This window comes from Ciceribacter azotifigens, from assembly GCF_048159625.1.
GTDB lineage: Bacteria > Pseudomonadota > Alphaproteobacteria > Rhizobiales > Rhizobiaceae > Allorhizobium > Allorhizobium azotifigens.
On sequence record NZ_JBLQTA010000011.1, the window covers coordinates 110,349 to 164,949 of the forward strand.

The 54,601-nt window shown below is 64.4% G+C and carries 45 protein-coding genes (1 of these 45 running past the window's edge); 23 read left to right on the forward strand and 22 right to left on the reverse strand.

From position 1 onward, the window contains the following. The 5 genes from ACM6UT_RS16125 to ACM6UT_RS16145 all read left to right on the forward strand — a co-directional run. Nucleotides 1–208, forward strand: partial view of a DUF2207 domain-containing protein gene (locus ACM6UT_RS16125; RefSeq protein ID WP_416798405.1) — the end only. The gene continues 1,694 nt to the left of window position 1, outside the view; only the last 208 of its 1,902 coding nucleotides appear in the window; its start codon lies beyond the left edge, outside the window; it ends in the stop codon at nucleotides 206–208. A 74-nt stretch (nucleotides 209–282) separates the two neighbouring features. Beyond that, nucleotides 283–564, forward strand: coding sequence for a type II toxin-antitoxin system RelE/ParE family toxin (locus ACM6UT_RS16130; RefSeq protein WP_252833204.1), 282 nt, complete (start codon nucleotides 283–285; stop codon nucleotides 562–564). A 23-nt stretch (nucleotides 565–587) separates the two neighbouring features. Then, nucleotides 588–884, forward strand: a complete 297-nt coding sequence (locus ACM6UT_RS16135) for a HigA family addiction module antitoxin (protein WP_416798406.1) — start codon at nucleotides 588–590, stop codon at nucleotides 882–884. Nucleotides 885–998: 114 nt separating this feature from the next. Beyond that, a complete protein-coding gene (gene glyS / locus ACM6UT_RS16140) occupies nucleotides 999–3,152 on the forward strand; it encodes a glycine--tRNA ligase subunit beta (RefSeq protein WP_416798359.1) in 2,154 nt (717 codons plus the stop codon). Nucleotides 3,153–3,332: 180 nt separating this feature from the next. After that, a complete protein-coding gene (locus tag ACM6UT_RS16145) occupies nucleotides 3,333–3,824 on the forward strand; it encodes a 2-thiouracil desulfurase family protein (protein WP_416798360.1) in 492 nt (163 codons plus the stop codon). Nucleotides 3,825–4,060: 236 nt separating this feature from the next. On the opposite strand, the gene ACM6UT_RS16150 is transcribed toward ACM6UT_RS16145, so the two are convergent. The 3 genes from ACM6UT_RS16150 to purD form a co-directional block, all read right to left on the reverse strand. Next, on the reverse strand, nucleotides 4,061–5,893 hold the full coding sequence (locus ACM6UT_RS16150; RefSeq protein ID WP_416798361.1) for a methyl-accepting chemotaxis protein: 1,833 nt from the start codon (nucleotides 5,891–5,893) through the stop codon (nucleotides 4,061–4,063). A gap of 318 nt (nucleotides 5,894–6,211) precedes the next feature. Then, nucleotides 6,212–6,679: a plant virulence effector HPE1-like domain-containing protein gene (locus ACM6UT_RS16155; RefSeq protein ID WP_416798362.1), complete on the reverse strand. Its 468-nt coding sequence runs from the start codon at nucleotides 6,677–6,679 to the stop codon at nucleotides 6,212–6,214. 122 nt (nucleotides 6,680–6,801) lie between these two features. Beyond that, nucleotides 6,802–8,073, reverse strand: a complete 1,272-nt coding sequence (gene purD / locus ACM6UT_RS16160; protein ID WP_416798363.1) for a phosphoribosylamine--glycine ligase — start codon at nucleotides 8,071–8,073, stop codon at nucleotides 6,802–6,804. 171 nt (nucleotides 8,074–8,244) lie between these two features. Here purD and ACM6UT_RS16165 point away from each other — a divergent pair, with 171 nt between their 5' ends. The 4 genes from ACM6UT_RS16165 (at nucleotide 8,245) to ubiA (ending at nucleotide 13,861) form a co-directional block, all read left to right on the forward strand. Further along, complete coding sequence (locus ACM6UT_RS16165; protein WP_416798364.1) at nucleotides 8,245–10,551, forward strand: Tex family protein; 2,307 nt, start codon at nucleotides 8,245–8,247, stop codon at nucleotides 10,549–10,551. A 143-nt stretch (nucleotides 10,552–10,694) separates the two neighbouring features. Continuing rightward, a complete protein-coding gene (locus ACM6UT_RS16170; protein ID WP_416798365.1) occupies nucleotides 10,695–11,951 on the forward strand; it encodes a class I SAM-dependent methyltransferase in 1,257 nt (418 codons plus the stop codon). 121 nt (nucleotides 11,952–12,072) lie between these two features. Further along, nucleotides 12,073–12,855, forward strand: coding sequence for a MipA/OmpV family protein (locus ACM6UT_RS16175; RefSeq protein ID WP_416798366.1), 783 nt, complete (start codon nucleotides 12,073–12,075; stop codon nucleotides 12,853–12,855). A gap of 52 nt (nucleotides 12,856–12,907) precedes the next feature. Next, nucleotides 12,908–13,861 (forward strand): 4-hydroxybenzoate octaprenyltransferase, encoded by a 954-nt coding sequence (ubiA, locus tag ACM6UT_RS16180; protein ID WP_416798367.1) that lies wholly within the window; start codon nucleotides 12,908–12,910, stop codon nucleotides 13,859–13,861. A 109-nt stretch (nucleotides 13,862–13,970) separates the two neighbouring features. On the opposite strand, the gene ACM6UT_RS16185 is transcribed toward ubiA, so the two are convergent. Further along, nucleotides 13,971–14,537 carry a DUF6101 family protein gene (locus tag ACM6UT_RS16185; protein WP_416798368.1) on the reverse strand — a complete coding sequence of 189 codons (567 nt, stop codon included), beginning with the start codon at nucleotides 14,535–14,537 and terminating at the stop codon, nucleotides 13,971–13,973. A 270-nt stretch (nucleotides 14,538–14,807) separates the two neighbouring features. On the opposite strand from ACM6UT_RS16185, the gene ACM6UT_RS16190 reads away from it, so the two are divergent. The 4 genes from ACM6UT_RS16190 to modC all read left to right on the forward strand — a co-directional run bounded on the left by ACM6UT_RS16190 (nucleotide 14,808) and on the right by modC (nucleotide 19,696). Then, nucleotides 14,808–16,994 carry a DUF1217 domain-containing protein gene (locus tag ACM6UT_RS16190; RefSeq protein WP_416798369.1) on the forward strand — a complete coding sequence of 729 codons (2,187 nt, stop codon included), beginning with the start codon at nucleotides 14,808–14,810 and terminating at the stop codon, nucleotides 16,992–16,994. A gap of 108 nt (nucleotides 16,995–17,102) precedes the next feature. After that, entirely contained in the window at nucleotides 17,103–17,897 is a 795-nt protein-coding gene (gene modA, locus ACM6UT_RS16195; RefSeq protein WP_416798370.1) for a molybdate ABC transporter substrate-binding protein, read from the forward strand. 24 nt (nucleotides 17,898–17,921) lie between these two features. Next, entirely contained in the window at nucleotides 17,922–18,614 is a 693-nt protein-coding gene (gene modB, locus ACM6UT_RS16200; RefSeq protein ID WP_416798371.1) for a molybdate ABC transporter permease subunit, read from the forward strand. After that, nucleotides 18,611–19,696: a molybdenum ABC transporter ATP-binding protein gene (modC, locus tag ACM6UT_RS16205; protein WP_416798372.1), complete on the forward strand. Its 1,086-nt coding sequence runs from the start codon at nucleotides 18,611–18,613 to the stop codon at nucleotides 19,694–19,696. Before modB ends, modC begins: the two co-directional genes overlap by 4 nt. Before the next feature lie 15 nt (nucleotides 19,697–19,711). Here the strand turns inward: modC and ACM6UT_RS16210 are convergent, their stop codons facing one another. From ACM6UT_RS16210 to ACM6UT_RS16220, 3 genes are read right to left on the reverse strand one after another with little or no spacing between them, the layout of a single operon-like run. Continuing rightward, on the reverse strand, nucleotides 19,712–20,095 hold the full coding sequence (locus ACM6UT_RS16210; RefSeq protein WP_416798373.1) for a winged helix-turn-helix domain-containing protein: 384 nt from the start codon (nucleotides 20,093–20,095) through the stop codon (nucleotides 19,712–19,714). Continuing rightward, complete coding sequence (locus tag ACM6UT_RS16215; RefSeq protein ID WP_416798374.1) at nucleotides 20,092–21,516, reverse strand: FAD-binding oxidoreductase; 1,425 nt, start codon at nucleotides 21,514–21,516, stop codon at nucleotides 20,092–20,094. The genes ACM6UT_RS16210 and ACM6UT_RS16215 overlap by 4 nt, the downstream gene beginning before the upstream one ends. A 15-nt stretch (nucleotides 21,517–21,531) precedes the next feature. Further along, on the reverse strand, nucleotides 21,532–22,509 hold the full coding sequence (locus ACM6UT_RS16220) for an L-threonylcarbamoyladenylate synthase (protein ID WP_416798375.1): 978 nt from the start codon (nucleotides 22,507–22,509) through the stop codon (nucleotides 21,532–21,534). A gap of 231 nt (nucleotides 22,510–22,740) precedes the next feature. Between ACM6UT_RS16220 and ACM6UT_RS16225 the strand changes: the two genes are divergently transcribed. Next, nucleotides 22,741–23,820: a GGDEF domain-containing protein gene (locus ACM6UT_RS16225; RefSeq protein WP_416798376.1), complete on the forward strand. Its 1,080-nt coding sequence runs from the start codon at nucleotides 22,741–22,743 to the stop codon at nucleotides 23,818–23,820. A 21-nt stretch (nucleotides 23,821–23,841) separates the two neighbouring features. On the opposite strand, the gene ACM6UT_RS16230 is transcribed toward ACM6UT_RS16225, so the two are convergent. Continuing rightward, nucleotides 23,842–24,444 (reverse strand): DUF6656 family protein, encoded by a 603-nt coding sequence (locus ACM6UT_RS16230; protein WP_416798377.1) that lies wholly within the window; start codon nucleotides 24,442–24,444, stop codon nucleotides 23,842–23,844. A gap of 380 nt (nucleotides 24,445–24,824) precedes the next feature. On the opposite strand from ACM6UT_RS16230, the gene ACM6UT_RS16235 reads away from it, so the two are divergent. From ACM6UT_RS16235 to ACM6UT_RS16245, 3 genes are all read left to right on the forward strand, one after another. Beyond that, entirely contained in the window at nucleotides 24,825–26,069 is a 1,245-nt protein-coding gene (locus ACM6UT_RS16235; protein WP_416798378.1) for an aromatic ring-hydroxylating oxygenase subunit alpha, read from the forward strand. 1 nt (nucleotide 26,070) lies between these two features. After that, nucleotides 26,071–27,156, forward strand: a complete 1,086-nt coding sequence (locus ACM6UT_RS16240) for an FAD-binding oxidoreductase (RefSeq protein ID WP_416798379.1) — start codon at nucleotides 26,071–26,073, stop codon at nucleotides 27,154–27,156. A 193-nt stretch (nucleotides 27,157–27,349) separates the two neighbouring features. Further along, complete coding sequence (locus ACM6UT_RS16245) at nucleotides 27,350–27,778, forward strand: BA14K family protein (RefSeq protein WP_416798380.1); 429 nt, start codon at nucleotides 27,350–27,352, stop codon at nucleotides 27,776–27,778. A 342-nt stretch (nucleotides 27,779–28,120) separates the two neighbouring features. Here the strand turns inward: ACM6UT_RS16245 and ACM6UT_RS16250 are convergent, their stop codons facing one another. Next, nucleotides 28,121–30,013 carry a PhoX family protein gene (locus tag ACM6UT_RS16250; RefSeq protein ID WP_416798381.1) on the reverse strand — a complete coding sequence of 631 codons (1,893 nt, stop codon included), beginning with the start codon at nucleotides 30,011–30,013 and terminating at the stop codon, nucleotides 28,121–28,123. A 244-nt stretch (nucleotides 30,014–30,257) separates the two neighbouring features. On the opposite strand from ACM6UT_RS16250, the gene ACM6UT_RS16255 reads away from it, so the two are divergent. Both ACM6UT_RS16255 and dxs read left to right on the forward strand, forming a co-directional pair. Then, a complete protein-coding gene (locus tag ACM6UT_RS16255; RefSeq protein ID WP_416798382.1) occupies nucleotides 30,258–31,184 on the forward strand; it encodes a pirin family protein in 927 nt (308 codons plus the stop codon). Nucleotides 31,185–31,295: 111 nt separating this feature from the next. Then, nucleotides 31,296–33,215: a 1-deoxy-D-xylulose-5-phosphate synthase gene (gene dxs, locus ACM6UT_RS16260; protein WP_416798383.1), complete on the forward strand. Its 1,920-nt coding sequence runs from the start codon at nucleotides 31,296–31,298 to the stop codon at nucleotides 33,213–33,215. An 85-nt stretch (nucleotides 33,216–33,300) separates the two neighbouring features. On the opposite strand, the gene ACM6UT_RS16265 is transcribed toward dxs, so the two are convergent. Together ACM6UT_RS16265 and ACM6UT_RS16270 are read right to left on the reverse strand one after the other, a co-directional pair. Then, on the reverse strand, nucleotides 33,301–35,280 hold the full coding sequence (locus ACM6UT_RS16265) for a methyl-accepting chemotaxis protein (protein ID WP_416798384.1): 1,980 nt from the start codon (nucleotides 35,278–35,280) through the stop codon (nucleotides 33,301–33,303). 224 nt (nucleotides 35,281–35,504) lie between these two features. After that, on the reverse strand, nucleotides 35,505–36,503 hold the full coding sequence (locus ACM6UT_RS16270; protein ID WP_416798385.1) for a DUF4424 domain-containing protein: 999 nt from the start codon (nucleotides 36,501–36,503) through the stop codon (nucleotides 35,505–35,507). A 165-nt stretch (nucleotides 36,504–36,668) separates the two neighbouring features. On the opposite strand from ACM6UT_RS16270, the gene ACM6UT_RS16275 reads away from it, so the two are divergent. Both ACM6UT_RS16275 and ACM6UT_RS16280 read left to right on the forward strand, forming a co-directional pair. After that, entirely contained in the window at nucleotides 36,669–37,418 is a 750-nt protein-coding gene (locus ACM6UT_RS16275; protein ID WP_416798386.1) for a TlyA family RNA methyltransferase, read from the forward strand. After that, nucleotides 37,415–38,665, forward strand: a complete 1,251-nt coding sequence (locus ACM6UT_RS16280) for a class I SAM-dependent RNA methyltransferase (protein ID WP_416798387.1) — start codon at nucleotides 37,415–37,417, stop codon at nucleotides 38,663–38,665. Before ACM6UT_RS16275 ends, ACM6UT_RS16280 begins: the two co-directional genes overlap by 4 nt. A gap of 7 nt (nucleotides 38,666–38,672) precedes the next feature. Here ACM6UT_RS16280 and ACM6UT_RS16285 read toward each other — a convergent pair whose 3' ends face one another. From ACM6UT_RS16285 to ACM6UT_RS16310, 6 genes are all read right to left on the reverse strand, one after another. Next, nucleotides 38,673–38,978 carry a hypothetical protein gene (locus tag ACM6UT_RS16285; RefSeq protein ID WP_416798388.1) on the reverse strand — a complete coding sequence of 102 codons (306 nt, stop codon included), beginning with the start codon at nucleotides 38,976–38,978 and terminating at the stop codon, nucleotides 38,673–38,675. Nucleotides 38,979–39,102: 124 nt separating this feature from the next. Next, on the reverse strand, nucleotides 39,103–39,864 hold the full coding sequence (locus ACM6UT_RS16290) for a crotonase/enoyl-CoA hydratase family protein (protein ID WP_416798389.1): 762 nt from the start codon (nucleotides 39,862–39,864) through the stop codon (nucleotides 39,103–39,105). Between the two features lie 165 nt (nucleotides 39,865–40,029). Continuing rightward, the gene (locus ACM6UT_RS16295) at nucleotides 40,030–41,808 is read right to left on the reverse strand and encodes an acyl-CoA dehydrogenase (RefSeq protein WP_416798390.1); all 1,779 of its coding nucleotides are present in this window, start codon (nucleotides 41,806–41,808) and stop codon (nucleotides 40,030–40,032) included. Between the two features lie 245 nt (nucleotides 41,809–42,053). Next, complete coding sequence (locus ACM6UT_RS16300) at nucleotides 42,054–43,991, reverse strand: methyl-accepting chemotaxis protein (protein ID WP_416798391.1); 1,938 nt, start codon at nucleotides 43,989–43,991, stop codon at nucleotides 42,054–42,056. 462 nt (nucleotides 43,992–44,453) lie between these two features. Beyond that, nucleotides 44,454–44,708 carry an exodeoxyribonuclease VII small subunit gene (locus ACM6UT_RS16305; protein ID WP_112691572.1) on the reverse strand — a complete coding sequence of 85 codons (255 nt, stop codon included), beginning with the start codon at nucleotides 44,706–44,708 and terminating at the stop codon, nucleotides 44,454–44,456. A 2-nt stretch (nucleotides 44,709–44,710) separates the two neighbouring features. Further along, nucleotides 44,711–45,646: a histone deacetylase family protein gene (locus ACM6UT_RS16310; protein WP_416798392.1), complete on the reverse strand. Its 936-nt coding sequence runs from the start codon at nucleotides 45,644–45,646 to the stop codon at nucleotides 44,711–44,713. A gap of 183 nt (nucleotides 45,647–45,829) precedes the next feature. Here ACM6UT_RS16310 and ACM6UT_RS16315 point away from each other — a divergent pair, with 183 nt between their 5' ends. Then, the gene (locus tag ACM6UT_RS16315; RefSeq protein ID WP_416798393.1) at nucleotides 45,830–46,264 is read left to right on the forward strand and encodes an acyl-CoA thioesterase; all 435 of its coding nucleotides are present in this window, start codon (nucleotides 45,830–45,832) and stop codon (nucleotides 46,262–46,264) included. A gap of 22 nt (nucleotides 46,265–46,286) precedes the next feature. Here ACM6UT_RS16315 and ACM6UT_RS16320 read toward each other — a convergent pair whose 3' ends face one another. The 4 genes from ACM6UT_RS16320 to ACM6UT_RS16335 form a co-directional block, all read right to left on the reverse strand. Beyond that, nucleotides 46,287–47,618, reverse strand: a complete 1,332-nt coding sequence (locus tag ACM6UT_RS16320) for a PQQ-dependent sugar dehydrogenase (protein WP_416798407.1) — start codon at nucleotides 47,616–47,618, stop codon at nucleotides 46,287–46,289. 278 nt (nucleotides 47,619–47,896) lie between these two features. Beyond that, nucleotides 47,897–48,457, reverse strand: coding sequence for a biotin transporter BioY (locus ACM6UT_RS16325; protein ID WP_416798394.1), 561 nt, complete (start codon nucleotides 48,455–48,457; stop codon nucleotides 47,897–47,899). 34 nt (nucleotides 48,458–48,491) lie between these two features. Continuing rightward, a complete protein-coding gene (locus ACM6UT_RS16330) occupies nucleotides 48,492–49,094 on the reverse strand; it encodes an energy-coupling factor transporter transmembrane component T family protein (RefSeq protein WP_416798395.1) in 603 nt (200 codons plus the stop codon). Next, nucleotides 49,091–49,771, reverse strand: a complete 681-nt coding sequence (locus tag ACM6UT_RS16335; protein ID WP_416798396.1) for an energy-coupling factor ABC transporter ATP-binding protein — start codon at nucleotides 49,769–49,771, stop codon at nucleotides 49,091–49,093. The genes ACM6UT_RS16330 and ACM6UT_RS16335 overlap by 4 nt, the downstream gene beginning before the upstream one ends. Nucleotides 49,772–50,293: 522 nt before the next feature. Here ACM6UT_RS16335 and ACM6UT_RS16340 point away from each other — a divergent pair. Beyond that, nucleotides 50,294–51,481 carry a winged helix-turn-helix domain-containing protein gene (locus ACM6UT_RS16340; RefSeq protein WP_416798397.1) on the forward strand — a complete coding sequence of 396 codons (1,188 nt, stop codon included), beginning with the start codon at nucleotides 50,294–50,296 and terminating at the stop codon, nucleotides 51,479–51,481. Nucleotides 51,482–51,811: 330 nt separating this feature from the next. Here ACM6UT_RS16340 and ACM6UT_RS16345 read toward each other — a convergent pair whose 3' ends face one another. Continuing rightward, the gene (locus ACM6UT_RS16345; RefSeq protein ID WP_416798398.1) at nucleotides 51,812–54,502 is read right to left on the reverse strand and encodes a hypothetical protein; all 2,691 of its coding nucleotides are present in this window, start codon (nucleotides 54,500–54,502) and stop codon (nucleotides 51,812–51,814) included. Nucleotides 54,503–54,601: the final 99 nt, after the last annotated feature.

Sequence of the window (54,601 nt, forward strand, 5' to 3'; positions counted from 1 at the left end):
CGCCGCCGCGGCGAGCTACCAGCCGGCCTGGTACCACGGCGACCTCTCGCGCGGTGTCGGCGACCGCATCGGCGGCTTCTCCTCGGCGATGGCCTCCACCATGGCCTCGACCATCCCGCAGCCGGTCAAGAGCTCGTCCTCCGGCTTCTCCTCGGGCGGCGGCTTCTCCGGCGGCGGCGGTGGCGGAGGCGGTGGCGGAGGGTGGTAAGTGGCTGCCCGGCGCCGAATTGAATTGCTTTATGTATCATGACGTGATACATAGCTAAGACGCAGGATGATGCGATGATAAGGTCCTACGCCTCGGCGATGACCGAGATGATCGCCGCCGGCGAGGCGCCGAAGGGATTTCCAGCCGATCTGCTGCGCCGTGCCGTGGTCAAGCTGACGTTAATCGACAACGCGGTCAGCCTGCACGATCTGGCGAGTCCTCCCGGTAACCGCCTGGAGGCGCTAAAGGGCAATAGGCAGGGGCAGCATTCCATCCGCATCAACGATCAGTGGCGGATCTGCTTCGTCTGGGTGAACGGCGGGGCGGAGAAGGTCGAGATCGTCGACTATCATTGAGCGAGGCAAGGAGGATGAAGGATATGGTCGTGGCACTGCCTCCGGTTCATCCGGGCGAAATATTGCGGGATGAGTTTCTTCAGCCGCTAGGCCTGAGCGCCGGCGCTCTTTCGAAGAAGCTGAACGTCCCGCGCACGCGCATCGAGCGGCTGGTTGCCGAGCAGACGGCGCTGACGCCCGATACCGCCCTGCGCCTTGCCCGCTTCTTCGACACCTCGCCGCAATTCTGGATGAACCTGCAGACGAGTTATGACCTCAAGGTGGAGGCGACCGCCAAGGCGGAAGAGATTGCCGCAATCCCCGTCATGAGCGCCGCATAGCCGGGCGACGACCTCCGCGCAACATTGCGCAATTTCCCGTATTGCCGGATGACTTTTCGCGCCGGGCTTGCTAAGTCCGCGGCAACCCAGGCAACAAACAAAAAAGTCAGTTCCATGCCCGATCTTCTGCTTGAACTCCGCTCCGAGGAAATTCCTGCCCGCATGCAGCGCAAGGCCGCGGGCGACCTGAAGAAGCTCGTGACCGACGCGCTGGTCGAGGCGGGGCTGACCTATGAGGGTGCGCGCGAATACTGGACGCCGCGGCGCCTTGCCCTCGACATCCGCGGGCTCACCGCCCGCTCCGCCGATGTCCGCGAGGAGAAGAAGGGGCCGCGCGTCGATGCGCCGGAAAAGGCGATCGAGGGTTTTCTGCGCGGCGCCGGTCTTTCCGACGTCTCTCACGCGCAGGTGGTGAGCGATCCGAAGAAGGGCGATTTCTACGTCGCCTTCATCGAGAAGCCCGGCCGTCCCGCCGAAGAAATCATCGCCGCCGTCATGCCGGGCATCATCCGCGATTTCCCCTGGCCGAAGTCGATGCGGTCGGGTTCTGCGTCCATGCCGCGGGGCCTGTCCTACGGCGGCATCGAGGGCAAGGGCAGCGAAAGCCTGCGCTGGGTGCGCCCGCTGCAGTCGATCGTCTGCACCTTCGGCACCGAGCATGACGAAGTTGCCGTCATCCCCTTCGAGATCGACGGCATCGTGGCAAGCAACGTCACCTACGGCCACCGCTTCCATGCGCCGGAGGCGATCACCGTCCGGCGCTTCGGCGATTACGTCGCGAGCCTCGAAAAGGCGAAGGTCGTGCTCGACACCGAACGCCGCCGCCAGATCATCGCGCAGGATGCCGCAAACCTCGCCTTTGCCAACGGCCTCGACCTCGTCGAGGACGCCGACCTGCTGGAAGAGGTCTCCGGCCTCGTCGAATACCCGCACGTGCTCCTCGGCACTTTCGAGGAGGACTTCCTCTCGATCCCTGCGGAAATCATCCGCCTGACGATCAAGACCAACCAGAAGTGCTTCGTCACCCGCCCGCATGGCGAGGCGGAAAAGCTCTCGAACCACTTCATCCTCGTCTCCAACATCGAGGCGAAGGACGGCGGCAAGGAGATCATGCACGGCAACGGCAAGGTGGTGCGCGCCCGTCTCTCCGACGCGCTGCATTTCTGGAAGCGCGACCAGGGCGACCTGCCGGACCTCGACACGCTGAAGGCTTCGGCCGAGAAGTTCGGCCTCGACCTTGCAAAGCCGCTCGACCAGCGCATGGCCAAGCTCGATGCGCTGAACGTCACCTTCCACGCCAAGCTCGGCAGCCAGGGCGAGCGCGTCGCCCGCATCCGGGCGCTGGCGAAGGAACTGGCGCCGATCGTCGGCGCCGATGCCGCCCTCGTCGACCGCGCCGTGGTGCTGGCGAAGGCCGACCTGCGCACCGAGGCTGTCGGCGAATTCCCCGAACTGCAGGGCGTCATGGGCCGCAAATATGCATTGCTGCAGGGCGAGCACGAGAGCGTCGCCGCGGCGATCGAGGACCATTACAAGCCGCAAGGGCCCTCCGACCGCGTGCCGGACGACAAGGTCGCGATCACAGTCGCGCTCGCCGACAAGCTCGACACGCTCACCGGCTTCTGGGCGATCGACGAGAAGCCGACCGGCTCGAAGGACCCCTTTGCGCTACGCCGCGCTGCGCTGGGTGTGGTGCGGATCATTCTGGAGCGGGGGATTCGCATCGGGCTTTCGAGTGTTGCCAGAGATTCTGACCTTCTCTCCTTCTTCCACGACCGCCTGAAGGTTTACCTGCGCGACCAGGGCGCCCGCCACGACATCATCGATGCGGTGCTCACCCCCGAAGCCGACGACCTCCTGATGGTCGCCCGCCGCGCGGAAGCGCTGACGGCGTTCATCACCTCCGAGGACGGCATCAACCTGCTCGCCGGCACCAAGCGCGCCACCCAGCTTCTTGCCGCCGAGGAGAAGAAGGGCACCGTCGTCGCCGACGCCGTCTCCGAAGCGCTGCTGACGCTCGATGCCGAAAAGGCGCTCTACGCTGCAATCAGGGTCGCGACTGCGGAAGCTGCCGAGGCGGTGGCAAAGGAAGACTTCCGCTCCGCCATGCAGGCGCTGTCAAAGCTCCGCGCGCCGGTCGACACCTTCTTCGACGACGTGCTGGTGAATGACGAGGATGCCGCGATCCGTGCCAACCGCCTGGCGCTGCTGAAAGCGATCCGCGAGGCGACCGGCACCGTCGCCGACTTCTCGAAGATTTCGGGCTAGCCTCTCCCCCCTGCGGGAGAGGAAGAAAAATCAGCATCTTAGCTTCGGCTAAGTGCTAGATTTTTCAGCTGAGGGGGAAGGTTCGAGGCGATAGGTTCGCCCCCTCACCAAGCTCGCCGTGCCAATCGCTGACGCTCTTGGGGCGAGCTATCCTCTCCCGCAAGGGGAGAGGAGTGCATCATGTCGAACATCCTCATCAGCGCCTGTCTTCTCGGCCGTCCGGTCCGCTACGACGGCAAGGGCAAGCCGCTCGTCCACCCGGTAATCGACCGCTGGAGGGCCGAGGGGCGGCTCGTCGCCTTCTGTCCGGAACAGGCGGGCGGCCTGCCGACGCCGCGCCCGCCGGCCGAAATCGAGCGCGGTGCAACCGGCGAGGACGTGATCGAGGGGCGCGCAAGCGTCATCGAGAAGACCGGGCGCGACGTCTCGAAAGCCTTCGTCGAGGGCGGAGAAAAGGCCGTCGAATTCGCCCGCGCCAATGGTTGCGCCTACGCGCTCCTGATCGACGGCAGCCCGTCCTGCGGCTCCGGCTTCATCTATGACGGGAGCTTTTCCGGCGTGCGCCATCCGGGCCTTGGCGTAACGGCGGCGCTGCTGCGCCGGGCCGGCATCGAGGTCTTCTCCGATCGCGAGATAGAGGCGCTCATGGCGCGCATCGCCGAAGGCGCTTGATCGCCCGTCATCGGCCGTATCTCAGGCAGGCAGATACGCGAAGGGCGGCGAATACTGCGGCGTGAGTCTTCATTGGTCTGCCCTCCGTGTGGAAGATGGGATCATGAATGCTCAACACGGGCTGACGGTAGCTGACCGCGATCTGACGGGAAGCTGACAGGAATAAGAACAACATCCCCGCAACGAAAAAGCCGCCGGATCGCTCCGGCGGCCTTCCGACATGATGACGATAGTCGTCAGCCCGCCATGCGCATCTGCTGTGCGACACGCTGCAGGCCGTAGCCCTGGCTGCCGGAGACCTTGAAGCTGCGGATGAGGGTGAGCAGCTCCTCGGTGTCGGTGGCGAGCGCCTCGGCCGATGCGGTGGTTTCCTCGGCCATGGCTGCGTTGTGCTGGGTCGCGGCGTCGAGTTGATTCATCGCCGAGGAGATCGAGCGCAGCGTGGTGTCCTGCTCGACCGCCGAATGGGCGATCTTCGAGACGATGTCGCTTGCCGCCTTGATCTGGTCGGAGATGCGCTTCAGCGCCTCGCCGGCCTGGCCGACGAGCTGCACGCCGTTCTGCACCTGGCCGGTCGAATTCGAGATCTGGTCCTTGATCTCCTTCGCAGCCGCAGCCGAACGCTGGGCGAGCTCGCGCACTTCCTGGGCGACGACGGCAAAACCCTTGCCGCTCTCGCCGGCACGCGCCGCCTCGACGCCTGCGTTGAGCGCCAGCAGGTTGGTCTGGAAGGCGATCTCGTCGATCACGCCGATGATCTTGCCGATCTCCATCGAAGACTTCTCGATACCGCTCATCGCGTTGATCGCCTCGGCGACGACGGCATCCGAGCGGGATGCTTCGCTGGAGACCGTATTGACGCGCTTGGCAGCCTCCTGTGCACCCTCCGCCGTCTGGCGGACCGCGACGGTGAGCTCGTCGAGGGCTGCCGAGGTCTCTTCGAGATTGGCGGCCTGCCGCTCGGTGCGCTGGGAGAGTTCGTTGGAGGCGCGACGGATCTCCTCCTTCGAGCCGCCGATGTCGATGCCCTTCGCACTGACCCTGGACATCGCCGCCTCGAGATGCGAGAGCGCATCGTTGAAGTTGTCGCGAAGCGTCGCGTATTTCGGGCCCAGATCGCCGCAACGGACGGTCAGGTCGCCGCCGGCAAGCTCTTCCAGAGCCACGCCGATGGTTGCGACCACATGCGCCTGCTGCTCGCTCTCCTGCTGCTGCATGGCGGCATTCTGCTGCCGCTCGCTGTCGAGCTCGCGGTCCTGCGCCATCTGGCGTTCCGCCATGGCATGGCGCTCGCGCACCTTGTCCTGCAGCGAAAGCGTGGCCTTCGCCATCATGCCGACCTCGTTGCGCATGTCGGTGTGCGGGATCGCGATGGTGACGTTCTCGTCGGCGACGGCTTCGAGTGCGTCGTGGATTGCGGTGAGCGGCTTCGTTATGCCGCGGATCACGGCGAAGGCGGCGAAGCTGCCGAGCGCGAAGACGACGAGACCGACGAGCAGGGCGCCCTCGACGCTGTCCATGATTGCGGCGTCGAGGTCGTCCAGATAGGCACCGGTGCCGATCATCAGTCCCCAGGGCTCGAAGGTGGTCGAGTAGGCGGCCTTCGGCGAGAGCTGGTCTTCCGCCATGCCCGGTTTCGGCCATTCATAGGTCGTCCAGCCGCCGCCCTGCCGGGCGGTCTTCACCATCTCGACGAGGAACTTGTTGCCGGACTTGTCGGTCATATCGGCAAAATTCTTGCCGATGCCCTTTCCGTCCAGGTAGAACACCCGGTTGACGTCGTAGTCGTAGCCGAAGATGTAGCCGTCGGGCTCGTAGCGGATCTTGGCGACGACGTCGTAAGCCTGCGCCTTGGCTTCCTCGGTCGTCAGCGCGCCCTTCACCTCGAGGTCGTGATAGCGCTTGAGGACAGAGACCGCCGCTTCGGTCTGGGTGCGCAGCATCTCGTAGCGTTCGTGGTAGACGGCGTTTGCCGAAGCGCGAATCTGAAAAAAGGTGGCGATCGCGAAGGCGAGCATCAGCCCGCCGATCAGCATCATAAGCTGGCTGGAAATTCTAAGGTTCTTCATCGGGCCTCTCAGACAGGGGCCGGTTCCGCTGCCTGGATTGGGATCGCAGCTCGACCGACGGTGTGTCGGCGCTTCCTGCGCCCGTCATGTGCTGCATCGCACTTGGTATCGATCTATAGCGATCCAACTATAAACTTTCCCCTAATTTAGGAGGGGGCTTATACCTTAGGATAGTCAATGCCTTGTGCCGATCTGACGAAGGCCGGAAAAGCAATGCGCCCGGACGGGATGTCCGGGCGCATTTGTCCGCAGTCGCTGCGGCGGTCGCCCCTCGAACCTGGATCGTACGGTCGTAGGGCAGGGGATTTCGTGGCGGCGTCAGGGGAGCCTGAGTTCGAAGCCTGAGGTGTCGAGTATGGCCGGTCCGGTCGCAGTTGCCGCGCCGGCCTCGCTGCCCACGGCTGCCGTGGTTGCCGCGGCGTCGATGCCGACCTCGCCCGCGCCGTCCTGGCCCGCAATGGCGGCGGTGACGACCGAGCCGTTGGTCGCCCAGCCCTCGGCCTTGTTGATGAATACGACCGGTGAACCGCCCATCCAGGCCTCGGTGCGGATGAGCTTGCGTTCGCCGTCCATGTCCCTGATTTCCGCCTTCTGTTCTCCGGCGGGAAGCGTCGGCACGACATAGGCGCTCTTCTTGACGGCGACCGGCGGCGGGCAATCCGGACAGCGCATGACCTCGACGCTATGGCTCTCCGCACGCGGAACGGCGTGGATCACTTCGACGGACGATGCCACGGCCGGGCCGGTGGCCAGGATGACGGCGGCGGTCAGGATCAGACGACGCATGGTATAAGCACTCCCCGAGCTGTTAACGGGGAGGCTAGGCCGGCTTTGTTGATATCCGGTCAGGAGGAATGGTAAATATTGACCGAATAGCGCGTTTTTTGCCCTGAAGGCCGCGCCATCGATCAGTTTTTCTCGCGCGCGATCGCCCGCCAGCCGATGTCGCGGCGGCAGAAGCCGTTTTCCCACGCCACCTGGTCCACCAGCGCGTAAGCCCGAGCCTGCGCCTCGGCGACCGTCTTGCCGGTCGCCGTCGCGTTCAGCACGCGCCCGCCGGTTGCGACGAGCTTTCCGTCCTTTACCGCCGTGCCGGCATGGAAGACCTTGGCGCCCGCCGTCTCGGCGGGCATGGCCGCGATCGGCGTGTTCTTGTCGTAGCCGCCGGGATAGCCCTTCGAGGCGAGCACGACGGTGAGTGCCGGATCGTCGATCCACTCGGCCGAAACCTGATCGAGCGTGCCGGTCGCGGTGGCGTAAAGCAGCGGCAGCAGGTCGCTCTTCATGCGCATCATCAGCACCTGGCATTCCGGGTCGCCGAAGCGGACATTGTACTCGATGAGTTCCGGTCCCTTGGCGGTGATCATCAGGCCTGCGAAGAAGACGCCGCTGAAGGGGGTACCCATTTCCGCCATGCCGCGCATGGTCGGCTCGATGATCTCCTTCATCGTGCGTTCGACCATTTCCGGCGTCATCACCGGGGCCGGCGAATAGGCGCCCATGCCGCCGGTGTTCGGGCCGGTGTCGCCGTCGCCGACGCGCTTGTGGTCCTGCGCGGTGGCGAGCGGAAGCGCGTGCTTGCCGTCGCAGAGGCAGAAGAAGCTCGCTTCCTCGCCGTCGAGGAAGGCTTCCACCACGACTTCCGCGCCGGCCGAGCCGAAGGCGCCTTCGAAACAGTCGTCGATCGCAGGCAGCGCCTCGTCGAGCGTCATCGCAACCGTTACGCCCTTGCCGGCGGCGAGCCCGTCCGCCTTGATGACGATCGGCGCGCCTTCCGCCCGAACATAGGCCTTCGCCTTCGGCGCATTGTTGAAGCGCTGGTAGGCTCCGGTTGGGATATCGAAGCGGGCGCAGAGATCCTTGGTGAAGCCCTTCGAGCCTTCGAGCTGGGCGGCGGCGGCGGACGGTCCGAAGACGGCGATGCCCGCGGCGCGCAGCACGTCGGCCAGCCCCGCCACCAGCGGCGCTTCCGGCCCGACGACGACGAAGTCTATGGCCTTTTCCTTGCAGAAGGCGATGACGGCGCCATGGTCGTCGACATCGAGGGCGACGAGGGCCGCATGCTCGGCGATACCGGGATTGCCGGGTGCGGCATAGAAGGCCTCCATCAGCGGCGACTGCGCAAGCTTCCACGCCAGCGCATGTTCGCGCCCGCCCGACCCGATCAACAGAACCTTCATCGCTCGTCTCCGAAATCCTTGATAGCCGGGCGTTAAGGGCAGGGGGGAGAAAGGTCAAGGTGGCATGTGCGCTTTCACGCCGTGCTTTCCTGTGGAGGCGGGGAGGGCGCCGTTGCCTTGGCACAATCCGTCGCTATGGTCTGCCGACTTCTTAAGAGGACAGGAATGTTCATGGCCGACGACATCAAATCCATTTCCGCGATCATTGCCGCCGAGATCAGTGCGCGCCCCGACCAGGTGGTGGCGGCCGTCGCGCTCCTGGACGAAGGCGCGACCGTGCCCTTTATCGCGCGCTACCGCAAGGAAGTGACCGGCGGTCTCGATGACACCCAGCTGCGCAACCTTTCCGAACGGCTGATCTACCTGCGGGAGCTCGCAGCGCGTCGCAAGGCGATCGTCGAGTCGATTACCTCACAGGGCAAGATGACCGACGAGCTTGCCGCGAAGATCGCCGGCGTCGCCACCAAGGCCGAGCTGGAGGATCTCTATCTTCCCTACAAGCCGAAGCGCCGCACACGCGCCGAAATTGCCCGCGAGCGCGGGCTGGGGCCGCTCGCCGAAGCGATATGGGCGGACCGCACGGCCGATCCGGCGAAGCTCGCCGAAGCCTATCTGACCGAAGAGGTGCCGGACGTAAAGACTGCGCTCGAGGGCGCGCGCGACATCGCCGCCGAAGGTATTGCGGAGAATGCCGACCTGCTCGGCCGGCTGCGCAACGACCTCAAGGATCGGGCGCTGCTCTACTCGAAGGTGGTCGAGGGCAAGGAGCAGGCGGGCGAGAAATTTGCCGACTATTTCGACCATTCGGAGCGCTGGGCGACGGTTCCCGGCCACCGGGCGCTCGCCATGCTGCGCGGCTGGAACGAGGAAGTGCTGACACTCGCGATCGAAGCCGACCGGGACGACCCGTCGCCGGTGAAGCCCGCACAGCGGATGATCGCCGCCGCCTTCGCCATCGCCGACAAGGGGCCCGCCGACCGCTGGCTGATGGAGGTCGCCGGCTGGACGTGGCGGGTGAAGCTCTCGATGTCGCTCTCCCTCGATCTCATGCGCGAACTGCGCGAGCGGGCGGAGGAGGAGGCGATCCACGTCTTTGCCCGCAACCTGAAGGACCTGCTGCTCGCAGCACCCGCCGGCTCGCGCGCCACGATGGGGCTCGATCCGGGCATCCGCACCGGCGTGAAGGTCGCGGTTGTCGACGGCACCGGCAAGGTCGTCGATACGACGACGGTCTATCCCTTCCCGCCGAAGAACGACGTTCGCGGCACGCAGGCGGAGCTGGCGAGCCTCATCCGCAAGCACAAGGTCGAACTGATCGCGATCGGCAACGGCACCGGCAGTCGCGAGACGGAGAAGCTGGTCGCCGACATGCTCGCCCAGATGCCGGCGCCGAAGCCGACCAAGGTGATCGTTTCCGAGGCCGGCGCCTCGGTCTATTCGGCCTCCGAGACGGCTGCGCGGGAGTTCCCGAACCTCGACGTTTCGCTGCGCGGCGCCGTCTCGATTGCGCGGCGCCTGCAGGACCCGCTCGCCGAACTGGTGAAGATCGAGCCGAAGTCGATCGGCGTCGGCCAGTACCAGCACGATGTCGACCAGGCGAAGCTCGGCCGCTCGCTCGACGCCGTGGTCGAAGACGCGGTGAACGCCGTCGGCGTCGATCTCAACACTGCGTCCGCGCCGCTCCTCGCGCGCGTTTCCGGCCTCTCCGGTTCCATCGCCGAGGCGATCGTCGCCCATCGCGACGAGACCGGGCCCTTCGAAAGCCGCAGGGAGCTTCTCAAGGTGTCGCGCCTCGGTGCGCGCACCTTCGAACAATGCGCCGGCTTCCTGCGCATCCCGAACGGCAAGGAACCGCTTGATGCCTCCTCGGTTCACCCGGAAGCTTACGGCGTGGCAAAGAAGATCGTCGCCGCCTGCGGCCGCGACCTGCGCACGCTGATGGGCGACAGCGCCACATTGCGAAGCCTCGATCCGCGGACCTTCATCGACGAGCAGTTCGGCCTGCCGACCGTCAGGGACATCATCGCCGAGCTCGAAAAGCCCGGCCGCGACCCGCGCCCGAGCTTCAAGACAGCGACCTTCGCCGAGGGTGTCGAGGAGATCAGCGACCTGAAACCCGGGATGCTGCTCGAGGGAACGGTGACGAACGTCGCCGCCTTCGGCGCCTTCGTGGATATCGGCGTGCACCAGGACGGTCTCGTCCACGTCTCCCAACTCGCCGACCGTTTCGTCAAGGATCCGCATGAGGTGGTGAAGGCCGGCGACGTGGTGAAGGTCCGCGTCGTTGAGGTCGACGTCAAGCGCAAGCGGATCGCCCTCACCATGCGCAAGGACGGTGGCGAAGCGCCGCCGCCGGCTGCCCGCGACAGTCGAGGACCGGGGCTGTCACGCTCCGGCGGCAAGCCGCAGGCCCGGCAGGAGCGTCCGCAGCAGGGAAGTCTCGGTGCGGCGCTGGCGGAGGCCTTCCGCAAGAAGTAAGGCAAAGGGGTGGCGCAAAGACGCCACCCGTCCCCGGCTTCAAGAAATATGAAGCATCGATAATAATCTCGCGCTTGTCCAAGCCGACAAAAGCGTTAGATTTTTTCCGTTTCATATTCGTTGATAGCAAATTGGGGGCATGAATGACCTCGAAGCTTGAGGGATTACTGAATCGCATAATCAGAACCGGTACGCTGACGGCGACCACCGCTGACGGAAAGAACAAAACCTACGGAGACGGTACGGGCGATCCGGTCGCCATCCGCTTCATCGACGAGAAGGCCGAGAACGAACTCGTCGACGATCCGCAGTTGAAGCTCGGCGAAATCTACATGGACGGCCGCATGGTCATGGAGGCGGGGGATATCTACGATCTCCTCGCGCTCGTGAAGTCCAACACGCTTGCCGAGGACCTGAGCTTCGGCATGATCTGGCGCGGGGTGGCCCGGCTGGCACTCACCCGCCTGCAGCGTCTTCTTCCCGTCAACCACAACCAGCGCAACGTCGCCCATCACTACGACCTTTCGGCCAAGCTGTTCGACCTCTTCCTCGATCCGGACTGGCAGTATTCCTGCGCCTATTTCGAGACGCCGGAGACGACGCTCGAAGAGGCTCAGGTCGCCAAGAAACGCCACATCGCCGCCAAGCTGCTGCTCGGCGAAGGCCAACGCGTGCTGGAGATCGGTTCCGGTTGGGGCGGGATGGCGATGTATCTCGCCGAGTCCTCCGGGGTCGACGTCACCGGCATCACGCTGTCCACCGAGCAACTCCGCGTCTCGCGCGACCGGGCCGAGAAGCGCGGGCTTTCCTCCCGCGTCCGCTTCGAGCTGCAGGACTACCGGACGATGAAGGCGAAGCCCTTCGACCGGATCGTCTCCGTCGGCATGTTCGAGCATGTCGGTCCTTCCAACTACGGCCGGTTCTTTCGCAAGGCGGCCGAGTTGCTCGACAAGGATGGCGTCATGCTGCTGCATTCGATCGGCCAGCCGACGCCGCCGCTCGTCAACAATCCCTTCTTCGAGAAGTACATCTTCCCGGGAGGCTACATTCCCTCGCTCGCCGAGGTGCTGCCGGCGGTGCAGAAGGCGGGTCTCTTCGTCCGCGACATCGAGATCATGCCGCGCCACTACGCCCGCACGCTCCGCCTGTGGCGGGAACGGTTCCTCGCCCGCAAGGAAGATGTGGTCCGGCTCTATGACGAGCGGTTCTATCGTATGTGGGAATTCTACCTCGCCGGTTCGGAGATGGCCTTCACGCATCAGGGCTTCTTCATCTTCCAGATGCAGCTCGCCAGGAACACGTTCGCGGTTCCCGATACGCGCGGCTACATCGCCGAACGCGAGGCGTCTCTTGCCGCCTTCGACGCCACGCGCCCGCCGCTCGAGAAGGTGACGTACTGAAACCGGGCACGGGGAGAGCGGCGGCAGGGTTAATGATCCGGTAACGCGTTTCGTGCGAATGCGTCACCGGTTTTCTTCCGCACCCGGCGGACTTTCGTATTGCGTTTCCGGAGCTTGTGTCATGCGTCTTCCCGCCCGCTTTCTCTTGTCCCTCGTCACCCTTCTGCCGGCCCACACGGTTCTTGCCGGGGACTGGTACGTGAAACTCGGCGCACAGGGCGTGAGCGAACCTTCCTACGAAGGCTCGACGGAGCGGAAGATCGGTGTGGCTCCGACGATCTCGATCGGGCGGGAGGGCAATACCCAGCCGTTCTCCTCGCGCAACGACAGCCCCTCCTTCGGTCTCGTGGAAACGGATGCGGTGAGGGCCGGGGTCGCCGGACGGCTGGTCTGGGGACGGGATTCCGGCACCTCCGACGATCTCAAAGGCCTTTCGGATGTGAAGTTCGGCGCCGAAGTCGGCGGATTCGTCGATGTCTACCCCACCGACTGCCTGCGGGTACGCGGCGAGTTGCGCCAGGGCGTCCGCAGCCATGACGGCCTCGTCGCCGATGTCGCCGCGGATGCCTTCACCGACATCGCACCCGACCTGCAGGTTTCCGGCGGGCCGCGCGCCCGCTATGCGACGAGCGGCTACAGCCGCGCCTATTACGGCGTGAACGCCACCGAATCGGCGGCCTCTGGCCTTGCCCAGTATGATCCCGGCGCCGGCTGGCAATCGGTCGGGGCGGGGGCCGCGATCACCTGGAACGCCACGGAGAGGCTTCAGGCCAGCGCCTTTGCGGAATACAAGCGCCTCGTCGGGCCGGCCGCCGACAGCAGCCTCGTCCAGGAGCGCGGTACGCCGAACCAGTTCCTCGTCGGTGTCGGGGCAAGCTACAAGTTCGGCGTCCAGGTCGACTGATCGGTCCGGACCTCTTGTTTCCTTCGGCCGGTGTTTGGTCTATCAATCCGGCATGAACACCTTTGCTGAAAATTCCGGGCGCGTCGCCGATGCGCCCTCCGACAACTGGGTCTACCGTATCCTGCCGCGCGCAGCCTGGCCCTACGCACAGCTTGCCCGCTGGGACCGGCCGATCGGCTGGCAGCTCCTGATGTGGCCCTGCTTCTGGTCGTCGGCGCTTGCCGCCAACGTCCTGCAGGGGGAGGGGCGGCTGAGCCTCTCGCTCTTCGCCTTCCATCTCGTGCTTTTCTTCGTCGGTTCGGTCGCCATGCGCGGTGCCGGCTGCACCTACAACGACCTCGTCGACCACGAGATCGACATGGCGGTCGCCCGCACCCGCTCGCGACCGCTTCCCTCCGGACGCGTCAGCCGCCTTCAGGCGAAACTTTTCATGGCGGCGCAGGCCCTCACCGGCCTTTTCGTGCTCCTCTGTTTCAACGGCTTTGCGATCGGCCTCGGCGTCCTCTCGCTGGCGGTTGTCGCGATCTATCCCTTTGCCAAGCGCTTCACCGACTGGCCGCAATTCTTCCTCGGGCTCGCCTTCTCCTGGGGCGGGCTGATGGGCTGGGCCGGGCTCTTCGGATCGCTGTCGCTGCCGGTCGTGCTGCTCTATATCGCCGCTGTCGCCTGGACGATCGGCTACGACACCATCTACGCCCATCAGGACAAGGAGGACGATGCGCTGATCGGCGTGCGTTCCACCGCGCGCCTCTTTGGCGAAAATACCCGCGCCTGGCTTGTCGGCCTCTACGGCCTGACGCTCGTCCTGCTCGCCGTCGCCTTCTTCGCAGCGGGGGCTGGCTTCCTCGCCTTTGCCGGCCTCCTCGTCGCGGGCGGCATGCTCGTCTACCAGATCGCCGTCCTCGACATCGACGATGCGGCGCAGTGCCTCGAGCTCTTCAAGTCCAACAGCCGGGTCGGCGCGATCGTCTTCCTCGGGCTTCTTGCTGCGCTGCCCTTTGCCTGACGGAAAACTGCTGGCCCGAAACGAAACAGCCCCCGCATCGGAATGAGCGGGGGCCTGTGTCTGGCGGTTGTCTAGGTGTCTCGAAAAGAACCGACGACCGGTGTCGGGATCAGTTGCGGGCGATGATTTCCTTACCGGAGATCTTCATGGCGACGCCGAGGCTGCCGGTCGAGCGACGGACCAGGAAGCGCGGGCGGCGCTGGGCGAAATAGGAATGGCGGCGGCGCGGCTGGATGGCGCGGGCCTTGACGTCTCCGAGATGCTCTTCGAGCGGGCGGGCGATACCGTCGCCCTCGACCATCAGCATCGGGATCCGGAAAGCATCCGCCCATCCCCGCCAGTCGGCCGCGATGTCGCAGAGGTCGTGTGCTACCAGCAGCGGGATGCACAGGTCCGGATCTTCGTGATGCAGTTCCAAGGTTACCGTTACCTCTCCGTCTCCATGGTCGATCGCCCGCGCGGCAACGCCCCTGAAAGCGCGGGCCGGCAGGGCGAAGGAGAGCGGCAGGCCGCTCGAAGGCAAGACCTTTCGCAGAATGGCGCCACGCTCGTCAATGGTGATCGTGACATCGCCGGCCGCTTCGCGCAATGCGTAAGTGATCTGATGCGGGAAACGGGACGGATCCAGTCTCAGCGTCGCGCCCGCCCAGGCAGGCTTCATAACGGTGTTTGTCATCATCATTCTACCCTTGTTTTACCTCGAGAGCCATCATGGCCATCGCTTCGGGACTTTGCGTCCTCTGATCGGGAAGATAGTCGCGCCCCCTTCCGGGCAACTTAAAAATTGCGGTTAAGAAAACTTTGCATCCTCAGATGGTTAGCGAAGTCCAACGGCTCAGGGTTTCGAGACCGTGAACGCAAGTGCCGCCCGCGGCGGGCCAAAAGCCCGGGGCAAGGCTCGGCAGGCATGGTGGCCGCGCCAGTGTTCTCGTCCGGGAGTTGCGCCGTGGTTTCCACCTATCTCAGCTATGACCTCGTCGTCAGGAATCTGAAGTCGAGTCTCGATCGCGTCGCTTCGGACGCCCAGACGGAGCGGCTTGCCGCCTACTACAAGGAAAACATCGACAAGGTGACTACGGTCGACGAGTTTCTCGACGACTACCAGCTCTACAGCTATGCGATGAAGGCTCACGGCCTGGAAGACATGACCTACGCCAAGGCCTTCATGAAGAAGGTTCTGGAAAGCGACCTCAACGATTCCGAGAGCTACGCCAACAAGCTTACCGACGAGCGCTACCGGAACTTCGCGCTCGCCTACCAGTTCGTCGGAAAGGTCAAGGATGTCCAGACGGACGCCCAGGAGACGGCGATCATCGACGGCTACAAGCAGGCCCAGGTCGATCTCGCCGGGGACGTCGAAACCGAGACGAAATACTACGAGACGGCGATCGATACGGTCACCAGTGCGGACCAACTGGTCAAGTCGAAGCGGCTCTTCAGCTACGTTCTTGAGGCCTACGGCATCGACCGCGGCTACTATACCAACGACCACTTCGTCAAAATCCTGACGAGCGACACGTCGGACCCGAACAGCTACGTCAACCAGCTGGTCGCCGACAACGCCGCCAACTCGGCCTCGTTTCTCAAGATGGCACAGGCGTTCAATTTCAACGCCGACGGAAGCCTTTCGGCGGCGACCGCCCAGACGGCGGACCAGAAGGAGGCGACCGTCTACCTCTATGTCGACGGAACACAGAACTATGTGTCCGAATACACGCTCGCGCGGGAGAAGAAGTATTACGCCGCCAAGATGGCGACCATCACCTCGATCAACGAGCTCACCTCGGATCCGCGCCTCTTCGACTACGTGAAGACGGCCTTCCAGCTCAGAGCCGGCATGACCTCGTCGGTCTTCAAGTCGATCGTCACCAGCGATCTCTCCGACCCCAACAACTATGCCGTCACCAATGGTGGGGCCGTCTGGGTGGCTATCGCCCAGAAGTTCAATTTCGATACGGCCGGCAACGTCAAGGCCGGCTATGCCGCGCAGCAAGGCACCCAGCTCGTCGAGACGAATTCGGCCTATGCCGAGTTCTACGACGACATGGATGTCGAGCGGCTGAACGGCATCATCGACTATTACAGGACGAAGCTTTCCGACGTTACCGACGTCGATGTCCTGCTCGGCAATGCGGCGCTGCGCCCGATGCTGCTGAAGCCCTTCGGCATCGAGGCTGGAGAATACACCGACGCCGAACTGCGCATGGCCCTGACCAGCGACGTCACCGATCCGGCGAGCTTCGTGAACAAGTCCCGGGACGAGCGTCTGGTGAAACTCGCCGAAGCCTTCAATTTCGACGGCAACGGCGATGCCGCGGTGCCGCTTCTGGCGCAGAACCAGCTGACCATCACCCGTACGGCGAAGGACTACATCGTCAACAAGATCCGCTTCCTCGAGGGCGACGAGAAGACGAAGGCGAAGACGGCGGCCGAAGAGGAGACCAAGTACTATCAGAAGAAGATCCAGAGCATCCGTACCGTGGACGATCTTCTCGCCGACCGTCGCGTGGTGGATGTCGTGCTCGGCGCTTACGGGTTCGACCCGGCAAACGTGTCCGACGAGTTCCTGAAGCAGATCTTCTCGTCCGACCTCGAAGACAAGAAGAGCTTTGTCAACCAGCAGACGGACGAGGACTGGGCCGAACTCGTTGCCTCCTTCAACTTCGACGGCGAGGGCAATCTGACGCGGGAGACCGTCGGCACGGTGCAACAGCGCGGTACGGCACTCGAGACCGCCAACATGTACCTGCGGCAAAGCCTCGAAGAGAGCGAGGGCGAGAGCAATCAGGGTGTGCGTCTCGCCCTTTACTTCGAACGTATGGCGCCGACGCTCACCGACCCCTACGCGCTGATCGCCGACAGTGCGCTGCTCGAGGTCTTCCGGGTGACCTACGGCTTTTCCTCCGAGTTCTCCAGCATGGACGTCGACATGCAGGCGAAGATCGTCGAGAAGAACCTCGACCTCTCGGAGATGCAGGACCCGGCCAAGGTCAAGCGCCTGCTGCAGCGCTTCACCGCCATGTACGACATCGAGAACTCCACGACCGATCCGGTGCTCGGGATTTTCGGAGGCGGCAGTACCGGCATCAGCGGCGACCTCCTGATGTCGCTGGCCACGCTGCGATCCGCCTGATCCACGGCCGGCTGCAAGCCCGTTGCGGAGAACAGGCTCTTGCCTGGCGGTTTCTGATCGGCTACCGATATATCCGTTGAAATATATCGATAGCCGGAGGGGCTTATAATGAGTGTTTTTGCGGGGGTATCCCGTCTTCTCGGTGCGGCGGTCGTCGCCGGTGCCGTCTTTCTTTCGCCGCTGGCCGCCTCGGCGGCCGATGCCGTGACGGTGTTTGCGGCGGCGAGCCTCAAGGATGTGCTCGGTGAAATCGCTGCCGACTGGAAGGCGGAAACAGGCGGGGAGGTCACGCTCTCCTTCGCCGGCAGTTCCGCCCTCGCCAAGCAGATCGAGGAAGGGGCGCCCGCCGACCTCTTCATCTCGGCCGATCTCAAGTGGATGGATTATGTCGAGAAGGCCGGCCTCGTCGCCGAAGGCAGCCGCGTGAACCTGCTCGGCAACCGGATCGTGCTGGTCGCTCCTTCCGACAGCACCGTCTCGCTTTCGATCGGCAAGGACTTCCCGCTTGCGAGCACCCTCGGGGATGGACATCTCGCCATGGCCAATACCGATGCCGTGCCGGCCGGCGTCTATGGCAAGGCGGCACTCGAAAATCTCGGCGTATGGGAGAGCGTCAAGGATCGCGTCGCCCAGGCGGAAAATGTCCGCGCAGCACTCCTCCTCGTCTCGCGCGCCGAGGCGCCGCTCGGCATCGTCTACGAGACGGACGCAAAGGCCGATCCGAAGGTGAAGGTGGTGGACCGCTTCCCCGAGGACAGTCATCCGGCGATCGTCTATCCGGCCGCCGAGCTCAAGGCTGCGGATAATGCCGATGCGGCGGCATTTCTCTCTTACCTTCAGTCGCCGAAGGCCTATGATCGGTTCACGGCCGCCGGCTTCACGGTGCTTGCCAAAACGAATTGACCGGAGACCGGGGACCTCGCCGCCGTGACGCTATCGCCGGAAGAACTGACGGCCATGCTCCTCAGCCTGAAGGTCGCGGCGACAGCCGTGGCCTTTTCCGTGCCGGTCGGCGTGGCGGTCGCCTGCCTGCTCTCGCGCGGTGAGTTCTTCGGTAAGGCACTCCTGAACGGCATAGTCTACCTGCCGCTCATCCTGCCGCCGGTCGTCACCGGCTACCTCCTGCTCTTGACCTTCGGGCGCAAGGGGACGATCGGCGCCTTTCTCGACCAGTGGTTCGGTCTCGTCTTTTCCTTCCGCTGGACCGGCGCGGCGCTCGCCGCCGGCGTCATGGGCTTTCCGCTGCTCGTCCGCTCGATCCGGCTTTCGCTCGACAATGTCGACCGCAGGCTGGAGGCGGCCGCCTCGACGCTCGGCGCCAGCCGTCCGTGGGTCTTCGTCACCGTCACGCTGCCGCTGATCGTGCCGGGCATCGTCGCCGGCGCGGTGCTCGCCTTCGCCAAGGCGATGGGCGAATTCGGCGCGACGATCACCTTCGTCTCCAACATACCCGGCGAGACCCAGACGCTCGCCTCGGCGATCTACACCTATACGCAGGTACCCGGCGGCGAGTTCGCGGCGATGCGGCTGACGCTCGTCTCGATCGTGATTTCGCTCGGCGCGGTGATCGCCTCGGAACTGCTGGCGCGTCGCCTCGCCGCCCGTACGGGGGCGCAATGAGGCTGCGCATCGACGTCCGCCATCGCCGCGACGGCTTCGAGCTTCTCGCCGATCTCGCGATCGGCGCCGGCCTGACCGCACTTTTCGGCCCCTCCGGTTCGGGAAAGACCACGCTGGTCAATCTCGTCGCCGGGCTCGAAAGGCCGCAGGAGGGGCAAATCGCCTTCGACGGCGAGATCTGGAGTGACGCGGAACGGGGGATCTTCGTGCCGCCGCACCGGCGCCGGATCGGCTACGTCTTCCAGGAAGGGCGGCTCTTCCCGCACCTTTCCGTCCGGCAGAACCTCGCCTATGCCCGGCGCTTCACGCCGGCCGCCGAGCGCCGCGAATCGCTGGAGCGTGTCGTCAATCTTCTCGGCATCGGCCGCCTGCTCGACCGCCGTCCGGCCAATCTCTCGGGTGGCGAGAAGCAGCGCGTGGCGCTCGGACGCGCGCTGATGGCGAGCCCGCGGCTCCTCCTGATGGACGAACCGCTGTCGGCTCTCGACAATGAGCTGAAGGCGGCGATCCTTCCGGATATCGAACGCATCCGTGACGAGGTCGGCATCCCGATCCTCTATGTCAGCCACGCGATCGAGGAGGTCGCGCGCCTCGCCACCCGCGTCGTCGTCCTCGCCCACGGCCGTGCTACCGCGATCGGGGCGCCGGACGAGGTGCTGAACGTCGTGCCGTCGGCGACGGGCGCCCTGCAGCCGGGCAACTTCCTCCACGCCGTCGTGACGGGCCACAGCCCCGACGAGGGACTGACGCTCGCCGACAGTCGCGCCGGGGCGCTCTTCCTGCGTCAGGCAGAGATGGCGGTCGGAACCCATATCCGCGTCTTCGTGCCGACCAGCGAGATCGTTCTTGCGACGGCGGTTCCGGACGGCATATCGACCCTCAATCGTCTGTCGGGCCATGTCGTGGCACTCACGGATTCCGGCCATTCGGCCATGGTGACGGTCGATTGCAGCGGCGAACGGCTCGTCGCCGAAGTCACGCGCCGTTCGGCCGCGGGCCTCGGTCTCACGCCCGGCAAACCCGTCCATCTTCTCTTCAAGACGGTATCGATTGCCACCGAGGGCCTGTTCCGCCAGGCGTGACGACTGAAGGCGCGCTCAGTTGTCGCCGTCGGCGTCAGCAGCGCCATGCGGGCGGTAGGCCATGTCGAGTGCGCCTTCCACCCAGGCGAGATCGCTTTCGAGCGCGCGCCGGCTCTCTTCATCCATGCGCCGGCAGCAGGAAAGCAGGCGTTCCCCGAAAGGGGTCAGCTCGGCGCCGCCGCCGCTTTTTCCGCCGTGGCGGGTGATGATCGAGGGTTCCCTGAACATCCGGTTGATCTCGTCGGCGAGCAACCAGGCGCGGCGATAGGACATGCCCATGGCGGCGCCGGCGGCGCGGATCGAGCCGTGCTCGACGATGTTGGCGAGAAGCTGCGCCTTGCCGGGGCCAAGCCGCGTGCCGTTCGGCAGGTCGATCCGGAGCGTCAGCCGCGCCGTCATTGCGGAGATATCATCTTGCCGGGGTTCATGATTCCGGCCGGATCGAAGGCGAGCTTGATCCGGTTCATCAGCTCCGTCTCGATTTCCGGTCGCGTGGCGATCAGCTCGTCGCGCTTCAGCTGCCCGACCCCGTGCTCGGCGGAGATCGACCCGCCCGCCTTTCGGACGATCGCGTGCACGATGGCATTGATCTCGCGCCAGCGGGCGATGAAGGCCGCCTTGTCCGCCCCGACCGGCTGGCTGATGTTGTAATGGATGTTGCCGTCGCCGAGATGGCCGAAGGCGCAGATGCGGGCGCCAGGCATCGCCGCCAGCACCGCCGCACCGGCCTCTTCGAGAAACTGCGGAATCCGCGCGACCGGCACCGACACGTCGTGCTTGATCGAGCCGCCTTCCGGCTTCTGCGCCTCCGACATGCTCTCGCGCATGTGCCAGAGTGCGTCCTGCTGGGTAAGCGAGGCGGCGATCACCGCGTCCTGCACGAGGTCCGCCTCGAAGGCCTGTTCCATCAGCGCCGCGATCATCGCCTCGGCGGTCTCGGCCGAGTCCGAGGTCGAGATGTCGATCAGCGCGTACCAGTCATGGGCGGTGTCGAGCGGATCGCGCACGCCCGGAATATGCCTTGTGGTGAACTCGACGCCGATCCGCGGCATCAGCTCGAAGCCGGTGAGCGCGGTGCCGCAGAGAAGCGAGGCGCGCTCGAAGAGCGCCAGCGCATCGGCGGGGGACTTCAGTCCGGCAAAGGCGACCTGCCGCCCGCGCGGTCTCGGGAAAAGCTTCAGCACCGCGCCGGTGATGACGCCGAGCGTCCCTTCCGCCCCGATGAAGAGGTCGCGCAGATCGTAGCCGCTGTTGTCCTTCTTGAGCCGCCGGAGCCCGTCCCATATCTCGCCGGTCGGCAATACCACTTCAAGCCCGAGGCAGAGCTGGCGCATGTTGCCGTAGGCGAGCACCGCCGTGCCGCCGGCATTGGTGGAGAGATTGCCGCCGATGCGGCAGCTTCCTTCCGATCCGAGGGAGAGCGGGAAGAGCCGCTCGTGCGCCTCCGCCGCCTTCTGCACGTCGGCGAGGATACAGCCGCCGTCGACGACGATCACGTCGCCCACGGTGTCGACCTCGCGGACGCGGTTCATGCGTTCGAGCGACAGCACGACGTCACGGCTTTCTTGCCGCGGCACCTGGCCGCCGACGAGGCCGGTGCGTCCGCCAGCCGGGACGATCGGGGTGCCGGTCGCGCTCGCCAGCTTCAGGATCGCGGCGACTTCTTCCGTCGAGCCGGGCTTGAGGACGAGTGGTGAGGCGCCGTGGTAAAGGCCGCGACCCTCGACGAGATAGGGTTCGATGTCGACGGCGGCCGTCAGCGCGTGGGCGGGGCCAACGATGTCGACGAAACGCTGGAGGAGGGCATCCGCTGAATCCATCTTTCCTCTCCCTGGCTAGCTCTCTCTCGGCGCCGCCGCCCGCTTCAGCCGATCGTTGATCGCTTCCCCGAGCCCGCGGTTCGGAACGGGCGTGACGGCGATGTGTGCCGCCCCGCTCGCATCGGCCTTCTTCATATAGTCGAAGAGATTGGCGGCAGCTTCTGCAAGGTCGCCGCCGGGGCTGAGGTCGAGAATCAGCCGCGCGCCTTCCTCTCCCTCGACCGGCGCGCCGGCGAAGCGGATCAGCGCATCGCCCGGTGCGATGCGCCGTGCATTAAGCTGCATCACGGCATTCGGTGCGTAATGGGAGGCGAGCATGCCCGGCGCCTCGATCGCCGCGCCGGCGCCGGCCGGACGCTCGACCGGCAATCCGCTTGCCTCTTCGAGCGCTTCGACGGCGACGCCGCCGGGACGCAGAAGCCGGAGCCTGTCGGCTTCGACGCGCACGATGGTCGATTCGACACCGACGGGGCAGGGGCCGCCGTCGAGCACGAGTTCGATCCGCCCGCCGAGATCGTCGAGCACGTGGCGCGCGGTGGTCGGGCTGATCTTGCCGGAGGAATTGGCGCTCGGCGCCGCGAGCGGATGGCCGAAGGCGCGGATGAGGTCGCCGGCAAAGCCCTGCGGCACGCGTACGCCGACCGTATCGAGGCCGGCTGTTGCCAGCGGATGGATGCCGCTTCCCGGTTTCAGCGGTAGCACGAGGGTCAGGGGGCCGGGCCAGAAGCGTTCGGCGAGCCTGCGCGACACCGGATCGAAGACGGCGTAACGCTCGGCCATCTGAAGGTCCGCCATATGGCAGATCAGCGGGTTGAAGCGCGGACGTCCCTTGGTCTCGTAGATGCGGGTGATCGCTGCCGGATCGGTGGCGTCGGCGGCAAGTCCGTAGACTGTCTCGGTCGGCACCGCGACGGGCAGGCCGCGCGACAGGACCGCCACCGCCTCGGTGATCGCCTCCTGCCGGGCGGTTTCGATTGAAATGCATTTTGCCATGTCGGCGCTCGCAACGTGCTGTTTTCCCGTCCATAGCGTGTCTTGCACACCGGGATCAAACCTCTTTTTGCCGGCGCGGGCGGAACTGGCGCGGCCTTTGTCCACAGCCGAAGGGATCGGATCGCGGACGGTCGCTAAAACTTTATCCATCGGTGTAACCGAAAGAAAGAATTCTGCCTTTTATAGTCCCGTCCAACGACAGATTCGCCTCGAAATGCCGGGACAACAGACATGCTTCCTCCGAAGAACCCCGCCTCCAGTATTGCCCTGCGTGTCGCCACCGCCATGCACCAGATGGGCATCGACGGCCTGCCGCGGAACTACGAACTGGTTTACGAGGCCTATGCCGGCAGCAACCCGGAACTGGTGCGGGAATTCGTGGCGCTCGGCAAGAACAAGACGCAGGACGCACTCGATGCACTGGGACGGAAATACCTGCCGCACCATCACGAAGCGGGCCTCCTGAGCCGCCAGAACGGCCATGTCCGCGCCGAAATGAGCAATTTCATCAGCCTCTTGAACGAGGAGAAACTTTCGCTCACCGATTACGGTCGCCTGATCGGCGATGCCTCGCGGGTGATCCTGTCGGAGGGCGACATCGACCACGTCGAACTTGGACAATCGATCACCGCGCTCAAGGTCGCGACCGAGAAACGGGCGACCCAGAACAGCACCGTCGTGCGCGCGGTCGTCAACAAGACGGCGGCTCTCGCCGACCTGCAGCGCGAGGCGGAAGAGGCGGAAACGGCGAAGTTCGTCGACGCCTTGACCGGGCTCGGAAGCCGCCGTGCCTTCAACAAGGCGCTTGCCAAGGTCTATGCCAATCCGGGAATGCCGGTGCTGTGCGGGCTCGCCGTCGGCGAGATCGACGAGTATGGCCGTATTTCCGAACAGATGGGCCCGGCTGTCGCCGAGCGCTTTCTGAAGCAGGTGTCGAAGATCGTGCAGACGGTGACGAACGGCGGCGACCTCGCCTGCCGCTTCGACGGTGCGCGCTTCGGCATGCTCTTCTATACCTCCGAACAGGAGGAAGTTAGCCGCATCGTCGATCTGGTCCGGGCGAAACTTGCCTCGACGGCGGTCGTCAACGGCGGTTCCGGCCGCGCGCTCGGCCAGGCGCAGATGTCCTTCGGCATCTGTTTTTCCGAACAGGCGCCGAACGCCTTCGATCTCACCAGCTATGCGGAACGGGCACTCGCAACCTCGAAGGCTGCGGGCGGCAATACCGTCACGGTCTATGGCGAGGGCGGTTACGTTCCGAAGGACTGGCTGATCTACAAGAAGCAGTCCGTCGGCGGCTTCGGCGGCTGACCACCGCAACCGCCGTCGACGTCAGAGAGCGGCGATGATCTCGCGCAGTTCGACGTCGCGGGCACCCAGCATCAGCACGTTCTTCAGGGCTTCCTTAGGGTCCCGGGTGCGGAAGAGCACGCCGTTGTCGCGGACCGAGCGGTCGATCGCCATCGTGCGACTGTCACGATCGGGCTGGATCGCGACGGCGAAATACATGCGCGAGAAATCCGGACGGATGCGCTCGAAGAACTGTTCGGTGCCGCCGATGTCGGCGAAGAAATTGGTGAGGTAGAACGCCCACTTCACATCGGCAAAGCGGGCGAAACTGGTGCGTGCCGACGTCACGTGGCAGTAGCCGAGATGCGGCTGGTTCTCGAGCGTGCGGTGAAAAATAAGCTTTGGAAAGCGGATCGACCGGTGGAAGGCGTTGATCCGTTCGTGGGTCGTCTCGCCCGCGGCTTCAAGCTTGCGCCCCGTGCGCTCGGCCACCTCCTCGTGGGTGAGGTAGCGACGCTCTTCGGCGAGCCAATCCTCGCGGCGCCGTGAAATCCGCCCCGTGCGCAGGAACTCTGTGTGGACGGCCTTGAGCGCCGATGGCGGAGCGTCGTTTTTCTTCAGTGCGAAATATCTGAACTTCGGCATGGTCCAACTTCGGCGGCAAGGGCGAGGCCCTGAACGAGCTCCGGCAAGTGGGCATTATGAAGTGCGTCCGTTACGCGAAGCTTGCGTCGCCATTGATCGCGATTGCCCGGCTCGGCACCGTCGCATGCTTGTCAATTTGCGCCAATCCGCTTCTTCGAAAGAACTTGGATTGTCAGATTAAGTCCAGGTTACAAAACGGTTATTCTGAAAATCGCGATCTGCCGAAGGGCCCAATTTTCGATGTCGTGATTGCTCGAGGCGATGTCGTTTCGCAGCGCAGCAGAGACGCGTCGTCTGTGGTTAGATGATCGAAGGACGGCGTCAGTACATCAATCGCCGTCCGGTTCCTTCCCGCCACGCCCTGCCGAACGAGGACACCGATGGATCTGCACAGTTCCGTGTTGCGTCAACTCAAGAGCCGCCGCGAGGGCTTCAGTCTCGCGCAGCCGTTCTATATCGATCCGGACTACTTCAAGCTCGACATGGAGACGATCTGGTATCGCGACTGGCTGTTCATCGGCCATGACTGCGAAGTCCCGCGCGCCGGCAACTATTTCACCGCCCAGATCGGCGATTACCCGGTGGTCGTCGTGCGTGGCAAGGATGGCGCGATCCGCGCCTTCCACAATACCTGCCGCCATCGCGGCCACCGCGTCTGCACCTCCGACCGCGGAGCCTCCGCCAAGCTTGTCTGCCCCTATCACCAGTGGACCTATGATCTCGACGGTTCGCTCGTCTTCGCCCGCCAGATGGGCGAGACCTTCGACAAAAGCGAATTCGGCCTGAAGGCCGTCCATTGCGAGAGCGTCGGCGGCTACGTCTTCATCTGCCTCGCCGACGAGGCGCCGGATTTCGCGCCGGTGCGGGCCACCATCGAGCCCTACCTGAAGCCCCACCGCCTCTGGGAGGCCAAGGTCGCCCATCGCAGCACGATCATCGAGAAGGGCAACTGGAAGCTCGTCTGGGAAAACAACCGCGAGTGCTACCACTGCGCCGGCAACCATCCGGAGCTCTGCCGCACCTATCCGGAAGCGCCCACCGCGACCGGCGTGCAGGGCGCCAAGGACGACCCGTTCATCGCCGAGCATTGGGCCCGCTGCGAGGCCGCCGGCCTGCCGAGCGAGTTCCGGATGGACCCGACCGGCCAGTTCCGCACCGCCCGCATGCCGCTGATCCAGGAAGCCGAAAGCTATACGCTGAGTGGCAAGCCAGCCGTTCGTCGCCCGCTCTCCGCCGACGTGCCGATCAGCCATGTCGGCACCATGCTGCTTTTCCATTATCCGACGACCTGGAACCACATCCTCGGCGACCACGCGATCTCCTTCCGCGTGCTGCCGCTGTCGGCGGAGGAGACCGCCGTCACTACCACCTGGCTCGTCAACAAGGACGCCGTGGAAGGGGTCGACTACGATCTCGACGAACTGACCCATGTCTGGACGATGACCAACGACCAGGACCGGGCGATCGTCGAGGAGAATGCCTTCGGCATCCGCTCGCCGGCCTATGAACCCGGCCCCTATTCGCTGGAGCACGAGGGCGGCGTCATGCAGTTCGTCGAGTGGTACTCGAACTTCATGGTCAACCGTCTCCAGGGCGACGAAGCCCCTCTTTCCGCGGTCGCCTGATATGAACATCGCCGTCACCAATTACCGCCATGTCGACGAGATGCGCCCCTGGTCGGACCGGGAGCACAAGCTCGCCTGCGTCGCCGTCACGCCGGAAGCACCCGACGTGATGACCTTCACCTTCCGGCCGGATCGCTCCGGCCTCTGGTTCCGTTACCTGCCCGGCCAGTTCGTCACGCTCGAATTGCCGGTCGGCCCGGAGCCGGTGCTGCGCACCTACACGCTCTCTTCCAGTCCGTCGCGCCCTTACACGGTCGCGGTCACGGTGAAGGCGCAGAAGGGGTCCATCGGCACGCGCTGGATGCTCGACCATCTGAAGCCCGGCATGGTGCTGAAGGCGATCGGCCCGCTCGGCGACTTTTCCTATGTCCGGCATCCCGGCCGCAAGTATCTCTTCATCTCCGCCGGTTCCGGCATCACGCCGATGATATCGATGACGCGCGACCTCGGCGACCGGACGCCTGACAGCGACATTGCGTTCGTGCACTGCGCCCGCACGCCGGACGACATCATCTTCCGTGCGGAACTCGAGGCCAAGGCTCGCGAGATGGAGAACCTCTCCCTCGGCTTCGTCGTCCGGCAGACCGCCCGCGGCCAGCTCTGGTCGGGCCTCAGGGGGCGGATCGACAAGGCGAAGATCGCGCTGCTCGCGCCCGATTTCCTCGACCGCACCGTCTTCTGCTGCGGCCCGGAACCCTTCATGGCGACCGTCCGCGATGCGCTTTCGGGCGCCGGCTTCGACATGAAGAACTACCACGAGGAAGCCTTCCAGCCGGTGAAGCCGGAGCCACCGGTGGTGGTCGCCAATCCTTCGGGCGAGGTCGCACGCACGAAAGTCACCTTCGCGATGTCCGGCAAGGAGGGCGCCTGCGAGCCGGGTCACACTCTCCTGCAGGCGGCCCGTGCCGCAGGCGTGCGCATCGGTGCGGCCTGCGAATCCGGCCTCTGCGGCACCTGCAAGGTGATGAAGCTCTCCGGTGAGGTGGAAATGAACCACAACGGCGGCATCCTCGACGACGAGATCGACGAGGGATACGTGCTCGCCTGCTGCTCGCGTCCGAAGGGAGACGTCGAGATCGAGGCGTGACCGGCACCGCTCCGGAACAACATGGCTCGTCCGGACGTTTTCCCGGCGCCCGGGTGGCAGAGCGTGCATGAACGCTTCGTTCAGGATGCCTTTTCTATCCCGGCGGGTATCTCGTTGCGACAATACTACGCTTTCGTTTTCCCGGAAAAGTCGTGGTATGATGTCGAACGAGAATTAGGATGGAGTGAGTGTCATGAATACGACAATTAAGCGCTGGGCCGCGCTTGCTCTGGCCTCCGCCCTCACGATGGGCGTTTATACCCCCGCCGAGGCGGTGACCGTCCCGGTACCTGCACCGAAGGTCGAGACCTCGGGCGATGTCCTCCAGGTCAGGCACCGCCACTACTACCCGCCTTATTATTACCGCGGCTATCGCGGCTATCGTCATCCGCGTCCGGGCTATCGCTACCACAACGGCTACTGGTTCCCGCTCGCGGCCTTCGGCGCCGGTCTCATCATCGGCGGTGCGCTCGCCACCCCGACCGTCCCGCGTGCCGGCATGGGCCTCAACCCGCGGCACTACCGTTGGTGCGAGGCGCGTTATCGATCGTATGATCCGTATTCGAACACGTTCCAGCCGTATCACGGACCGCGCCGCCAGTGCCTCTCGCCTTACTATTGAGCGGATGGCGCCTGGAAGTGAGATGAACATGCCCGGCTTCGTCCGGGCATTTTCGTCGATGGACAAGGTTGTTGTGACGATCCGGCTCTCCGTCCTCCGTCATGCCCGTCCTCGGGTTAAACCCGAGGATGATCCGGCATCCAGTCACGGCGCGTCCGCGCCGTGGATGAATCTTTTGCGATCAAGGACTTGATCGCGCCGGATGCCGGCTCCGAGGCCGACATGATAGTAGGCTTGTGCTTGCGCCGTAAGTTGTCGCAGGCCCTCGCTGCGGTTCCCGGCAAAGCGGAAAAGGGGCACCGGTCCGAGCCGATGCCCCCCCGCAAGCGATGAATGCGCTCGTCAGCCGATCATCGCATTGTCGTTGCGCTTGATCGCGACGACGGTCGAACGCGGCAGCTTGCCTTCGCCGTCCGGGAAGGGCGCATCGGGGTGCTGGATGCCGACGAAGTGGGTGCGCTTGTCGGCCGACCAGGTCTGGCCGGTGACTTCCGATCCCTTCGGCGCCGTCAGGAAGCGCTCGATGCGGCCGGTGGCCGGATCGCCCGCGAGCATCTGGTTGTTGCCCTGGCCGGCGAAGTTGCCTTCGTTGGTGTCCTCGCCGTCCGTCTGGATCCAGAGGAGGCCCGTCGTGTCGAACATCATGCCGTCCGGCGAGTTGAACATGTTGCCGGAATTGATGTTCGAGGAGCCGGCATAGGCATCCTTGTGAACATCCGGATTGCCGGCCATGCAGAACAGGTCCCACTTGAACTTGCCGTCGGCGTGGTCGTCGTTTTCCGGGTACCAGCGGACGATCTGGCCGTATTCGTTCTCGGCGCGCGGGTTCGGCCCGCCGACCGGCATCTCGTCGCCGCCGGCATTCTTCTTGACGCCGCGCTTGCTGTTGTTGGTCAGTGCGCAATAGGCCTCGATGGCAACCGGGTTGATCGCCACCCATTCCGGGCGGTCCATGGTCGTGGCGCCGACCTTAGAGGCCGCCTGGCGGGTGAAGACGCAGATTTCGTCCATCTTCATGCCGGTCGTCTCCGGCGTCAGCGCCAGCCATTCGCCGGTGCCGTCGTCGGCGAACTTCGCGACGAAGAGTGTGCCCTCGTCGAGCAGCATCGAGGTGTCGCCGCCCGGAACGTAGATGCCGTTCGAGACGTACTTGTAGAGGAACTCGCCGCGTTCATCGTCGCCCATGTAGACGACCACGCGGCCATCACGCGCCACCACGACGGCGGCGTTCTCGTGCTTGATGCGGCCGAGCGCGGTGCGCTTGACCGGCGTCGACGTGGCGCTCGAGGGGTCGATCTCGACCACGTAGCCGGCGCGGCGCGGCTCGTTCGGGTTCTTCGAGACGTCGAAGCGTGCGTCGAACTTCTCGTAGGCGTAGCGGGTCTCGGCGGTGATGCCGTAGCGGGCATAGTCCTCCGGCAGGACGAAATTCGCATCCGTCGAGCCGAAATAGCCGTTGAAGTTTTCTTCGCAGGTCAGATAGGTGCCCCACGGCGTCCGGCCGGCGCCGCAATTGTTGAAGGTCCCGAGGCAGTCGGTGCCCTTCGGATCTGCCGCGGTCTTGACGAGGTCGGAACCGGCGGCGGGACCCGAAAGCGTCATCGGCGTGTTGTGGTGGATGCGGCGGTTGAACGGGCTGTCGAGCACGATCTGCCAGCCGTTCTCGCCCTCGGCGACTTCCATGACGGTCACGCCCTGCATGTTCTGCAGGATCTTCACGTCGTCGGCCGACTGCGGCACGCCCTTCTCGGTGTGCGGCAGGTTGATTTCCGGGTTCACGTATTCGTGGTTGATGGCGATCACCTGATGGCCGCCGATCACGAAGAGCTCCATCCCGTCGGTATTCTCGCCGAAGACCTTGTCGGAGTTCTCGAGGCTGACGCCCTTCGCCGGATCGACGTCCGGAACGCTGGAGAACAGCGGCTGACCCCACTTGGCGAGCGGCTGCCAGCTGTAGCCTTCCGGAACATGGACCGTGTTGTCGGTGGCGATCGCAACCGGCTTGAACTGGAAGCGGGAAGCCGCCTCCTGGGCTTCGGCCGAGGTCGAGCTCATCAGGTTGCCGAGCGTGCCCATGGCGGCGGCAGCCGAACCGAAGGCAAGCACGCCGCCGAGGAAGCCGCGGCGCGAGATCGCCCGCTCGACGACACGATCGAAATCGGTTTCGGCCGGCGGCGGGTTCTGCAGTTCGTCCCATTCGTCCCAAGAAAGCTTGCTGGTGTCGAAGTCGGTCATGGCTTGCTCCTGTGCTGACGCTGTTGGAATGTCCGAATTGCGGGTTAGCGGGCTGCCGTTACAGTTCTGTGACGGCTCGGCCCGCCCCCATGGAATCGGCGGCAAAGACGGCGAGCCGTTCCTTCGATCGTCGCGGGGTTGAACGGTGTGTCACCCGCAGATCCTGCGAGAAAGCCGGATTTTCCCTGTCATCCCGTGCCGATGGTGACTACGTTAGCAAAAGCCAAATCGATCGGAGACCTTCATGTCGTTCTTTCCCGGAATCGATCCCGCCGCCGGCGACGCGCGGGCCTGCGACGCCATCGAACATCTCATCATTCCCCGCACCAGCGACATCGGCGGGCTCGCCGTGCGCCGCGCACTGCCCTCCGCCAGGCGTCGCCTGGTCGGTCCCTTCATCTTCTTCGACCGCATGGGCCCCGCCGTGCTGAAGGCCGGCGAGGCACTCGACGTGCGCCCGCATCCGCATATCGGCCTCTCCACCGTCACCTATCTCTTCGACGGCGAGATCAAGCACCGCGACAGCCTCGGAACGACCCTCGTCATCCGTCCCGGCGACGTCAATCTGATGACTGCGGGCAGGGGGATCGTGCATTCGGAACGGACGCCGGAAAACCTGCGCGGCAGCCCGCTGTCGATTTCCGGCCTGCAGACCTGGATTGCCCTTCCCGACGAGAAGGAGGAGATCGATCCCGCCTTCGCCCATACCGGGCATGACGAGATGCCCGTCTTCGACGACCGCGGCGCCAGCGGGCGGGTGGTCATCGGCAGCCTCGCCGGCATGACCTCGCCGGTCGGCGTCTTTTCCGATACGCTCTATGTCGACCTGGCGCTCGTGGCCGGCGCCAGTTTTCCCTTCGACGCCGGCCACGAGGAGCGCGCCGCCTATGTCCTGTCCGGTGAGGTGGAGATCGCCGGCGACCGCTTCGGCGCCGACCAGTTGCTGGTTTTCCGCCCCGGCGACGCGATCACGCTGAAGGGTGGCGTGGACGGCTGTCACATCATGCTTTTCGGCGGCGCCGCTCTCGCTTCCCCGCGCCACGTCTGGTGGAACTTCGTTTCCTCGTCGAAGGAACGCATCGAAAAGGCCAAGGAGGAATGGCGCACCGGCAGATTCGACATCGTTCCCGGTGACGAAGACGAGTTTGTCCCTTTGCCCGAAGGCCGTTAACTTCTATATAAGGAGGGCATGGGCCGTTCTGCGGTATTGCCGGGCCGGGAATTTCGGCTTAGGGCGCAGGACCCTTGAACCGACGACATAAGAAGAATGAGGCCTGAGCCCGTGACATCGCTGCCCGAGACCCCCTTGCTCGACAAGGTGAAGCTGCCGACGGACCTGCGTGAACTGGATGATCGTGACCTGCCGCAGCTCGCTCGCGAGGTCCGCGACGAGATGATCGACGCCGTGTCGAAGACCGGCGGGCACTTAGGCGCGGGCCTCGGCGTCGTCGAGCTGACGATCGCGATCCACAAGGTCTTCAATACGCCGCACGACCGTCTGATCTTCGATGTCGGGCATCAGTGCTATCCCCACAAGATCCTCACCGGCCGGCGCGACCGCATCCGCACGCTGCGACAGGAGGGCGGGCTTTCCGGCTTCACCCGTCGCGCCGAGAGCGAATACGATCCCTTCGGTGCGGCACATTCCTCGACCTCGATCTCGGCCGGCCTCGGCATGGCGGTCGCCGCCGAACTCAGCCATACCGATCGCAACGTCATCGCCGTGATCGGCGACGGCGCTATGTCGGCCGGCATGGCCTACGAGGCGCTCAACAATGCCGGCGCGCTCGACGCCCGGCTGATCGTCATCCTGAACGACAACGACATGTCGATCGCGCCGCCGACCGGCGCGATGAGCGCCTATCTGGCGCGGCTCGCCTCCGGCCGCACCTATATGGGTTTCCGCGACTTCGGCAAGAAGCTGACGGCCTATCTCGGCAAGAGCATCGACCGGGCGCTCACCCGCGCGGTCGAGCACGCCCGCGGCTACGTGACCGGCGGAACGATGTTCGAGGAGATGGGCTTCTACCATATCGGCCCGATCGACGGACACTCCTTCGACCACCTGTTGCCGGTGCTGCGCAACGTCCGCGACAACGGCAATGGTCCGGTGCTGATCCATGTCGTGACCCAGAAGGGCAAGGGCTATGCCCCGGCGGAAGCAGCCGCCGACAAGTATCACGGCGTCAACAGGTTCGACGTCATCACCGGCACGCAGGCGAAGGCGAAGCCGAATGCTCCGAGCTATACGGCGGTCTTTGGCGAGACGCTGGTGCAGGAGGCGACGCTCGATGAGAAGATCGTCGGCATCACCGCGGCAATGCCCTCCGGCACCGGCATCGACAAGCTGCAGGAAGCCTTCCCGCATCGCACCTTCGATGTCGGCATCGCCGAGCAGCACGCCGTCACCTTCGCGGCAGGCCTTGCGGCGGAAGGTTACAAGCCCTTCTGCGCGATCTATTCCACCTTCCTGCAGCGCGCCTACGACCAGGTCGTTCACGACGTGGCGATCCAGAGATTGCCGGTGCGCTTCCCGATCGACCGCGCCGGCCTCGTCGGCGCCGACGGGCCGACCCATGCCGGTTCTTTCGATACTGGCTTCCTTGCCGCGCTTCCCGGCTTCGTGGTGATGGCCGCCGCCGACGAGGCCGAGCTGAAGCACATGGTGCGCACGGCCGCGGCCTATGATGAAGGCCCGATCTCCTTCCGCTATCCGCGCGGCGAAGGGGTTGGCGTGCAACTGCCCGAACGCGGCTCTATCCTGGAGATCGGCAAGGGCCGGATCGTCAAGGAAGGCACGAAGATCGCCCTTCTCTCGTTCGGCACGCGCCTTGCGGACTGTCTGGTGGCGGCGGAAGACCTCGACGCCGCCGGACTTCCGACGACGGTGGCCGACGCCCGCTTCGCCAAGCCCCTCGACCACGACCTCATCCGCCGGCTCGCTCGCGAGCACGCGGTGCTGGTGACCGTCGAGGAAGGCGCTGTCGGCGGCTTCGGCAGTCAGGTCCTGCACTTCCTTTCCGGCGAGGGCCTGCTCGACCACGGGCTCAAGATCCGCTCCCTCGTGCTCCCCGATATCTGGATGGAGCAGGGCAAGCCCGAGGCGATGTATGCGAAGGCCGGCCTCGACAGCCGGGGCATCGTCGAGACGGTGTTCCGCGCGCTCGGCCAGAAGGGTTTCGGCCTCGGCGCCGCGGGCTGAACCCAGACACCGTCCCTTAGCTCAAAAGAGAAGGCCCGGATCGCGGCGGCGATCCGGGCCTCTTTCGTGACTGCTTTTGAATGGATCAGAACTCCGACCATTCCTGCTTGACGGCCGCCGAAGACGAACCGCCGCCGAAGGCGCTGGCGACGCGGTTCGCGAGCGCCCGGGCGGGGGAGGCGGCGGGACCGCTGCTTTCCGTTGCCGCCTGAGGCGCCGGACGGCGATCGGCCGGCCGTGACGTGACGGCGGGAGCGGCGGCGCGCGGGACACCGCCGGTTTCGGCGAGCGTGAACTGCGCAAGCAGGCTGTTCAACGAGGCTGCTTTGGTCGCGAGCGAATGGCTGGCGGCGGTCTGTTGCTCGACCATGGCGGCATTCTGCTGCGTGCCCTGATCCATCAGGTTGATGGCGGTGTTGATCTCCTGCAGGCCGGTCGCCTGTTCGCGGCTGGCCGTGACGATCGCCGCGACGTGCTGGCTGATGTCCTGGACGGCGACGACGATCTTTTCCAGTTCCGATCCGGTCTCGCCGACCAGCGCAACGCCGGTGCCGACATGGGCGCTCGAGGTCGCGATCAGCGACTTGATCTCCTTGGCCGCATTGGCCGAGCGCTGGGCGAGCTCGCGCACTTCTTGGGCGACGACGGCAAAGCCCTTGCCGGCCTCACCGGCGCGGGCTGCCTCGACCCCGGCGTTGAGGGCGAGCAGGTTGGTCTGGAAGGCGATGTCCTCGATGACGCCGATGATGTTGCCGATCTCGCCGGAGGATTTCTCGATCTCGTTCATCGCGGCGACCGCATTGCGGACGACGGTACCGGAACGTTCCGCACCGCTGCGGGTGCGGGCGACGAGTTCGCCTGCGTTTTCGGCACGCATGGCGGTGTCCTTGACCGTCGTGGTCACCTGTTCGAGGGCGGCTGCGGTCTCTTCGACCGAGGCGGCCTGCTGTTCGGTGCGCTTGGCGAGGTCGTCGGCGGCGGCACGGATTTCCGCTGCACCCGCATTGATCGCCGCGGCATTGTCGCCGACCGAGCGGAGCGCGCCCTGCAGCTTCTCGAGCGAGTCGTTGAAGTCGACGCGGAGCGGATCGAGTCGCGGTGCGAACTCGCTGCGGATGCGGTAGGCGACGTTGCCCTCGGAAAGCGCCGTCAGGCCGGCGGCGAGCTTGTCCATCGCAAAGGCGATTTCTTCGGCTTCGCGGGCCTTTTCGACTTCCGCAGCGCGGCGTTCCTCTTCGGAGCGCAGCCGCATCGCCTCGGTTTCGCCGGAAAGACGCAGCTTCTCGATGGCGGCATCCTTGAAGACCACGACGGCTTTCGCCATCTGGCCGACTTCGTCGCCGCGGTCGAGTGCCGGGACTTCGATGTCGTGGTCGCCCTCAGCGAGCCGCGTCATCGCAGAGGTCATGCCGACGATCGGGGTCACGATCGAGCGGGCGAGCAGCCAGATCAGAGCGACGGCCATGCCGCCGGCGACGGCGCTGCCGAGGAACAACGCCATCTGGATGTCATTGTGGGCGCCGGCCTGTTCGGCCCGCTTCGCCTCGAGCATCGCGACGACCTGCTGCTTGATGTCGGCAGCCGCCGCGCGGAAGGCATCGAGCTGCCCCTTGGAGGCATTGCGGCCGATCTCGATGATCTCAGATATCGGGGCCTCGGTGTTCTTGCGGGCGGCGAGTTGCGGCTCGGTGAGCTGCGTATGGAAGACGTCGGCCGCCTTCTTCATCGCCTCGAGCGATGCGACCAGACCTGCATCGCCCGCGGCGAGGGTCTCGGCGTCGGCGATCGACTTCAGCATGCGTTCGCGATGGGCGAAGACGTCGTTGTAGGTGCTCTCGCTGCGGAACAGCAGGTAACCACGCTGGTTCACCGCCTGCTCCAGCATGGATTCCAGCGCGTTGTCCACGGAGGCGAGGATCTGTTCGGCGCGCTCCTGCTCCTGGGAGACGAGCTTGGCGTTCCAGGCCTGCAGCAGGACGACCGCGGAGGCAACGAAGCATCCGGCCATGATCGCCATGAAGGTCACGATCAGTTTTTTACTCAGCGACAAGTTCTTGATGGACATGCCAAAGGTCTTTCACGCTCGAATATCTGTCGGCAGGCGGGCGCACGGCCCGGCCGGATCGGCTTGCGGGAGGGCATGATCGGGCCTTGGCCGGAGCGCTGCCGTCATGGCGCGCTGTATCGATGGGCGGAACCGGCGATCGGCCCACCCTGTAACGGATTACCCTTACAATCCGTTAGCAGGCGCTGATGAAATTGACGGAACCGAAATCCAGCGAAAAAGAGTTACTCGGAAGGCACCAGCAGCAGAAAATCGAGGTCCTTCTGCGGGTAGAAGTCCTCGGCCGTCATCTCGAACGTGGTCGGGCCGACCTTTTTGACGCCCTCGCCGCAGAAGCTGATGTAGTTCTTCGGGCTTCCCTTGTCGACGGTCAGCTTGAAATGCTTGATCGGTCCACCCCAGTTCGCCCCGGTGGTGAGCACGTAGGATATCCAGCTCTCCATGAAATAAGGACCGGTCTGGTCGCTCGCCGCCTTCTCGAGCTTGGCCGCCGTCTTCACGAAGGCCTCGTCGATGCAGTACTTCTTGAGGTATTCCTCGTAGCTGTAGCCCGGCTTGCCGTCCTGGATGAAGGAGAGACCGGCGGTTCCGCCGACGCCCGGCTTGTACTCGTGATGGACGCGCACCTCCTTGCCGGCGGGAAAGGTCGTCTTCCACCAATAGGCCGATTTCAGCGTCCAGAGCGGCATCGGATGGTGCTCCCAGCCCTTGCCGGCATCGTAGGCGTCGTCGAAGATAAGACCACGCGCCGTCCAGTCGGAGAGTACTTCCGGGGGAAGCTTTTCGAGTGCCGCATAGGTGGCGTCGCTGAAGGGCAGGAGGGGAATGCCGCGGGCGGTCACCTCCTCGGTCATGTCGAGCCCGGTCGCATAGACGCGCTGCTGCAGGTCCGGCGTGATCGCCTTGCCGTCCTGCGTCACGGTGAAGCCGAGGAAGTTGTCGGACTGGGCGTCGCCGATCGCGACATTCGCGTCCGGCCCCGCCGTCAGGTCGGGCATCGGGAAGGCGACGTAGGATTCGACGTCCTTGTCGGAGCCGTTGCGGAAGACATAGTCGACGGTCACCTTGTCCGGCGAGATGAAGAGGTCTTCGCTCTCCATCGAGACGTCGGTCGTCTGGACATAGACGAGGCCGCCGGCCTTGAGTTCGGCCATCGTGTCGTTGGCGACGGCCGCCGGCGCGGCAGCAACACCCGAAAGGAGAACCAGGAGAGCTTTCTTCATCGCGAGAATCCTTCTGCGTCAGGGCTGGCCACAGTTAGCGACCGATTCCGGGAACGGTCAATGACCCGTAAGATGGCACCAGAAAAAGCCCTTCGGGCGAGGACGAAAAGGGGCTGCGGAACAAAAGGCTTGCCACGGCCTCCTTTGCGGGCCATGGACAGCCGCATGACCACAGCCGATCCCCAACGCCTCGACCAGTTGCTGGTCGCCCTCGATATCGTCGCCAGCCGCTCGCGGGCGCGCGATGCGATCCAGCGCGGCACCGTCAAGGTCGACGGCAAGGTCGTGACCAAGCCGAGCCTCGTCTTTTCAGCGGACGTGACGATCGAGATCGACGATCCGGCACAGGACTATGTCTCGCGCGCCGCGCTGAAGCTCGTCGCCGGCCTCGACCATTTCGGCCTCGATCCGTCGGGACAGGAATGCCTCGATGTCGGCGCCTCCACCGGCGGCTTCACCGAAGTGCTGCTGAAGCGCGGTGCCGCCCACGTGACGGCGATCGATGTCGGCCACGACCAGATGCATCCCCGCGTCGCCGCCGATCCCCGCGTGACCAACATCGAGGGGCTCAACGCGCGCTATCTCGAAAGCGACGATATCGACGGACGGCCGATTTCCTTCGTCGTTTCGGACGTCTCCTTCATCTCGCTGAAGCTCGCCCTGGCACCGGCGCTCGACATTGCGGAGCCGGGCAGCCACTGCCTGCTGCTGGTCAAGCCGCAGTTCGAGGCCGGGCGCGATGCGATCAGCAAGGCCGGCCTCTTGAAGGACCCGGCCTCGGCACCGGCGGTCGCCGCCGAACTCGAGCGCTGGCTCGTCGAGGACATGGGCTGGCAGAGCCTCGGCCTCATTGCCTCTCCGATCGCCGGCGGCGACGGCAACCAGGAATTCCTCCTCGCAGGGCGCAAACCATGAGCACCGAAACCGTCACCATCAACAGCCTCGGCGCCCAGGGCGACGGCATCGCCCACGGTCCCGCCGGCCCGATCTACGTGCCCTTTGCCCTTCCCGGCGAGACCGTCGCGATCGCCCGGGTGAAGAACCATGGCACGGTGATGTCGACAAGCGTCGCCTCGCCCGACCGCATCCAGCCCGCCTGTCGCCATTTCGGCCCGGAGGGTGTCGGCGGCAGCTGCGGCGGCTGTTCGCTGCAGCACCTTGCGCGGCCGGCCTACGGCGCCTTCAAGCGCTCGCTGGTGGTCGCGGCGCTGAAATCGAAGGGCCTGGAGCCGGAAGTCGGCCCGCTCGTAGAGGCGGAGGCCGGAGAACGCCGGCGCGTCGTCTTCGCCGCCCGTCGCACGGAGAAGGGCCTGCTTCTCGGCTTCAACCAGGCCGAAAGCCATCATATCGTGCCGATTGAGGAATGTCCCGTCATCTCGGCCGGCATTTTCGCGCGGCTGGAGGCGGTCCGCACGATCGGCCTTGCTGCCGCCGGTGCTGATGCCTTCCGCATCACGGTGATCGAGAGCCTGACCGGCCTCGACGTTGCGATCGACGGCGTCAAGCAGCTTTCGGACCGCCAGCGCCGCGACGTGACGGAGGCCGTGCTGAAGCTTCGCGGCATCGCGCGCGTCTCGGTCAACGGTGAGATCGTGATCGAACCGCAGAAGCCGCTTCTCGATTTCTCCGGCGTCAGGGTTTCCCCGCCGCCGGGCGCCTTCACCCAGGCGACGATGGCCGCCGAGGAGGCGATGGCAAGGCTTGCGCTCGATCATGTCGGCAAGGCAAAGCGCGTCGCCGATTTCTTTGCCGGTGTCGGCACGTTCGCGCTGCGGCTCGCGCGCACGGCCCAGGTGCATGCCGTCGAATCCGACGAGAAGGCGCTGAAGGCGCTCGATCATGCCGCCCGCAACACGCAGGGCCTGAAACCCGTTTCGGTCGAAAAGCGTGACCTCTTTCGCCGGCCGCTGATGGTCTCGGAACTGAAGACCTTTGACGCCGTCGTCTTCGATCCGCCTCGGGCCGGCGCCGAGGCGCAGTGCCGCGAGCTCGCCCGCTCGGCGGTAAAGAAGATCGTTGCTGTCAGCTGCAATCCGCTGTCGCTCGCCCGCGATCTCGCGATCCTGGTCGAGGGCGGCTATTCGATCATCGGCGTGACCCCGATCGACCAGTTCCTCTGGACGCCGCATGTCGAGGTCGTCGCGACCCTCGTCAGGCGCTGATCCGACCTCAATAGGCGTAGAGCGTACCGCTTCCGACCATACCCGCGCAGCGGCAGCGTCCGCCAACGCGGCCGGGCCTTGCGGGGCAGGACCACTTTTCGTCGGTTTCCGCGCTCGCCGGCGGATCGATCACGCAATAGAAGCGCTGGGGCCGCATGCCGGGCGGCGGCGCCGGCCTGTTCGACTCGCTGTTGATCGTTCCCGAACCGTCGTCCTGCACCAGGTGCAGCAGGCCGTCCTCGGTCGCAAATGGTCCCGGAACGGCGGTTCCCGCCGTCAGGAGAAGGGCCAGGCACAGGATCATCGCGCGCATCGGTTTCATCCTCCAGCTGTGATGCTCGTTCTTTTAGCCGGCAGGAATTAAAGAAGCGCGAAGAGGCGGTTTTGTGGTGGTGGACAGAGCGAGGCCGGCCGCGGGGAGGGCTCGCCGGTCTTCCTCAGCCTTTCGCTTTCAGGAAGGCCTCGAAGGCGGCGCGGGCTTCGGCGCTCTTCAGCCGCTCGACGAAGAAGGCGAGTTCCTCTTCCATCCGCACGAGCAGTTCGCCGCGATCGCCGCGGATGAGGTCGCGGGCGATCCGCATGGCCTCCGGCGGCTTGGCGGCGATCGAGGCGGCGAGTTTCAGCGTTTCCGCCTCGACGGCCTCCGGCGCGACGACCTTCCAGATCAGTCCGGCGGCGCGTGCCTCTTCGGCCGAAAAGCCTTCGCTGGCGGCGAGCATGGCAAAGGCGCGCTGGTGGCCCATCATGCGCGGGGCGAGCAGGCTCGATCCCGCTTCCGGCACGAGCCCGAGATCCACGAACGGCGTCCTGAACAGGCTGCGGTCGGAGGCGATCGTCATGTCGCAATGCATCTGGATCGTCGTGCCGATGCCGATGGCAAGGCCGTCAACGCCCGAGACCACCGGCTTGGAAACGCTCCAGAGCGCCTTGAGGAAGCCGAAGGCGGCCGGTTCGCCGACAGCGCCGGCCATCGCGAAAGCGAGGAAATCCGCCATGTCGTTGCCGGCGGAGAAGCAGCCCTCGGTGCCGAGAAAGGCAACGCACCGGATCGCCGGATCGTCCTCGGCAGCGAGCAGGCCGTCGGTCATCTTCGCATACATCGCCTGCGTGATGGCGTTCTTCTTTTCCGGCCGGTTGAACCGGATCACCAGCACGCCGGGATGGGCTTCGGGGCGCTCGATCAGAATGTGGTCGGTCATCTGGGTCTTCCTAGAGTGGCGGCGCTACCCCCCTTGAGGGGGAGGGTCGGAGCGAAGCTCCGGGGTGGGGTGATCAAAGACATTTATCTGCAACCTTGTGGGAGGAATGTCACCCCCACCCGCCGCTCACGCGGCGACCTCCCCCCTCGAGGGGGAGGTGTAACCTCAAGCAAACAGCACCCGCGCCGCCGTCAGGCTCGCGGCGCCGTTGACGACGCGGTCCTTGAGGGCTGCGGTTTCGGCGATCAGGTTTTCCGCGGCGAAGCGGCAGAGTGCGATGCGGGTGTCGCGGCCGTTCTCTTCGTCGGCAAGCCCGCCCTTGGCGAGATAGCAGCCGGTGAGGGCAAGGCCGAACAGCCGCTGGTAGGGCGTGGCGCCGGAAAGGGCTGCCGCGGCATCGCCCTCAGCGAGACGCGCGAGCATCCATTCGGTCGTTTCTTCGAGATCGGCGAGGCTCGCATCGAGACGGTCGGCGGTGGTGCCGAAGCCATCGAGGTTGGAGCCGCGCACGGCCTTGGCGATCTCCTTCAGCTCGGCGATGAAGCCGCGCACCTGCGCGCCGTCCGACAGCGGCAGCTTGCGGGTGACGAGGTCGGCGGCCTGGATGCCGTTGGTGCCTTCATAGATCGGGGCGATGCGGGCGTCGCGCAGGTAGCGGGCGGCGCCGGTCTCCTCGATGAAGCCCATGCCGCCATGCACCTGGATGCCCATCGACGCGACGTCGACACCGGCATCGGTGGCAAAGGACTTGGCGATCGGGGTCAGAAGCGCGCCGCGCTCGGCCCACTTTTTCGCCTCGGCGCCTTCCGTGTGGTGCGACATGTCGATGGCATGGGCGCAGGTGTAGCAGATGGCGCGCGAGCCTTGAGTCAGCGCCTTCATCGTGATGAGCGTGCGGGCTACGTCCGGATGCTCGATGATCGGGCTCATGCCGGAACCGCTCCAGCCAGGCGCCTTGCCCTGGGTGCGTTCCTTGGCATAGGCGACCGCCTTCTGGGTGGCGGCTTCGCAGATCGCCACGCCCTGCATGCCGACGGCGAGGCGCGCATTGTTCATCATGGTGAACATGCAGGCCAGCCCCTTGTTCTCTTCGCCGATCAGATAGCCGATCGCGCCCGGCTCGTCGCCGAACTTGCCGTCGCCGTAGATCATGGTGCAGGTCGGCGAGCCGTGGATGCCAAGCTTGTGCTCGAGCGAATGGCAATGCAGGTCATTGCGGGCACCGAGCGAGCCGTCGTCATTCACCAGGAATTTCGGCACGAGGAACAGCGAGATGCCGCGGGTGCCGGCCGGCGCGTCGGGCAGCCGGGCGAGAACCAGATGGACGATGTTGTCGGTGACTTCGTGCTCGCCCCAGGTGATGAAGATCTTCTGGCCGAAGATGCGGTAGGTGCCGTCGTCGCGACGTTCGGCGCGTGTCTTCATCACGCCGAGGTCGGAGCCGGCATGCGGCTCGGTGAGATTCATCGAGGCGGTCCATTCGCCGGACACCATCTTGTGCAGGAACGTTTCCTTGAGCGCGGCGCTGCCATGGGTGGCCAGCGCTTCGGACGCGCCCATGGTGAGCGTTGGGCCGAGCGCGAAGGCCATCGAGCCGGAGTTCCACATTTCCAGCGCGGCGACATTCAGCATATGGGGCAGCGCCTGACCGCCGAATTCTTCCGGAGCGACCAGCGCATTCCACCCGCCCTCGGCCCAGTGGCGATAGAGCTCGGCCCAGCCGTCCGGCACGAGAACCTTGCCGTCGACAAGCCGCGCGCCCTGCCTGTCGCCGATCTCGGCAAGCGGCGCCACCTCGTCGCTCGCAAAGCGTCCGGCTTCGGACAGGATCGCATCCACCAGGTCGTCGCTGAGGTCTCCGAGGCGTCCCTCGTCGATCGCCTTGGAAAGGCCGGCCACATGCTTCAGGGTGAATGCAATCTCGTCTACCGGCGCCTTGTACATGCGCATGTTCCTCCTGCTGATGTCCCGTTATTTCCGCGGCCGGTCCTCCGGGCATGATGCGGAAATCGTGTCCACTGGCTAATTGATTTTTACGTAAACGTCAAATCGTTTTGCGGGGGCGAGACGTGGGGATCGGGACGCCGTGAGCGCGCCCGATCGATCTCCCTTCGAGGGGGAAGCGGGCCGAAAGGGCCGAGGGGCAGGCGGCAGGAGCCGAAGCCGGGGAGTGGGCCGCTGCCCGCCGCTCAGAATTCTTCCCAGTCGTCAATGGCGAGCGCGGTGCTGCCGCGAACCGGGGCGGTCTTCGGCGCGGCGGCCGGCTGCGGGCGTGACGCCGGCCGTGAGACCGGGGCGGCCATGGCCGGTTGCGCTGCCGGGGCAACGGCGCGCTCGGCGGCTGCGAGCCGGAACTGGCCGATCAGCTCTCGCAGCTTGGCAGTTTCCATGGCGAGGCTCGAGCTCGCCGCGGTCGATTGTTCGACCATGGCGGCGTTCTGCTGGGTCGTCTGGTCCATCGAGTTGACGGCGGTGTTAACCTCGGCAAGCCCGATCGACTGTTCCTTCGCCGCAGTGGCGATCGAATCCATGTGCTGGTTCATCTCGGTGATGAAGCCGCTGATCGCCTCCAGCGCCACGCCGGTGTCGCGCACCAGCTTCACACCGTTTTCCACCTCGTCGGACGAGTTCTGGATGAGCCCCTTGATCTCGCGAGCCGCCTGGGCGGAGCGCTGGGCAAGCTCGCGCACTTCCTGGGCGACGACGGCGAAACCCTTGCCGGCCTCACCGGCGCGGGCCGCCTCGACGCCGGCGTTGAGGGCCAGCAGGTTGGTCTGGAAGGCGATCTCGTCGATGACGCCGATGATGTTGGAGATCTGCTGCGAGGACCCCTCGATGCGCCGCATCGCTTCTTCGGCGCTGGCGACGACGCCCGCCGATTTCGCCGCGCCCTGGTTCGCCTGGGCGGCGACGGTGCGGGCATCTTCCGTGCGTCGGGTCGAGGAGTTGACGTTGGCGGTAATCTCGTCGAGTGCGGCGGCGGTCTCTTCGAGCGAGGCGGCCTGCTGTTCCGTGCGCCTGGAGAGGTTTTCCGCGGCCGTCGCCATCTCGCGAGCGCCGCTGTCCATGGTTGAAACGCTGTGCTGAATGACCTGCAGCGTCGAGGAAAGCTGGCGGACGGACTGGTTGAAGTCGCGGCGCAGCTCTTCGAAATCGGCGGCGAAGGCTTCGTCGAGCTCGAAGGACAGGTCGCCGGAAGCGAGCCGCTTCAGCCCGGCGGCGAGGCCAGAGGTTGCGATCCGCATCCGTTCGGCGGCTTCCGCTTCGGCGCGCTGCTGGCCGGCGATCCGGTCGATCTCCGCCTGCCGGCGGTTTTCTTCGGCCTCGGCCTCCAGACGCTTGTTGGTGATGGCCGCCTGCCGGAAGATTTCGACGGCGCCCGCCATCTGGCCGATTTCGTCGCTGCGGCCGGCATAGGGGATCTGCGCATCGGTGTCGCCGTTGGCAAGCCCGCGCATCGAGCGCGTGATGCGCTGGATCGGATTGGCGACCCCGGCGACGGTGAACAGCATCGCCGCACCCGCGATGAGCATTGCAAGCACGCTCACGGAGACCATCAGGACCTGAATGACGTCGAACCTGGCCTCCATGTCGTGATGCACGGCATCCGCCTGCTCGACATAGTGATCGACCATCGTGTCGATCGCTTGGTCGCTTGCGTCGCCATACTTCTGCAATTCGTTGGTGAATGCGGCAGTGGCCTCTTCATTCTTGTTCTCGCGGGATAGCGCAAGCACCTGTTCGCCGTGTTGGACGTAGGCGTCGAGGGTTCCCGTCACCTCGGCGATCAGCTTCTGCTCTTCGGTCCCCGTGATGAATTGTTCGTTCTGCTTGCGGATCAGCTCGCGCTGGAAATCCACATAGGTCTTGATGTCCTCTTCGACAGCGGCCATGGCTTCCGGCGTGAGGCTCATGATGTGCCGGGCATAGGCGAGCCGGATGTCGACCATGCCCTTGTCCATCAGCCGCACCTGGTTGGTCGAAGGCAGCGCCCGGTCGGCAATTTCACTTGCACGGTCGAAAACACCGGAAATACCGGAGATGGCGACAAAAGCGAGGCCACTGGTAATGACGGCGATCGACGCCAGGCTCAGGATCAGCGAGGTCTTGACGGTTGGGCGCTTCATGGAAATTCCTTCTGAAAAAAAACGGCTCCGTGCACCGGGAAGGGACATGCGGAGATGGCGGTAATCGGAAAGCATGATCGGTTCGAAAGTGGCCCTGGGGCCCGCTCACGACTGGCGATGACCTTGCGCGTGGCCACTTCATTTCGCCTGCCTCGCAAAAATTGCAGGGCAATACTGTTTATCAATGTAATGGTTGAAAAGCTGTTAATTACGGCTGAATTGTTAAACTAACCTGCAAACAAAAAGATTTCAGGATTTCAGTATTTCGTAATTGTAGCCGTTAAATCTGAAAATGCTCATTGATTATATTTGACCAATGTCAATTTCGAAGGAAGTTTATGATCGGGAAGATTTTCCGTCGATAGATGTGGAAATACTGGAAAGTAGAAGGCGGATTGCAGGCAAGCGCAAGCATCTCCCGCCCGCGAACGAAAGCTCTGAGATTCTCTGGATGCCGATGGGTTATTCGCGGTCGAGAGGTTCGGTGCCCTGCGGCTTGCCGGCGCGGTCGAGGCGGATCTTCTCGATACGGTTTTCGGCGGCGGCCAGCAGCGTTTCGCAATGCTTCTTCAATTGTTCGCCGCGCTCGTAGATGGCGATAGACTCGTCAAGCGCCACGTCGCCACGCTCCAGCCGCGCCACGATGCTCTCCAGTTCGGCGACGGCCTTTTCGAACGAATAGCCGGAAAGATCGGCCTGGGGGGCGCTTTCGGTCATGGTCAACCCTTCATCAGTCTCATGATATGCATGCCCGCCGATTCGGCGAGGCCTTCCAGATCATAGCCGCCTTCGAGGAGGCTGACGACCCGGTTATGGGCGAATTTGTCCGCCACTTCCATCACCCGCCCCGTCGCCCAGTCGAAATCCTCGCCGACGAGATTGAGTTGCGCCAACGGGTCGCGATGGTGCGCGTCGAAGCCGGCGGAGATCAGGACGAGATCGGGCCGGAAGTTCTCGAGCGCCGGCAGGACGCGCGCCTTGAACGCCTCGCGGAAGTGCTCGCTGCCCGTGTTCGGCGAGAGCGGAGCGTTGACGATGTTGCCGAAGGCGCCGGTCTCTTCCTTCTTGCCCGTGCCGGGATAGAGCGGCATCTGGTGCGTCGAGCAGAAGAGCACGGAGCGCTCGTCCCAGAAGATGTCCTGCGTGCCGTTGCCGTGATGCACGTCCCAGTCGACGATCGCCACCCGCTCGACGCCGTGATGCCGCATGGCATGGCGGGCGGCGATGGCGATCGTGTTGAACAGGCAAAAGCCCATGGCCTTCGCCTTTTCGGCATGGTGGCCTGGCGGGCGGCAGGCGACGAAGGCGTTGGCGATCTCGCGTGCCATCACCGCGTCGACGGCCGCCATCGCGCCGCCGATCGCCGTCAGTGCCGCCTGCAGGCTTTTCGGCGAGACATAGGTGTCGGTCTCGACACGGTTGATCTCGCCCTCTTCCTCGGGGATCCGCCGCTTGATTGCGGCGAGGTGCTCTTCCGGATGGGCAAGCAGCACCGCGTCCTCGTTCGCCTGTGGCGCCTCTGCCCGCTGGAGCGGCGCGAAATTCGGATGCTCGAGCGCGATGTTGATCGCGCGCAGCCGGTCCGGCCGCTCCGGATGGCCGGGTGGCGTCAGGTGCTCCAGAAAAACCGGGTGCTCGTAGAGGCGTGTGGTCATGGTCGTTCCCGGGTCAGATGATGTTCTCGGCCGGTCGGCCCGAAGTAGCCTTCTCTGTCTTCATGGACCAATCTAGGATCTCACGGCGCGCGGCGCCAGCACTCCGCCGAACCGATTGACAACTGTCAACAGAAGCCGTGGTTCCGGCCGCTCCTTGTTCTTCCTCGTCGAATGAACGTATAAATGCCCTGGCATGAGGGAGAGGGCAGGCAGGCCATGGACGACATCGAGCGCGTCGAAGTGACGGAAATCATCGTTCCCTATCGCGACATCGATATGACGGGGCGGATGCACAATGCCGCCTATCTCGCCCATGCCGAGACCGCACTCAGCCACTTCTGGCGCTATCGCCCGCCGCTGGAGGCTGAACCGCATTTCCAGCCGACGAAGATCGAAATCCGCCTGCACGAGCCGCTGCATCTCGACGATCGCGTGAAGCTCACCGTCCGCGTCGACAAGATCGGCATGAAGTCGGTCGGCTTCGACATCCTCATCCAGCGCGAGGGGACGCTCGCCGCCGAAGTCGAGATCGTCTGGGCGGCGACCGGCAGGAACGACGACGAGCCGGTCACGCTGCCGGAAACCCTGCGCGACTGGCTCTACAGTTATCTGCCGTGAGGCAAGGCGACGCGTCTCGCGCTCACGCTCCCGTCACCCGCCAGATGACGTCGCCGACATCGTCAGCCACCAGCAGCGAGCCGTCGGGCCCGATGGTCACGCCCACCGGGCGGCCATAGGAGAATTTCTCGTCCGGCGAGAGGAAGCCCGTCAGGATGTCGCGCGGCGGGCCGGAAGGCTTGCCGTTTTCGAAGGGCACGAAGATCACCCTGTAGCCGGAGAGCGTCGAGCGGTTCCACGAACCGTGCTGGCCGATGACCATGCCGTCCGGGAAGCCGGGCAGGGTGCCCGCCGGCAGCCAGCAGAGGCCGAGCGAAGCGGTGTGGCCGCCGAGCGCATAATCGGGCCGGATCGCAGTCGCGACGAGGCCGGGTGCCTGCGGCACGCGGTCGTCGACCGTCTGGCCCCAGTAGCAATAGGGCCAGCCGTAGAAGCCGCCGTCCTTCACCGAGGTGAGGTAGTCGGGCGGCGTCTCGTCGCCGAGGCCGTCGCGCTCGTTGACCACCGTCCAGAGTGCGCCCGTGGTCGGCTCGAAGGCGAGGCCTACGGGATTGCGCAGGCCGCCGGCGAAGATGCGGCTCTTCTCCGTCTTGAGGTCGATCTCGTAGATGCAGGCGCGGCCTTCCTCGGCCGCGAAGCCGTGTTCGGCGATGTTGCTCAGAGAACCGACGCCGACATAGAGCTTGCTGCCGTCCTGGCTCGCGAGCACGCTGCGGGTCCAGTGGCCGGCCGGCTTGAAATCGGCGATCTTGCGGCCCTGCGCGGCGATCCGGGTGGTGCCGTCGGTATAGGGATAGGCCATCAGCCCATCGGTATTGCCGACATAGAAAGTGCCGTCGAGCAGTGCCATACCGAAGGGATGGTTGAGCCCCTCCATGAAGGCGTGGCGGACCTCCGCGGTGCCGTCGCCGTCATTGTCGCGCAGCAGCGTGATGCGGTTCGGGCTGTCGCCGACGGCCGCCGCCCGCTTCATCGTCGCATACATCGCATAGTCGAACGGTGTGCGCATGCGCCCGCCGTCGACGCCGAGCGCTTCCGAGGCGAGCACGTCGCCGTTCGGCAGCACGTAGATCCAGCGCGGGTGCTTCAGCCCCTTGGCGAAGGCATTGACCTTGAGCCCCGGCGCGGCCGTCGGCGTGTGGCCTTCGGTCCAGCCCCTGGCGGTTGGCATCTTCAGCGTGGGGATGCGCTGGGGCTTGGCCTCCGGGATGATCGGTGCCCCGCCGAGGGCCGGCTTGCCGTTACCCGCACCGCCACGGCGCATGAGGATCATCGCGGCCCCGATCAGGGCGACGAACCGACCGAACAATCCCAACATGCCTGCACTCCTCTTCGAAATGTCCCGCGGCACCATAGCCGAAGCGCTTGCGACGCGGAACTGACCAAACGCAAATTCTACCGAAGAAACAAGAGCCTTCATTCGGCCCCAGCGAGGGCGGTCTTGCGCGGGTTTCCGACCAGACCCACATCGCCTGCAGGAGCGGTTCGAGCGCCATGCCGAATGGTGTCATCGACCATTTCGGCTTTCGGCGGCACTTCCGGATGGACGGTGCGGGCGATCGCGCCGTCGACAGGCGGCCGACAGTCTTCGACGTTGACGGGCCGCGGGTCTTGCCCGCGGCCGCGCGTGTCTCAGGCGCGGTGCGGCAAGAGCGGATAGCCGACCATCACGGCGCGGCCGGCAAGGGCTGCGATCGCCGCCTTGATGAGGTCGCCGGGAATGAAGGCGAGCGAACCCATGAAGGCCTTGGACAGGCCGAGCCCGGCGCCGAAGGCGAGATAGCCGATGCCGAAGAGATAGACGACGACGATGCCGCCGATCACCGAGGCTGCGAAGAAGCCGAGCGTCTGCGGCAGGGCGTCCATCGCCGGCTTGCCGAAGCGTTCGGCGATCTGGCCGGTGACATAGGCGCCCGGCACCCAGCCGATCAGGAAGCCGACGGTCGGGCCGGCGAAGACGGCAAGGCCGCCGCGCCCGCCGGAGAGCACCGGCAGGCCGATCGCCACCAGGATGATGACGAGAACCGGCGCCAGCGCCCCGCGCTTTGCCCCGAGGATGACGCCGGCGAGCATGACGCCGAGCGTCTGGGCCGAGATCGGCACGTTGAACGGCAGCATGATCGGCGGCACGAGGCCGAGCACGACGATGATCGCCGCAAAGAGCGCAACGAGAACGAGATCGCGGGTATTCATGGCAGCCTCCTTGGGAAATCCCCTGTTTTCCTGCTCATTGACCCCGAATTCCCCTGGCGTCAATGGCCGCGGCGATGCTGTCCGCGTCCTTGAGCGTCTGGATGACCAGCGGACCGAGCAGGGTGGAGGGCCGGATGGCAAGCCCGCGGGCGGCATGCGCCTCGCGGATCGCCTGGTAGCGGGCGAGGATTTCCGGCACGAAGCGGATGACGAGGCCGACGGCAAGCCCGATGTCGGAGGCCTTCACGAGCCCGGCCCTTTCGAGCGGGCGGGCGGCGGCGGCGATCGTGTCGATGAAATCGGAAATGCCAGTCGTCGCGGTGACGGCGGCCGCCATCAGCACGAGCGCGGAAAGCCGCAGCAGCGTCAGCAGCGCTTCGCCGGCGGAATTGACGAGGAGGTTGAAGAGCGCCACCAGCGCCACGGTCAGGAGGATCGGCAGCAGCGGCCGGAGGGCCGCCCGGAGCGGCTGGCCGAGGCCGAAATAGACGAAACCGGCGAGGGCGAGTGCCGCCCCCGGAACCGCGGGGTTGCGGGTTGCGAAGACCGCCACCGCAAAGACCGCGAGCGCGGTCAGCTTGATCGCGGGTTTGAGCCGGTGCAGCCACGTATCGCCGGCGACGTAGAGGCTCCTCATCGAAGCGCGATCTCCCGGTAGAGGCCGACCGCCTCGTCCGCCGCGCCGTCGAAGACGAGCTTCGCCCGGTCGAAGACCAGAACGCGCGGAAAATCGGCGATCAGCGAGAGGTCGTGGCTGATGACGATGGCATTCTCCTCCAGCCCGCGGATCGCTCCCTCGACCAGCGCCCGGTTCCTGAGGTCGAGCTGGTTGGTCGGCTCGTCGAAGATGACGATCTCGGGCCGCATCACCATCACCGCGGCGAGCGCGGCCAACTGCACTTCGCCGCCGGAAAGTTCGTGTGGCCGGCGGTCGGCGAGCGCCGTCAGCGAAAAGCGGTCGAGCACCGCGTTCACCGCCCGGTCGAGCGCCTCGCCCTTCAGCCCGCGGCTCTTCGGCCCGAAGGCGATGTCGTCGCGGATGATCGGCAGGATGATCTGGTTTGCCGGGTTCTGGAAGATGAAGCCGACGCGGGCGAGCACCGCCTTCGCGTCATCGACCGTGTCGAACCCGTCGACCGTCACCTTGCCGGCGCTCGGCTTGACGAGGCCGTTGATCAGCCGCGCGAAGGTGGTCTTGCCGGAGCCGTTGAGCCCGATCACGCCGATGCGGCGCTCGCTGAGCGAAAGGCTGAGCGGCTCCAGCGCCACCCGCTCGCCGTAACGCACTTCGGCCCGGTCGAATGTGATCTGCAATGCTCGGGTCCCCGTCCTTGGTCCGGGCCCTCTATAGACCGGAGCGGAGGTGAGGGGAATATGCGACGCTGCAGGGAGCTTGTGCGATGCCCCTCATCCCCCTGACGGCAGGGCAATTGCCTATGAATTTTGAGCAGCGCACGAAGCGGGCTCCCTCTTCTCCCCGGCGGGGAGAAGGTGGCCCGCAGGGCCGGATGAGGGGGGCGCGAAGCGCAAAAGCCGTGCCGGGCAGCCCCCTCATCGCCTCGCATACGCTCGGCACTTCTCCCCGAGGGGAGAAGAGGGAGGCCGCAGCCGCCACCGCTATCCCAAATGCGATTGCCTTGCCCCTGACGCGGAGAAGGACGCGCGCCGCAACGTGTCTTCCCCTCTCGCAGCGTGCGGGGGTCCGAAGGACGGGCAGGGACACGCGGCTCTGCCCCGGCAGGTAGGGTGAGGGGCAATTCCAAGCCACAAGCAGGCAACTGCAACAACGCCATCCACCCATTGAACATATCAAGAACATTCGCTAGCTTGCCGTGCATGGCGATTCCGATCAGCAACCGGCAGGCACGGCGTATCTTCCTCGAACGGCAGGGGCTGTCGCGGCCGCCGAACCGCATGCTCGGAAAGGAGGGTCTCTACGAGCTGATCCACGACCTCGGCTTCGTCCAGGTCGACAGCATCGCGACGGTGGAGCGCGCCCATCACCAGATCCTGTTTTCCCGCAACCAGACCTACCGGCCGGAGCACCTGAGCGCGCTTCTCGAAAAGGACCGCGCGCTCTTCGAGCACTGGACGCACGACGCCTCGATCATCCCCTCCGCCTTCTTTCCCTACTGGAAGCACCGGTTCGCCCGCCGCGAGGGCCATATCCGCGAGAACTGGCGCAAGTGGCAGGGGGAGGGCTTCGACCAGGCCTTCGAGGAGACCTACGAGCGCATCCGCGAGACCGGCCCGGTGATGGCCCGCGACGTGAAGGCGGAAGATCACAAGTCCGGCGGCTGGTGGAACTGGCACCCGTCGAAGACGGCGCTCGAATTCCTCTGGCACACCGGCAAGCTTGCGATTTCCGCGCGCGAGAACTTCCAGAAGGTCTACGACCTCGCCGAGCGGGTGATCCCGTCCGAGCACTTTTCCGCCGAGGTCGATCACGACGCCTTCATCGACTGGGCCTGCCGCGGCGCGCTCGCGCGGCTCGGCTTCGCCAGCCATGGCGAGATCGCCGCCTTCTTCGACCTCGTCACCCCGCAGGAGGCGAAGGCCTGGGTGGAAGCGCACCGCGACGAGCTTGAGGAAGTCTCGCTCGAAACGGTGGACGGCAAGCCGCGCGCCTCCTTCGCCCTTGCCGGGAGCCTGCCGGCACTCCTCGACCCGCCGGAGCCGCCGCCCCGCATCCGCACCTTGAGCCCCTTCGACCCGCTGATCCGCGACCGCAACCGCACCGAACGGCTCTTCGGCTTCTTCTACCGCATCGAGATCTTCGTGCCCGAGCCGAAGCGCGAATACGGCTACTACGTCTTCCCGCTCCTCGAAGCCGACCGGCTCGTCGGCCGCATCGACATGAAGGCGGATCGCAAGACGGACGTGCTGGCCGTCCGGCGCCTCTGGTGGGAGCCGGGCGTCAAACCCTCCGCCGGGCGGATGGAAAGGCTGGAGGCCGAGCTTTCCCGCATCGCCAAATTCGCCGGCGTGGAGAAGGTGGAGTATGGCGAGGGATGGTGGGGGTGAGGGGGATGGAGGGGCGCTGAGGTTCTGTCCGTTATTGAGGACGTTCGATGGTGTTATATGGCCCTAATGGACATTCAAAAACTTCGGAGTGAGTTGTGTCCGTAGGCGTATACCCTTGCGGATAGGTCCCATATCCCCGCCTTATGTCCGATCTCTCATGACAGACGCTGCGCAGAAAGATCGTAGTCACTACCGGCAGTGAGTTTTGTTATCGCAGACCGCCAGCGACCCCATGGGGGAAGCCGCCACACGAAGCTGCTTAAATACCCCCTCGTAAAAATTTGTAGTTTTCGAGATGGCATCCCTATCTGATGGCTCTAAATGTTGGTTCTAACCGTAGCGAACAACATCCTCCTCGCTACGTTTTCTTTCCTCGGCAATAACCTTGTGTAGCCGATCAAGCTGTTCGGTCACCCAGCGACGGATGTTCGCATTTGGGTGCGATGACCAGCTTTGAACGAGTGGGATGAGGGGCTCAAGATAACGCTCAAGTCCTCCCCAGTAGCTCGTGGGCAATAGACGACTTGATATTGCAGCTAACACGTCTGGTTGACTGCCGAACTCGGCAACAAAAGCTTCAAGTTCGGTATGCCACTTGAGTTGGCCTCGGTCGTTCTTCTCTGCGATGGGAAGCCATGCGACGGCTGTTGCAGCACGAGCCTCCTGCTTTTCCCGCACCCAATCCATGTAAATTTGCGAAGGCACGTTGAACGATAGTCCACGCCCGAGATAGTCGCCATCATCACCACCCAGGTGCTGAGCCTGAAGTAAGTGCTCAGCGTAAAAGCGATCATACCATGACTTGCTTGTTAGCTTTTTCGCTATCTCCGTCCATACAGTAGCGGGATAAAGAGCCATCAGACTTTCCAGAATTTTTCGAACGGGTGCATCAAGATCATAAAAAACCCGGTCTGTACCTTGTCGACATATTCTCATGACTTGTTTCGAAAGCTTCTTTGCATAAGGCTCACTAATGGCACTGAACCTTACCAAACGTTCCACCATCTGTTCCATGTGGTAGCCATCCATATTGTTCGAGACGGCATCCATCAGGATTGGTGTCACCAACACACGCTTGATCAATGCGACCAATTCTTTGGTTACGGCATTCTTGCCATCGTAAAGGTACATTCCCACTATATCGAGGATAGTCCAAAGCCCTTCATTCCCATGCCTCTCAAGCTCTTCCAGTAATGGAACAAGCGAAGAGGCATCCAGCCGAGCAAGCCCAAGATTTCTGCATTGCCAAGGGTGAATATCGGCGGATGCTAGAAGCGAGATTACCAACTGAATATCATCAGACTGCAAACGGCCTGAACCAATGAGGGCGATTGCCTCGTTTTTCAGCTTGGGTGATTGCAGTGCCAAGCGGATGAGACGTTTTGCCAGATCGCTATCACGATCATCCGCTCCCGTGATCAATCCGCCGAAGAAGCCTCGATTTGACGACGTTTCGCTGCGCTCAGCCACTGCAATAGCAATTTGCATTAGCTCATTTGGGTCGGTGACTTGCTTCATTAACTCCCTAGCAAACACAAACGTACCGTGCCCATCACCGCATGCGATCCGCTCCACAGATCGTTCAGTGAGTTGGTTGTCAGTTGCGATCAACCGTGCCGTTGAGGTCGCTTGTCGTGCCGCATAGTCGAAGTCATGCTTTGCATCGCTTCCACGGTCATACGTAGCGTCTGGATCATGCAGATCGACCTGCCAACCCTGAGTGTATAAAATGGCAAGTTCGACGGGATCAGTTGGCAGCAAAGCGTCGTACATGCTGCGCACCTCCCTAGAGATTTCTGCTGGTGTCCCTTTCTCCCGGTCAAAGTAAAGCCAGTCTGAGATCGACATCAGGGCTTCGGGCCAGAAGCCTCTGACGCGTATTACCTCGTCAATCATTGCCTTCACTTCTGCACTGGGCAGGTCGCGTAAAAGCCCGCGAATGTGCGAGGCTAGATGGGTCTGTGCGACCTTTGCGCAAACATCATCGCTAACCGCAATTTTTGTAAGACGAGACACTGCGGCGCGAAAGAAATCGTGGATCTCGCCGTAGGTTCTCGGACGCCAATCCTCTATTGCCTCTGCGCTACCGATCTGCTCCGCCCCGCCGCTACGCGAGTAATGTCCGTTGCTCAACATGTGGCCGAGTGCGTCCACACAAACGCGCCGTTCGAACTCCGATTGTGATGCTAGGCCATCATCAAGAACCAATAGCCTAGCGGTAGGGTCAGCCTCGGTACCGCTGAGGTATAACTGGTAAAGCTGCTTGAATATGCCGCTGGCGTTATTACCGCAATTTTCATTCTCGGCCGCCGCAAGCTTCATAAGCAAATGAGCTGATCGTTCAAATGTCTGCTTCCTAAATACAAGCTTCTCCAAAGCCCAAACGAGATGGCGACGACCATCATGCGCAGCTTTTAATTCTTCTATACTCAGGTGTCCGAACACCCTGTCAATTGTTGTAGACACAAGATCCGGCGCAACGTGTACCAGCCGATCAAGAGCTTTCGAACCAAATTCCGTATTGAGCGCGGCAAAGTTGCCAAACATCTCGGGCTGAAGCAGCCTATCAGCAAACGCCACTGCGGTTGGCGACATGTCCATCCACTTTATACGCTTGAGCAGACTGGATTGAAGCTCTGAAGGTGCTGTCTTAAAGAAGCGAAGCAGTTGCTCGGCTGTCATCACGGACAGCCGAGCAAGGCCAAGCCGCGCTGCCAATGGTGTTGGACCAACCTGCACAAAATCCCCACGTTGAGAAATAATGCCACGCGGCTTGAACGATAGGAGATGTTCTACAAATAGCGGTGCTGGAACGTGCGCTAGCTCTGCGGCAAGAAAGCCAGCCTGACTTTCCACTCTCCCCTGCATTCCTAGCCACTCAAACAACGACGCAATCTCTAGCACTCGCTGCGCGTCCGTCACACGTTGCTTGCCGCTCCATATGATCCTGTCGAGAACTTGTTCTGCTGAAACCAGTGTCTGTCTGCTATCTGCATCCTGCTGTGCAGCCAGGACGGCCATGCTCGGAAAACCCTCAGCAATCTCGGTGATGAAGCGAGTATCACGGTCGCCAAGGTGGAGTTGCCCCTTAAAAACCGGACAGGATCAGGTTTCGGTTTG

Excerpts from the sequence above, each read along its gene's own strand:
- ACM6UT_RS16225 (WP_416798376.1), top strand. The coding sequence starts at position 22,741 with ATGCTTCCTCCGAAGAACCCCGCCTCCAGTATTGCCCTGCGTGTCGCC.
- purD (WP_416798363.1), bottom strand. The coding sequence starts at position 8,073 with ATGAAGGTTCTGTTGATCGGGTCGGGCGGGCGCGAACATGCGCTGGCG.
- ACM6UT_RS16130 (WP_252833204.1), top strand. The coding sequence starts at position 283 with ATGATAAGGTCCTACGCCTCGGCGATGACCGAGATGATCGCCGCCGGC.
- ACM6UT_RS16305 (WP_112691572.1), bottom strand. The coding sequence starts at position 44,708 with ATGACCGAAAGCGCCCCCCAGGCCGATCTTTCCGGCTATTCGTTCGAA.
- ACM6UT_RS16165 (WP_416798364.1), top strand. The coding sequence starts at position 8,245 with ATGGCCGACGACATCAAATCCATTTCCGCGATCATTGCCGCCGAGATC.
- modC (WP_416798372.1), top strand. The coding sequence starts at position 18,611 with ATGAGGCTGCGCATCGACGTCCGCCATCGCCGCGACGGCTTCGAGCTT.
- ACM6UT_RS16340 (WP_416798397.1), top strand. The coding sequence starts at position 50,294 with ATGGCGATTCCGATCAGCAACCGGCAGGCACGGCGTATCTTCCTCGAA.
- ACM6UT_RS16275 (WP_416798386.1), top strand. The coding sequence starts at position 36,669 with ATGACCACAGCCGATCCCCAACGCCTCGACCAGTTGCTGGTCGCCCTC.
- ACM6UT_RS16220 (WP_416798375.1), bottom strand. The coding sequence starts at position 22,509 with ATGGCAAAATGCATTTCAATCGAAACCGCCCGGCAGGAGGCGATCACC.
- ubiA (WP_416798367.1), top strand. The coding sequence starts at position 12,908 with ATGAACACCTTTGCTGAAAATTCCGGGCGCGTCGCCGATGCGCCCTCC.
- ACM6UT_RS16315 (WP_416798393.1), top strand. The coding sequence starts at position 45,830 with ATGCCCTGGCATGAGGGAGAGGGCAGGCAGGCCATGGACGACATCGAG.
- ACM6UT_RS16150 (WP_416798361.1), bottom strand. The coding sequence starts at position 5,893 with ATGAAGAACCTTAGAATTTCCAGCCAGCTTATGATGCTGATCGGCGGG.
- ACM6UT_RS16280 (WP_416798387.1), top strand. The coding sequence starts at position 37,415 with ATGAGCACCGAAACCGTCACCATCAACAGCCTCGGCGCCCAGGGCGAC.
- ACM6UT_RS16300 (WP_416798391.1), bottom strand. The coding sequence starts at position 43,991 with ATGAAGCGCCCAACCGTCAAGACCTCGCTGATCCTGAGCCTGGCGTCG.
- ACM6UT_RS16310 (WP_416798392.1), bottom strand. The coding sequence starts at position 45,646 with ATGACCACACGCCTCTACGAGCACCCGGTTTTTCTGGAGCACCTGACG.
- ACM6UT_RS16265 (WP_416798384.1), bottom strand. The coding sequence starts at position 35,280 with ATGTCCATCAAGAACTTGTCGCTGAGTAAAAAACTGATCGTGACCTTC.
- ACM6UT_RS16175 (WP_416798366.1), top strand. The coding sequence starts at position 12,073 with ATGCGTCTTCCCGCCCGCTTTCTCTTGTCCCTCGTCACCCTTCTGCCG.
- ACM6UT_RS16290 (WP_416798389.1), bottom strand. The coding sequence starts at position 39,864 with ATGACCGACCACATTCTGATCGAGCGCCCCGAAGCCCATCCCGGCGTG.
- ACM6UT_RS16215 (WP_416798374.1), bottom strand. The coding sequence starts at position 21,516 with ATGGATTCAGCGGATGCCCTCCTCCAGCGTTTCGTCGACATCGTTGGC.
- ACM6UT_RS16240 (WP_416798379.1), top strand. The coding sequence starts at position 26,071 with ATGAACATCGCCGTCACCAATTACCGCCATGTCGACGAGATGCGCCCC.
- ACM6UT_RS16235 (WP_416798378.1), top strand. The coding sequence starts at position 24,825 with ATGGATCTGCACAGTTCCGTGTTGCGTCAACTCAAGAGCCGCCGCGAG.
- ACM6UT_RS16245 (WP_416798380.1), top strand. The coding sequence starts at position 27,350 with ATGAATACGACAATTAAGCGCTGGGCCGCGCTTGCTCTGGCCTCCGCC.
- ACM6UT_RS16255 (WP_416798382.1), top strand. The coding sequence starts at position 30,258 with ATGTCGTTCTTTCCCGGAATCGATCCCGCCGCCGGCGACGCGCGGGCC.
- ACM6UT_RS16230 (WP_416798377.1), bottom strand. The coding sequence starts at position 24,444 with ATGCCGAAGTTCAGATATTTCGCACTGAAGAAAAACGACGCTCCGCCA.
- ACM6UT_RS16320 (WP_416798407.1), bottom strand. The coding sequence starts at position 47,618 with ATGGTGCCGCGGGACATTTCGAAGAGGAGTGCAGGCATGTTGGGATTG.
- ACM6UT_RS16170 (WP_416798365.1), top strand. The coding sequence starts at position 10,695 with ATGACCTCGAAGCTTGAGGGATTACTGAATCGCATAATCAGAACCGGT.
- ACM6UT_RS16155 (WP_416798362.1), bottom strand. The coding sequence starts at position 6,679 with ATGCGTCGTCTGATCCTGACCGCCGCCGTCATCCTGGCCACCGGCCCG.
- ACM6UT_RS16330 (WP_416798395.1), bottom strand. The coding sequence starts at position 49,094 with ATGAGGAGCCTCTACGTCGCCGGCGATACGTGGCTGCACCGGCTCAAA.
- modA (WP_416798370.1), top strand. The coding sequence starts at position 17,103 with ATGAGTGTTTTTGCGGGGGTATCCCGTCTTCTCGGTGCGGCGGTCGTC.
- ACM6UT_RS16270 (WP_416798385.1), bottom strand. The coding sequence starts at position 36,503 with ATGAAGAAAGCTCTCCTGGTTCTCCTTTCGGGTGTTGCTGCCGCGCCG.
- ACM6UT_RS16325 (WP_416798394.1), bottom strand. The coding sequence starts at position 48,457 with ATGAATACCCGCGATCTCGTTCTCGTTGCGCTCTTTGCGGCGATCATC.
- ACM6UT_RS16295 (WP_416798390.1), bottom strand. The coding sequence starts at position 41,808 with ATGTACAAGGCGCCGGTAGACGAGATTGCATTCACCCTGAAGCATGTG.
- ACM6UT_RS16285 (WP_416798388.1), bottom strand. The coding sequence starts at position 38,978 with ATGCGCGCGATGATCCTGTGCCTGGCCCTTCTCCTGACGGCGGGAACC.
- ACM6UT_RS16135 (WP_416798406.1), top strand. The coding sequence starts at position 588 with ATGGTCGTGGCACTGCCTCCGGTTCATCCGGGCGAAATATTGCGGGAT.
- ACM6UT_RS16210 (WP_416798373.1), bottom strand. The coding sequence starts at position 20,095 with ATGACGGCGCGGCTGACGCTCCGGATCGACCTGCCGAACGGCACGCGG.
- ACM6UT_RS16185 (WP_416798368.1), bottom strand. The coding sequence starts at position 14,537 with ATGACAAACACCGTTATGAAGCCTGCCTGGGCGGGCGCGACGCTGAGA.
- ACM6UT_RS16345 (WP_416798398.1), bottom strand. The coding sequence starts at position 54,502 with ATGGCCGTCCTGGCTGCACAGCAGGATGCAGATAGCAGACAGACACTG.
- glyS (WP_416798359.1), top strand. The coding sequence starts at position 999 with ATGCCCGATCTTCTGCTTGAACTCCGCTCCGAGGAAATTCCTGCCCGC.
- ACM6UT_RS16145 (WP_416798360.1), top strand. The coding sequence starts at position 3,333 with ATGTCGAACATCCTCATCAGCGCCTGTCTTCTCGGCCGTCCGGTCCGC.
- ACM6UT_RS16250 (WP_416798381.1), bottom strand. The coding sequence starts at position 30,013 with ATGACCGACTTCGACACCAGCAAGCTTTCTTGGGACGAATGGGACGAA.